The organism is Catenibacterium sp. co_0103 (genome assembly GCF_004168205.1).
GTDB classification, from domain to species: Bacteria; Bacillota_I; Bacilli_A; order Erysipelotrichales; family Coprobacillaceae; genus Catenibacterium; species Catenibacterium mitsuoka_A.
The window spans coordinates 1-48382 of record NZ_RCYB01000010.1 but is presented as its reverse complement, the minus strand read 5'-3'; the positions used below and the strand labels follow the sequence as shown (position 1 = coordinate 48382).

Sequence of the window (48382 nt, the reverse complement as noted above, 5' to 3'; positions counted from 1 at the left end):
GAAGAGCTGATGTTCAGCTCATCAATTAAATGTTTTCAAATAAATCTGACGTGTATCTGTTCAGTTTTCAATGTTCTGTCTCAGCCCGTCTCCCGGACTGCCTGTCTATAATACCCAATATTCCAACACTTGTAAAGCATTTTTTTAAATTATTTTCTATTTTTATTTCAAAATGTTTATTTTTATCGATATAATCAATGTTTTTCTATTTTAATTATTTTTTATCCTCTTTTATATATGTCTCTTGTAAGCTCTCTATACCTAATTTAAATATATAAAAGACTGATTCAATATGAATCAGCCTTCTATGAATTATAATTCTTCACCATTAGTTTCAATAACTTTTTTATACCAATAATATGAATCCTTTGGAATTCTCTTTAGAGTACCAGAGTTTTCATTTTCATCACGATCTACATAGACAAAACCGTATCTTTTCTGATAACCATTTGACCAGCTTAATAAATCAGTATATGACCATGTGCAATATGCAAGAATACGGCATCCATCATCACATGCTTTCTTTAATTCTTCAATATGGTTACGTAAATATTCAATACGATATGAATCATGGATCTTTCCATCTTCTAATTTATCAAATGCGCCAAGTCCGTTTTCTGAAATAACGATTGGTAAATCATAACGTGAAGTAATCTTACGACACGCAAAACGTAGTCCCATAGGATCAATAGTCCAGTCCCAGTCAGTTGTAGGAAGATTCTTATTCGCAGGTACCTTATACATACCAGGTACACCTTCCATTTCTGCAGTGCCCTTCTTACCTGTATTGTTTTCTCCACCAAGAGAATCAATACCATCTAGTGGGTTGTATTCAATACTACATGTCTTATAGTAGTTAACACCCATGAAGTCTACTTTAGATGCAGCTTCTTTTAGAATTTCAGCATCGCCTTCCTCAAAGTGTGGGGCAACACCTAATGATTCTAAATATTTCATTGCAGATCTTGGATAACGTCCATAAGCATAAACATCCATCCAGTAGTAAGACTTTAAGTCTTCATAATCAACACATGCCATCTGATCTTCTGGTTTATCAGATACTGCATAAGCTGGACCATAAGCGAATGATGAACCGACTAATGCATCAGGATAAAGTTCCTTTAATGCAAGTACTGATTTTGCATGAGCCATGAATGCATGATGATTCACCTGATAGTAAGTCTTCATATCCTTAAATTTTCCTGGTGGATGTTTAGCAAGCATCCAGCCATGTCCAGTGAAGACATTCTGTTCATTTAAGATAATCCAATGTTTAACACGATCACCATAACGTTTAAATAATGTAGTTGCATAATTCACAAAATCATCGACAATACGACGATCTTCCCAGCCATGATATTGATCTTCTAATGCCTGTGGTAAATCCCAATGATATACAGTCACCATTGGTACAATATTATACTTTAAGCATTCATTGATTAAATCATCATAGAACTGTAAACCTTTTTCATTCACCTGTCCATTACCATCTGGATAGATTCTTGACCAGGCAATTGAGAAACGATAAGTCTTTAACCCCATCTCACCCATTAGTCTGACATCTTCTTTATACATGTGATAATGGTCAACTGCCTTATCACCTGTAGTAGCTTTGAATGTCTTACCTGGGATTCTTACAAACTTATCCCATACCGAAGGCTTTTTGCCGTCTTCAGCCCAGGCACCTTCTACCTGATAAGCAGCTGAAGCACTTCCCCATAAGAAATCCTTTGGGAACCCTGTTGATTCTTTAAAATACATTTTAATCCTCCTATCATCCATTTCTATTTAAAAACTCTGTAAGAAGATCCTTATAAGGATGCTTTTCATCAAGAGCATAAAATGGCTTATCTTTTAATGGCATTAATTCTTTAACACATAATGCATTATTGTATAAATCAAATACATCATTAAAATCTACCTTATTGTTGTTTTTGTTTTGGATAAATAATGTCGGAATAGTATTCCTTCTTATATATCTCATGATATCTAAATCATCTAGAGGTACATCCAATGCTTTTCTTAATACAATAGAAAGTAAAGGACGTGTAATAGATTCTGGATATCCATCATTCTTCATTAAATATGCAAAATAATCACGCACATTCTTAAATGTACTTTCTACAATTAAGCTTGTTGCATTCTTTAATAAACCTGCACTGCCTGCACAAAGCAAGGCTGTCGCACCTGTTTCTTTACCATAGAAGAAGACCGGATGATCTTCGCCATACTTTTGAATAATGAAACGATTCCAATAGTTAATATCCATAACATCTTGGAAACCAACGCCTCTTGTCACACCATCAGATGATCCATTACCATAACAATCAATCATTAAAATATTAGTATGAGGGCAAATTGACTGAAAATAGATTGCTTCATTTTCTAGAGAAGATGCATCTTTAGTAAAACCATGAACCATGATTAATGTATTGTCTGCATGATCCACTTCAAGTAGATGACCAGTTAAAATCGCATCATTCATATTCTTAATACGTACTGTCTGAGGCTTTAAAGTCTCAAATAAGGTACGTTTAATATGTGCACGATATAAGCGTTCATCTACAAACTGACTTGTTTTCTGATATAACCCTGCACCTGCAAGGACAGCAGTTCCAAAGGCTGCTGTGACTATATTTCTCTTTTTCATTTATACCAATCTCCAAAATTATCTAATAATAATCTATTGATATTTAATACCTGTTCAAATGAGCTGAGCTTATACTTATCATTATTCATTCTACCTGCAAAGAAACGAATAGCGGCAACGAGTTCATTACGAACTGATGTACGCATCTCTGTTGGGAATGAACTAATTGGGAAGCAAGTGAATATAAATGTATTGTAATCATTGCTGAATAAATCGAGCAACACATCATAACCTTCATTTTTTAATAACGTATTACCTAATGCAAGATCTAGATCATGATTTGCATAAACAAGAATTGCATCAACAATAGTTCTAAACACCTGTTTGATTACTTCTCTAAAAGGTTCTTTCTTATTTAAATAAGAATAAAATAAATAAGAATAAACAAGATTACACTGATTTAAATTATTAGCTTCCTTATCATATAAAATAAAGTGCTTTTTCAAATTGTCTGATAAAGCCTTTAAAACAACCTCATTATAATTAAATAATGAACCAAGATTGCTCATAATACAAAATGCGAATAAAGTATGCTGACATAGTAGATGCATAAGATGGAACAAATAGCTTGCTGCATGCTTATAGAATACATCTAGATGGTCAATAATTTCCTGAATCAATTCTCTTACATAATATAAATGATATTGATATTCCGTATCACGATATTTAGAATTTGGTCCATCCCAGTCATATTCATAAAGTATGTTACGTAATAATAAGATCAATGAAGAAATATAAACATCATATTTTTGTGTCTTGATTAAATCATGCATAACTGGAAGATAAATTTCATAGAAAGAATCGATCGTCTTTTTATTAATCCCCTGATGATACTTCATGTACTCCAATATCTCAATATAATCAATCGGTGCCATGTTTGTATCAATGAGATGATGTTCCTTCACTATCTTTGGAATCAAAGAATAATGAAGGATATGTGTAAACTTCTCTTTATAAAAAATATGTACCAGTGCATCTTTAATAATAAACTGCTTTTCCTGATCATTTAAATTTTCTGAGAATTCTGCTTCAACCTTATCACCATATGATAATTCAACATAAATATCGATATTTCTGAAGTTTTCATCAAGCATATAATAATGAAACTTCATCGCAGTATCACTAATTCGATAGCTACATCTATAACGATATTTTCCTAGATAATGACTTTTATGTTCATCCAGGTACTGTTGGATAACGTCTTCTATTTTACCCATACAATTCCTCCTTAAAAATCATTTTCATGAGCCATCTTAAAACGTGCAATTGATCCGCTCTTAATAAAACGTTCCGCAAAGAAACGAATGTTATCTAAATGAAAGTCTCCTCCCATTGTAAGAGAAGTATCCATGATTTCTTTCGTAAGAGCATAAAGAGCTTCTTCAGTTAATCCATAATCATCTGGATTAATGATTTCTCTCACCGCTTCTACACATTCTTCAAGATGTGCTGTTTTATCTATATCTGTAATATGTTCCATTTTTATCACCACCTTTATTATACAGCCTTTAATCAATACTAGGCACTTTATATTGTAAAGGTTTTTTTAAATAAATGAAATAATATCATTCTTTTTAATATCTAATACATACTTTCTAATTTAGAAATATCACTATCGTATATTATATTACTACATTTTTCTCATGCATCTAATTCAAAATAAACATGAATATATCAATGCTTTTTAAATTTAATGTCACAATAACTGTCAAACCAATTCAGTTACTGACATATAGTGCCTGATATGAGCAATCTTAATCAAGCGAGATACATTACTACATTTTCTACATACATTTAAATCAAAATAAGCATGAATATTCCATAACTTTTTCAATTTGCACTCAAGGGAACTGTCAAAAGAAAAAAAGGCTTTCTCAAGCCTTCTATCTCAACATCTTAATATCTTCAGTAATTTCTAAGCCACTTTCCTTTAAGTAAGCATAAGCACGATTGTATGTTTTAGTATCTTTTAATGCACTTGGTTCATGCGCATCTGTTCCGATAATAATACGGTTATGATGTTTCTTACATAAATCAATAAATGGCTGACTTGGATAATGACGCATAGCCTTATATCCTAATAAGTTAAATTCTAAAGGCATATCTATTTCAGCCGCATGAATACAGATTTTCTCTAACTCATCAATATGTTCTTGAATCTTTTCATCATAGAAAACAACATCAGGATGCGCTACATATGAAAACAAGCCTGTATCCATAGCCTTAATCACCTGTGATACATATCTCTTTAATTCTTCTAAAGATACTGGATGACCATAATAAATACCTGTTTCATCACTGCCATCAAAATGATTCCCTAAAACAATATAATCAAGCTTATACTTTTCAAGCTGTTCCTTAAGCCATTCCATCTTATCTTCAAAGTATTCACACTCCAAACCAATCTTGATAGAAATCTTGTCTTTATACTTATCTCTTAGTACTGATAATGTATGGACATAATCTTCAAGTTGTGATTCATCCATACGCATTGTAGCATGATATCCTGATTCATAATGCCATGGTGTATGGTCTGAAAAGCCTAGTTCTGTATATCCAGCTGAAATGGCTGCTAGAATATATTCTTCTTCACTTCCAATTGCATGCATACATCTTGTTGTATGTGTATGATAATTCTTCATTTGATCCTCCTGAAAAAAATACCTGACAACAGCCAGGTATTATAAAAAGTCACATGTAAATCCACGTTCATCTAATTCTAACTTTTCCACTTGCCATCCGTCAATTAAAGATCCTAATTCTTCTTTAATACGAACAACACCCATTGTATCATCAGCACGAATTAAAGCCATAATAGTAGGCCCTGCACCTGATAGATAAGCACCTAATACTCTTTCATCCTTCTCTAATGTTTCCATAATAGGGAAGAAATTGTCAATTAGATGTCCACGATATGGCTGATGGAAACGATCCTTGAAGCCTAGTTTCAAACCTTCATCATATCCATTAATAAGTGATGCAACCATTAATGCAAGATGAGATACATTCTTAATCGCATCTGCACGATCTAATGTCTGTGGTAATACAGAACGTGCTTTTTCTGTAGATAATGTGAAAGGTGGAATAAGTGCGACATAACGATATTCCTGTTTAACTGGAATAGATAATGTAGTGACTTTATGTTCTTCCATAACAGATACAGTTAATCCACCAAAGATTGCTGGGGCAACGTTGTCTGGATGTCCTTCAATCTTAGTCGCAAGTTCAAGAATGTTCTGACGTTCTTCATAACGATTCTTGAATGCGAATGCACCAACAATACCAGCGACAATACATGTAGAAGAAGAACCTAATCCTCTTGTATAAGGAACATCTCCTTCATTGGTAATACGTAATCCTTTATAATCTAATCCTACATAACGTGCACCTTCTTCAAAGGCACGATAAGCTAAGTTATCTTTGTTCGCAAACTGTTCAGGACATCCTAAGATTTCTAATCCTTCATCTAATAATTCAAAAGTGAATGTATTATATAAAGTCACTGCTAGACCCGCAACGTCAAATCCAGGTCCTAAGTTTGCGCTTGTTGCAGGAACTCTTACCTTTACAAACATAATTAGTACTCCTTGATCTTTTCTGCAATAGTATCTAGAATTGCATTTCTATCAATAACACCCTTATGAAGGATTTCACGATCCTTAATACCTTTTAATGGGTAAGAAATTTCCATACCAGTTAAATCATGTAGTTTTTCAATAGCTGTATAAACATCTACTTCTTCACCAGTTAATGCCTGATATACAGATTCTGGGAACTTATAAGGTGATGCAGTAGAAAGTAAGATTGTCTTAGTTGTATCACCAGTGTTCTTAACATATTCTTCATAAACACCATAACCAACAGCTGTATGTGTATCTAATAGATACTTGTTTTCATTCCAGCAGTCATGAATAACTTTAAGTACATCTTCTTCTCCAAGACATCCTGCCTTGAATTCTTTCTGAACTCTTGCAAGTGTTTCATCATCTACTTTATAAACACCTGTTTCTTTAAGTTCTTCCATATACTTATTCACTTTTTCACTATCACCATTCACCATGAACCATACTAATCTTTCTAAGTTACTAGAAACTAAGATATCCATAGCAGGCGCATTAGTCTTATAGAATTCACGTCTTGCATCATAAGTACCAGTAGTGAAAAAATCAGTTAAGATATTATTCTTATTAGAAGCAACAATGAACTGGTTCACTGGTAATCCCATATTCTTTGCAATCCATCCAGCTAAGCAGTTACCAAAGTTACCTGAAGGTACTGTAAAGTTCACTGCTTCTCCTAGTTTGATTTCATTTCTCTTCACAAGTGTTAAATATGAATAGAAGTAATATACAATCTGTGGAATTAAACGTCCAATATTTATTGAATTAGCTGAAGATAAGAAGATATGATGTTCATCACAAAGTTCTTTTAATTCTTTAGAACCAAAAGCTTTCTTAACTGCAGACTGGGCATCATCAAAGTTACCTCTAATACCGATAATTTCAACATTCTTACCTGTTGTAGTCACCATCTGCTGCTGCTGAATAGCTGATACACCATCAATTGGATAGAAAACCTTAATACATGTACCTTCTACATCTTTAAATCCTTCTAATGCAGCTTTACCTGTATCACCACTTGTAGCCGCAAGAATCATAACTTCACGTTCTTCACCTTTCTTCTTTAAAGAAAGAGTCATCATTCTTGGAAGCATAGATAATGCCATATCCTTGAATGCAGCTGTAGGCCCCTGATAGAGTTCTGCAACATATACATTTCCTGCTTTCTTTACAGGAACCACTTCATCACAGAACAAACCTTCACCATAAGCCTGATTGCAGGCTGTATGTAATGCTTCTTTTGCATCACTCGGTGCGAATGTACCAATAATCTCAGTTGCAAGATCTACATAGTTTAATGGAAGTAAATCTTCTAGGTTTTTCTTCTCAAAATCAAAGTCAGGTACAAGTAATCCCCCATCACTTGCGATTCCCTGAAGAATAGATGTATAAAAATCAATAGGTGTCTGATTGCCTCTTGTGCTCTTAAACAATTTTTCCATTGTGCATCTCCTTATCTTGTGTTTTCAACATTGTATTAAATAATCGGAAATAAGTCAATCAAGTTCATCATTTTTTATATTTCCCTAAATTATTACATATTTTTAAATAATATAAGAAATACTGTTTTCTTTCTTTCTTTTTTATTTTTTTCTTATATAATCATACATAAAGGAGTAAAAGACTTATGAGTAAAGTATTTGTACCAGAGAACTATCATTCACAACTCAATCTTATTGAGACTGAAGTTGCGATTAAGATGATTAAAGATTATTTTGAAAGACGTTTATCAGAAGAATTAAGACTCACTAGAGTATCTGCACCACTATTTTTATTAAAAAACACAGGATTAAATGATGATTTAAATGGAACTGAAAGACCAGTAGCTTTCAACAGCTATGAGTTAAATAATGATGATGAAATTGAAATCATTCATTCACTTGCAAAATGGAAGCGTGATGCGCTTTATAGATATGGCTTTGAAGCACATACAGGACTATATACAGATATGAACGCAATTAGAAGAGATGAAACAATTGATAACCTTCATTCTATGTATGTAGACCAGTGGGACTGGGAATTAGTGATCAAACCTGAAGATCGTACTGTTGATTTCTTCAAACAGACTGTTAAGAAGATTTATAAAGCTTTATTAGATTTAGATTTCTTAATGATTCGTCATTATCCAAAGTTGGATAAAGGATTATTACCAGAAAAGATTTTCTTTATTACCACACAGGAATTAGAAGATGTTTATCCTGATTTAACACCAAAGGAAAGAGAAAGAGCTATTACTAAGGCTAAAAAGGCTGTATGTTTAATGAAGATTGGGGATACCCTTAAGTCAGGTATTAAACATGATGGACGTGCACCAGACTATGATGACTGGACACTTAATGGTGATATTCTTGTTTATCACCCTATTCTTGATGATGCATTTGAATTATCTTCTATGGGGGTACGTGTTGATGCGAAAGCTTTAGAAGAACAGTTAAAGAAAGCACATGCTGAAGAGCGTACTGAACTTCCTTACCATCAGAACGTTTTAAACAATGTTTATCCATTAAGTATTGGTGGCGGTATTGGTCAGTCACGTTTATGTATGTTCTTCTTAAAGAAAGCCCATATTGGTGAAGTACAAGCTTCTTTATGGGATGAGGATACAATGCGTATCTGCGAAGAAAATGATATACATTTATTATAAAGTTCACTCATGTGAACTTTTTTTGATATAATGAGAGGGAAATTGGAGGAATGTTTATGAAAGATGGTTTTATTAGAGTTGCAGCTGGTTCTTTTAAAGTCTCTATCGCAAATGTGAAAAAGAATGCGCAGGAGATTATCCGTTTATCAAAAGAAGCCAACGCAAATCATACACAGGTTCTTGTATTAAATGAGTTATGTTTAACTGGTTATACAATTGAAGATCTTTTCTTTCAGAAAAGAGTATTGAATGAATCAGAAACACAGCTTCAATATATTCTAGATGAAACAAAAGATCTTGATACAGTGATTGTTATTGGAATGCCACTTGTCATCCGTAATGATCTTTACAATTGTGCTCTTGTATTACATAGAGGAGATATTCTAGGTGCTGTACCTAAGACATATATTCCAAATTATCATGAATTCTATGAAGGTAGACATTTCAAGAGTGGTCGTGATTTAGATGAGTATATTACTTTATGTGATCAGGAAATTCATGTGACAACTGAACAGATTTTTGAAGATGTAAATCATCCTTGGTTAAAGATTGGGGTAGAAATATGTGAAGATGTATGGGTACCTCATACACCAAGTACTGATGCATGTTTAAATGGAGCAACACTTATTGTGAACCCTTCTGCATCTAATAACTTAACTGGTAAGAGTGATTATAGACGTAGTTTAATTAGTGCAACAAGTGCAAGACTTGTATGTGGCTATGTTTATAGTAATACAGGTCTAGGTGAATCAACAACAGATGTGGTATTCTCTAATCATCATCTTATTTATGAAAATGGTACATTACTTAAAGAATCTACTCAATATTCTACAGGTTTAATCTATGCAGATATGGATTTAGAAAAGATTCATACAGAACGTATTGAAATGACAACTTATGATAGTGAAGATTATTTTGATGCCGTACCATTTGCATTAGATAATGAAGAATTAGATTTAGATCGTTATTATGATCCTCATCCATTTGTCCCTAGTGATAAAGATAAACGTGCTGCACGTTGTGAAGAAGTATTTAATATTCAGACTCATGGCTTAATGCAGAGACTTGAAGCAGCTCATATTAAGAAAGTCGTTGTTGGTATGTCTGGAGGACTAGATTCTACTCTCGCATTACTTGTAATGCATAAGGCTTATAAGATGTTAGGACGTCCTGTATCAGATATTATTGCGGTGACTATGCCTTGTTTTGGAACAACTGATCGTACTTTAAATAATGCCTTAACACTTATGAAAGAACTAGAAGTCACTTCTATGACAGTCAATATCAAAGATGCCGTTAACCAGCATTTTAAAGATATTAATCATGATCCTGAAGTTCATGATGTCACTTATGAAAACTGCCAGGCACGTGAAAGAACACAGGTTCTTATGGATATTGCGAATCAGGCAGGTGGTATTGTCGTAGGTACAGGAGACTTATCAGAAGTTGCACTTGGATGGTCTACTTATAATGGTGACCATATGAGTATGTATGGCGTTAATGTTTCTGTTCCTAAGACACTTGTAAGATATCTTGTAGATTATGTATCTACTTTATATAAAGGTGAAGTATTAGAAGCTACATTACAGGATATTCTTCATACACCAGTCTCACCTGAATTACTTCCTGCCAAAGATGGTGAAATTACTCAGAAGACTGAAGATATTGTAGGACCTTATGAATTACATGACTTCTTCCTTTATCATCATGCAAGATTCCATTATGAACCACAGAAACTATTACGTATTGCGATTCATACATATGGTGATAAATATGATGAAGCAACAATTAAGAAATGGCTCACTCTATTCTATAGACGTTTCTTTACTCAGCAGTTTAAGCGTAGCTGTATCCCAGATGGACCTAAAGTTGGTTCAGTGGCTTTATCTCCTCGTGGAGATTTACGTATGCCTAGTGATGCAGATGTATCTATGTGGCTTGATGAGTTACGTTAACCTGAAGCTTTCCACTTATGTGGAAGGCTTTTTTTCTTACCTCCATTATATAGGTGTTATAGAGACTGAACTTAATGCATGATTTTAGATGCAATGATATAATAGTACCAAAGTACAAATGAAGGAGAATCATTATGCAGATTATTAAAGGGATGCACCTCAATAAAAAACTCAATGAATTGGCAGAACACTTACAGGGGCCTGCTTATATCATTACAGAAAATACAGAATATGTAGAAGATCTATTCTTGAATAAGTATTCCTGTTTATTTGATATAGAAGTTCTAACACTTAAACAATATATAGATAAGATTTTGATTTCACATAAACAGTTTGCCCGTCATATTTATTCACAGGCAGATCTTGTTTTTATAATGCGTCATATTCTTTCTTGTCATACATTTAATACAATACAGTTTAGTTCTAATTCTTATGAGATGATTCTTGAACTCATTAATACACTTAAGAAGATTCATAGAAATAATATAACTCTTGAACAGTTTTTCGAAGATACTTTATTAAGTAAAAAATGTGAAGATTTATATACAATTAATTCTCTTATTCCAGGGGGATACTGGACAATTGAAGAAATGGTAGAAGATTTAATAGATGATTCTTTAAAGACTCCTCTTTATATTATGAGTGATGATTATCCTCATATTGCATCCAAAGAGTTGTTTAAGAAGATAGACAATTATGTTCCAGTCACATTATTAGAGATAACAGATGCAGATGAAGTATTAAGTGAATATGAAGAGGCTATTATTCATCACTTATTTGATAATAGTGATGTACATAAAGTTGCAAAAGGACGTGTTATTACAGGTGGTCATCCTATGCAGGAATGTATGAAGATTGCCTGTGATATTAAATCACGTATTGTGAATGAACAGCTGCAGTATAAAGATTTTATGATCATCACAAATCAGGCAAGCTATTCAGATTATTTGACTATTTGTTTTGATGAACTCAATATTCCTGCCACATTATCACAAAATGAAACATGTCATTATAATAGTGATTATCGTAAAATGTCTCGATCATTATCAGAGTGTATTGGACATACTTTTAAAGAAATTATTCAATTCCTTCAAAAACAGGATATCAGTGCCTCTATGATTAAAACTCTTGATGCCTATAAATGTGATGATGAAATTAGTCCAGAAGAGTTTGATTTATTCCTTCAATGTATTATCCCAGGTAATAGAGTTACAAATAAGACAGGTGTTATTGTGACTTCACTTGAAAAGGGACTCACTGCAACACAAAAACATATTTACTTAACAGGAATCAATGAAACATTCTTACCTTTAGAAATCAGTGATAAAGGATTCTTAATGGAGGAAGACTATAAACAGTTTAATCCTCATCCTCTATTATTAGATGAACAGTTACAGGCACATTATAAGCGTATTATACAGGTTCTTTTAAATCCTTATTTATCTTATACATTCTCTTATAGTAAGAAGAATATGGCTGCCAATGAGTTAATTCCTTCTATTCTTATGTCACGTTTGAGTGATCTCTTTGAATTAGAATATATCAATCCTTCATTGAATCTCATCAAGAATAACCTATATTTAAATCAGTCACGTATAGATGAAGATCCTATTAATCGATTGATTGATCATTATAAGATGACAAGTAACCAGCCTGAGTTTATTAAAGATACAAATAAGCTCGGAAGAGGGGTCAGTGTATCTCGTTTAGAAACATATAATAAGTGTCCTTTCTCTTATTACATTAAATATGGATTAAAGATTACAGAAAAGAGAGAAGATACTTTACAAACAAGTGAACTTGGTTCTTTATGTCATTATTTGATGGAGAAGTGTTTAGATAATGAATCTCTTGTAGATCAAGAAGCAATGCACTATATAGAAGAGAATCTGAAAGAGAAATATGATGGTCATCCAATGAACCAATACTTTATTGATAATCTCATTAAAGATATGAAGATGACAATCAAGATTATTCAGAAGCAGTTAAAAATGGGTGGGTATGTACCTGTATCTAAAGAAAAAGAGATTTCTGGACAGATTGGTGATGTTCCTTTTTCAGGTATTATTGATAGAGTAGATGAATTTGGAAATTATGCACGTATTGTGGATTATAAATCAAGTAGTAAAGAAATTGATTTAAATCTTGCGATGCAGGGATTTAATATTCAAATGCTTGTTTATCTAGATATGTTATGTAAACAGGAGAATAAGGATCGTGCAGGTATGTTATACTTTAATATGAAGAAACGAATACTAACACGAGATACAAGTTATGCACTTAGCGATGAGGATGTATTAAAAGAATATCGTATGGAAGGCTATATGGTGGATGATGGATCTACTAATTCTGTAAAAGGACTCGGATCTACACCTGAATTAGTTGCACCTGTTAAGGTAAAGAAGTCTGGAGAATATGCGAATAGCGCAAAGGTTATTTCCCCTGATGAACTAGATTCAATTATGGAATATGTGGAAAATCATATTTCCGAACTATATAAAAAGATTCATGCTGGATTAATTCCTATCCATCCTACCTTAACAGATGGTGCCCAGCCAGACAGTGATTTTAAGGTTTATCCATGTACTTATTGCCCTTATAAGTCAGTATGTTTATTTGATGTATTTGAAAATGAAAATAGAATGATTGCGAAAGATATGTATAAAAAACTAAAAGGAGATGACGAGAATGCCTAAATACAATAAAGAACAACAGGCTGCAATTGATTTAAGAGGGAAGACTATTCTTGTCAGTGCTCCTGCTGGCTCAGGAAAGACAAGAATTCTTGTGGCCCGTTTAATTAGTTTGATTGTGAATGATCATTATTCAATGGATCAATTTCTAGTATTAACTTTTACTAAAGCAGCAGGAAATGAAATGAAACAAAGATTGAATGTGTCTTTACATGAAGAAGCTTTAGCTAATCATGATGAAGAAACATTGAGACATATTCAAGAACAGATTCAATTACTGCCTCATGCCTATATCACTACGTTTGATAGTTTCTGTAAGACACTATTAGAGAAGTATGGCTATTTAATTGGTGTGATGCCCGGATTTAAGGTGAACCCTTCACCTGATTTAATTAAAGACCAAGTACTAGATCAGTGTTTAGAGAAATGGATAGAAGATCCAGATTTCAAGGATTATGCTTACCGTCATAACACAAAAAATAACTTTGATGATTTAAAGAAGACTTTAATAGACTTCCAGAATATTACCAATTCTTTTGTGGATTTCCATCAATTCCTTGATCAAGTTCATGAAAGATATTATGATTTTAATCTTTCTAGAAACATGCCTATTCTAGAAGGCATGACTCAATTATATAGAGACTGCTGTCTTAAAAGTTTAAGTGCCTATAATATTTTATATCGCTTCTGTGAAAAGCATGATATTACTTATTTCTTTGAAACTGTTGAAAATGCGAAAAAACCTGCACCTGCCACTGCATTATATGATTATTATTCTGATCTCTACGATGCCTTAAATAGACCTCTTACCTTTGATACATTAAAAAGTTTACTGTCTCAAAAGTTAGAAATGGCAAGTATTAAATGGAGTGAATTAGGTGTAGATGATTCTGTTAAGAAACAATATACAAAGTTAAAAGGAAATGTCACTGATCCTCTTTCAAAATTAAAGAAGTTGTTATCTTTTACTTCAACAGAGGAGTTCAAAAAATATCTTGATTATTCTTTTAAAGATATTGAATTCTTACTTGGTAAAGATGGATTATTGAATCAGTTCAATAAAGATTATAGTGAAGCAAAGAAAGCTAGAAATGAATTAGACTTCCATGATCTAGAAGAATATGCAACAAGACTGTTGCAGCCTGATCTTCCAGTTGTAGAAAGATTGAATCATACATTAAAGGAAATCATGGTGGATGAGTATCAGGATACCAATGAAATGCAGGAAAACCTTGTCTTAAAGATTGCGAACTATGATGAACATATTCCAATGTTTATGGTCGGTGATATGAAACAGTCTATTTATCGTTTTAGACAAGCTGATCCTTCTATTTTCCAGTATAAGTTTGATACATTCACTAAACTAGAAGAGATGACAGAATATGATACAAACATTCGTATTGATTTAAAGTATAACTATCGTTCTGAAAAAGTTGTATTGGATAGTGTCAATTATATTTTTGATTGTATTATGGATAGTTCTGTAGGTGGATTAGAGTATATCCATGGTGATAATGCGATTTTAAGATATGATTTTGATGCGAAAGGTACAACACTTCCTGAACTAGAGAAGAATCATGATTTTGATACAGACATACTTATTTCTCTTTATAAGAATCAGGAAGAATATACAAAATCTGAAGTAGAAGCCCATATGATTGCCCAGAAAATCATCAGTATGAGAAAGTTAAAAGATTATAAATATCATGATTTTGCGGTACTCATGCGTTCTACAACTGAATTTATTACCTATAAGAAAGTATTTGAACGTTATCATATTCCTGCAAATATTACTTTATCGAGTGGTTTATTTGAGTCCAATGAAGTCATCAGTATGATGACGTTATTAAAGGCTTTGGTTAATCCATATGATGATATTGCGATGTTATCTGTATTACATAATAACTTCTTATTCTCTCATTTTACGGAAAATGAATTATTAGAAATCAGAGACGCAGAAGATCCTCTTTACATCAACCTCACACATCATACCAACAATAAAGTTCTTCATTTCTTAGAAGTGTTTGATGATTTAAGAAATACGGCCATGACATCTTCTCCTTATGAAACATTAAAGAAATGTTTAAAAGAAACAGGATACCAATCTTTTGTATCCCAGTTAATGAATGGTGAACAACGTAGCGCAAACTTAGATATTCTATTAGAAACATTCCGTACAAATGAAGAATATCCTTATTTAAAGGATTACCTAGAACTATTAGATTCTTCTTCTAACCAGGCACCTGGTTTTATTGCGAGTGATGAAAATGATGCTGTAGAGTTCATGACTATTCATAAGTCTAAAGGGTTACAATTCCCTGTTGTTTTTGTGAGTGCGATGCAGAAGAAATTTAATACTTCTGATGAAAAAGCGGAAATTATTATTTCTCAGCACGATGGAGTGGCAGGAAGTGTATGTAAGCTAGAAGAATCTCCTTTTGGTAATATTGTATGTAAGTATGAACATCCTTATTCAAAGATGTTGAAGATGTTCATTCGTCAAGAAACAGTGAATGAAGAAATGCGTATTCTTTATGTTGCCTTAACACGTGCAGAAAAGAAACTCATCCTAACCGGTACAATCAAGGATGAAGAAGAGATTATTTCTATTGCCCGTCAAGTACAGGCCAATGATACAGATCCTACTCTAAAGAAGGGACAGGGTGTTGTATATAACCTTGCCATGCGTTCTACGAATAATTATTTGAATTGGGTGATAATGGCTTTATTAAGACATAAAGACTTCCAAAATGATTTAAAGATACTAATTCCTGAAATTAGACCTTATCTTTCATTAGATCGTTCTTCTTTTAAAGAACTAGATAATAAAGATACTCAGTTAGCGCGTTTCCATTGCACAATACAAGATATCAGTGAAACAGTACAACGTATTCCACCTTATGCGAAAATAAAGATAGAGAACCAATATCGTGCCTATAAGAAGTATTATGATTTTGAATATCCATATCCTGTTGAACCACGTAGCATTGCGGTCACAAGTATGGAAGAAATGAAGAGTGATGAAACTCACTTTGATTTCAGTAATGAAGAAACACACTATCTAGCAACAGATAGAGGAACACTCGTACATAACTTGTTAAGCTACTTTAATTTCAAAGATGATGATCCTCAAGAATTGATTGAATCACTTTATACGAATCAGATGTTTGATGAAGAAGGATTGAGTGTACTAAAGAACTATCTTCCTCATATCAATGATTTTATCAATAGCGATACATATCAATTGATTAAAGATGCAGATCAAATTTACCAAGAAAAACAATTTAGATACAAAGATGAGAATGGTCTCATCATCAATGGTATATTTGACTTAGTCTTTATAAAAGACAATAAGGTTTATGTATTAGACTATAAGACAGATAGAGTATCAAAAGATAATAGTGATGAAACACTTAAAGATCTCCATCGCACACAGTTGTCTTATTACTCTAAAGTACTTAAAGAAGTATTCCATACAGATGTACAACCTATTATCTACTATCTTCACATCAATAAAGCTATTTACTTATAGAAAAAGACTGATATCACTTATGTGATATCAGCCTTTTATTTTTCTACAGTATTGTTTTCTTCATCTCTAAATAATTCTTTTTGACAATGGGGACACACTGTTAAACTACCTGCATCTTTTGTGGGAAGGTAGTTATGACAATAAGGGCATCTCCAATAAACGAGACCAAGAATAAAATAAATAACTAAACAAATAATAATCGCGATAGTAAGTATAATCGCAATTGAGGCGTAACCTATGAAATAACAGACTAATGCTGCAATCGCAAGGAGACTAGCTAGATAACTTTGTTTAGACATAAAAAACTGTACTCTTTTTAGTTTCATAAGATCACCCATTCCCTACTTGACTTATTATATCAATATTCAAAGTAGAATAGAACACCTTTTTCTGTATTTTCTACTCCAAAATGATATCCATGTCTCTCTAATATCGCTTTTACGATAGGAAGACCGAGTCCTGTTCCACCTTGATCCTTAGAAATATAGGCTTCCCAGATAGATTCCATCTCTTCCTGAGAAAGATGATGTCCTTCATTTTCTATCTCAAAGCGATGCTTCATAATACGATATGTGATTGTACCATGTTCTTCGGTATGTTTAATCGCATTAGATGTGAGGTTGTTAATGACTCTTTCTATCTGAATAGGATCACAATCTAAATCAACAACTTCATATTCCTTTACTACATGAAGTTGTTTCTTTTCTAATTCATATTCAAAATCATCTATAACTTCTTCTACTAATTCAGATAATGAAACATAATAGTTATTGAGTTCAATCTTACCTGATTCTAAACGTGAAAGTTCCAACATTGTGAGTACAATACCATTAATACGCTCTATCTGTTCATTGATGATAGAAATATATTTTTCTCTTGATTCCTGTGTTGTAGCATCTTCTAATAATTCAGAATAACCGGCAATAATACCAAGAGGTGTTTTGATCTCATGTGTGAAGTTCGCAATAAACTGTTTTCTTGTATGTTCAAGTCTTTGGACATGTTCTAATTGTTCAGTAAGCTGATTGATTGTATTCTCTAAGTTCGTACTCATAATGTTAATATTGTTTTCTAATTGTCCTATTTCATCATGACGTGTAATTAAAAACTTCTCACTGAAATCATTTTTCGCAATTTCACTTGTAACTTCTGATACATGTCTTAATGGTTTAGTAATCATATGTGAGATTACAATAGAAATCACAACATTTAACCAGAGCACAATAATATAAATATACCAGGAATGTTCAAAATAGTTCACAGCAGCTCTTTTAGTTAATTTTGGTATAAAGCTTGCAGATACAAAATAACCTTTTACACCACTTGTATTTGATACAGAAGAGATTTCCTGATTAAGTTCTGAAAGCACAATAGTCATTGTACCATCACCTACATTAATACTCTTAGAATGCACATAATCAGACCCTTTTGAATATTCAATACTATCAATCTTCTTGATTTGTTTCTCTAATGCCTTCTTTAGCTTCTTATAATCCGTAAACTCTCTTCCACCACTTGAACCATTTCTTTCATAAAAACATCTTTCTGACATATACCAAGATATTTTATACTTCTTCAATGATTTATGTGAGTTATTAAGTAACACCTTACCATTAATCGCAAGATAAGCAGGATGAATACCTGTTGTATCCATTGATGTATAGTATTCAACTTCTTGTTCACCATCATTAATATAATATTGTTTCTTTTTAGACTGTGCACCGCCTATAACTACTTCATAATTCTCATCCGGATGGGCAATCATATATTCATTGATTTTCTTTACTAAATTATTTTCAGATATATCTACCATGATTTCTTGACTCTTATTTTCATCAAGAATCCATAATTGAGATACATGTAAAGAAGCACTGCTCACAAATGACTTAATATTATTATCACTATCAACAATTGCAGACATACCTTCATTGGTTAGGTAGTAATTCTTTAAATATTTAGTCATATTCTTATTATCTAATGAATATTCTGTTTGATAAATACTCTGCAAACCTGAAGTGAGTGAAGCATCGTAAGTTGAACTAATAAGACGCTCTTTGTATTCTGTAATACCTTGTAAGGACATAAGTCCTAGAATAATAATAAATACAAACAGCATTAAGAAGAAAGTACGCTGTACAAGTCCAAAAGACCATTTAGTCTTCTTCATCCGTATATGTATAACCTGCCTTCATAATAGTCTGAATACGATGTGAATGTACACCTAACTTTTTTCTTAGTTTCTTAATATAAGTATCTACAGCACGTCCATCACCATAATAATCATAACCCCAGACCTTATTTAAAATCTGAGAACGAGTAAATAACTGATTCTTATTATTTAAAAACAACTCCATCAACAAATATTCTTTATTAGGAAGCGCTACCGCTTCACCATCTACATACATGAGATGCTTACTTTCATCTAACCAGATTGTTTCTTTATCTTCTTTTTCTGTCTTCTTGCTTCTATTTAAAATAGCCTGACATTTCGCATATAAAACAGAAGGCTTAATAGTGACAAGTAACTATTTTGTCGCAGAGAACGGTGTGACCCGAAGGTCACGCCGTTTTTCTGTGTTCATAGGTTGTTTGCGTGATGATAGGCTCGGAAATAACGGGAATATCTACATCGTCCACGAAGTTGAAGAAAATCTTCACTTTCTGCTTGCGCTTGCCGCTGGATTTGTCCGGGGCATAGACGATGATTTTCTTGATATACTCGTTCACGATGGTCTGTGTCAGCTCCTCCACATCCACATATTTCTGTGTCAGGGCGATAAAGGCATCCAGACCGTCGTTCATTTCTTCCCGCTGTTCCACCCATTCTTCGATAACTTCAATTTCGAGCTTTAACCGTTCCTGCTCCGCTTCATAGTCCGCAGACATCTTTCTGTATCTGTCCTGATTGAGATTTCCAAGAACATAGTCCTCGTACAGCCGGGCGATGATGACATCCAGATCGGCAAGGCGTTTCTTTGCCTGTTCCAGCTTCTTTTTGTCATCCCGGATGCTGCGCTCCTGGTCAGTCCTGCGGCATTGCAGCCATTCCTCCTGAAAACCGTCCACATCGCTTCGGATATACTCATTGACTGCCCGGATGCGTTCCAGAACGATTTCACGAAGCACATCTTCCCGGATATAGTGGGCAGTACAAGTACCACGGTTGCTCTTGTAGTTGTTGCAGACGTAGTGATCCTGCTTGCCCTCAAAGTTTTTGCTTGTGGCAAAGTGGAGCTTGCCGCCGCAATCGGCACAAAACAGAAGCCCGGAGAACAATCCCTGCCGTTCCGCTTTTGCAGGGCGGCGTTTGTTTTTCCTCAGTTCCTGCACCCTGTCAAACTGTGCCTGAGATACAATCGCTTCCTGTGTGTCCGGCAGATAAAACATATTCTCCGGCTCATTGGGAATCCGCTTTTTCAGCTTGTAGGACTTGGAATAAGTCTTGAAGTTGCAGGTACAGCCTGTGTACTCCTGCCGTTCCAAAATCCCTACAATGGACTGGTTGCCCCAGTGGTACGGTCTTTCCGGCATCGGCTTTTTCTTTCGCTTGGCATAGAGTGCCTTTGCAGTCAGAATCTGCTTTTCTTCCAGAATCCTTGCAATCTGCTCCGGGCCTTTGCCGTCAATGCAAAGGTCGAAGATGAGCTTGACTACCGGAGCCGCTTCTTCATCCAGAATCCAGTGATCCTTGTCCTCCGGGTCACAGCGGTATCCGTAGGGCGGTTTGCCCATGTGCTTCCCACTGGTTCCTCTCTGCCGCAAACTGACACGGACTTTCTTGCTGGTATCACGGGGATACCACTCGTTGAACAGATTACGGATTGCGGCGAAGCCCTCGCTGTCTCCCCGGTTGCTGTCTACGCCATCATTTATAGCGATAAAGCGGACATCATAACTCGGAAAGATAATATCCGTATATTGTCCAACAGTCAGATAGTCACGACCAAAGCGGCTGAGGTCTTTGACCAGCCAGCAGCCCACAAGCCCCTGCTTGACAAGCTCAAAGCCTTCCTGCACACCGGGACGATTGAAGTTCGTCCCCGTATAACCGTCATCCACCAGAATTTTCAGGTTTGTATACCCGTGGTCACGGGCATATCGGGTTAAATACTCTCTCTGATTTGCGATACTGTTACTCTCGCCTTCCTGGGCATCCTCGTTGCTCAGACGGCAATAGAGAATGGTAATTTTCTGCTGATCCAACATAATATCCTCCTTCGGTGGTTGGTCAGCCGACAGTACCGTTGTGCATATTGGAATTATATCATGCTTTTGTGTCGCAGTCATTAACAAATCACCCCCTTGTCAGAAAAAATGAGCCGTTTTACCTTGTCGGTAAGTGGCTCATTTCCGTCACACTCCGTTTCAATCACATACCATGTGTTTCCGATCTTGCACTCAATGGTTTTGCAGAAAGAGGACTGTGCCGCTTCCCAACGCTTGCGGCATTCTTCCAGAAAATCAATAGGCGGCTCAAAAATCGGATCGAAGCAGGAGCAAATATCAATATAGCCGATGGCATCGTTGATTTCTTCCATCGGGGCATCTTCCATAATCATCTTGTTAATTTCCTCTACGGTTTTCTTCATAGGCAAATAGTTCCTTTCTTAAATTTCCATGTCCTGTCCACGATTGCGGGCAGGGTGTTTGTGTTCATACAGTTCCTTTCCCCTGGCGAGGATGGCATTGATAAAAGCCCAGACCTTTTCAGATGCAATCTCAATCGCATCCAGGAAAGGCTGGGCTTTCTGTTTCAGCTCCTCATAGTCTTTGTTCAGTTTTTCAAAACGGTCTTTCCATATCTTTGCGTTTTTATCTGCCTGCTCGAATTTCTGCTTGTATTTCAGCTTCTCAGACTTTTCCGCAAAGCTGCTGACCGCATAATCCTTTAGCGTGCGGCACTCATCCGCCGTCATGGTAACATTTCCCGTAATGGGATTTTTCTTGCCCATCGACTCAATCTCATGTGCAGTCATAGCAACAGACTTAGCAGCCTGAGTTTCCTTTTTCAGAGCTTCCAGTTTCTTTTTCTGCTTCTCCGTGGCAGCTTTGGCATCCGCTAAGCTCTGCTCGGCCTGTGTCACCTGTCCGGTCACAGCTTCCAAACGCTGCTGTTCGGCCTGTACCTTGAACTGTGTCACCGTCAGATGTTCCTCGGTACTGCCACGCTCTCCACGCTCCACATCGGTATATCCGGCGGCTCGCATGAAATTAAAAAAGTCATCCTGCAGCACACTGTAGGACGACTTCAAAATCTTTTTCCCTTTTGCGTTCAACATCGGATTTCCGTTTTCATCAAGAACGGGTTTGGATTCCCACTTCTTACTGCGGCTGACCTGTGTGATCGTTTCCTTTACCGTTCCCCGGAGGGATTCATCCTTGCATCGCTTCGACCACAGGATTTGTTTCTCCACCACCGGGATATAAACCACATGAAGGTGATAGTGGTACACATCCTCACCCAGAGCTTCCGACATTGCCCGGTTGCGCTCGTCGGCATGCATTACAGCGGAGAGGATATACTGCTCACCGCCCACAATCTCCACGGCGGCTTTGTAGGCATCGGCATAGAACTGTTTGGCATATTCATAGCCGCCGTGGTTGTGGAAGTAGGCAGAGTTTACATCAAACAGCAGCTCCCCATATTTCACCGCATCGGCTTTCAGACCACGGGTGGAGATAACACCATCTGCAATCATCTGATCGAACATGGCGGCATAGCTGTCGGTAGGTTTCTTGAAGTGGACATTGCGGTGGGTCTGGGTGGTATCAATATCTTGATTGGAGTAGCTGTCTTTTTCTCGCTCGTTATGCTCCTGAACTTTCGTCACATCGTCGAGGGTGGGCAAGTCCTGGTTACGGGCAAAGGTACGGTCAATTCCATCGTTTCTTGCCATAGGTTTTTTCCTTTCTTTCGAGAGTAGCAGACGGGCGGGGCTGCGGGGATGCACTTCTGCGGAAGTGTAATAACCCACTATAACACTTTCATCCATTCTGGCTGCAAAGTGCCGTGGGCTCTCCCGAGGGGGTGTGCGGTCACTGCGGTGACCTCTGCTGACCAAGGCAAAATGTCTGCAACTTTTCCCATGGTCAGCCCGTCTGCATGAAGCTGTTCTGCGGAACGTTTCTTGCAGACGTTGGCAGCGTCTTTCACTGCCATCCATAGGCAGCACTGCGGTGTGCCTATGGGGACGGGAGATGCGAGGGGCTGTTGCCGGGGGCATCACTTCTCCCGTCTTTGCTGCCATACAATGTCGCATCCCAGCACATCGGCAAGCTCCAATACTTCCTTGTATCGGATGCTTTCCCGCTGTAATTTTGCGGACAGGTTGGAAACGCTGTCGCTCCATCCGTACTCGTCCGAGAGCAGGTCAACAACTTCCTGCATGGTCATCCCAGCACGGATGATCTGTGCCTTGATTTCATTGCGTACATTCATATTGAAAAATCCTCCATAATTCTGTTTGTGGTTCGGTACAATCTCTGCACCCCAAAACGGAGCAGATACACCGAACAGTGAAAAATCTGCAATCTCTGAAATCCGTTCAGAATTTTGCTTGTGATGTCCTGTCCATATATGACCATATCCCGCTTTACTGTTTCGTGTGATTTGGTCTGGAAAAATGAAAACATCTATTGTTCCGTGAACAGGGTACACGGTTCAGAGAAGCACGATTTCGTGAAATAGCTTCGTCCTGCGGTCAAAAACTTTGCTGTTTCCATTGCCATTGATTTTCAATACCCGAAAACAGGTTGTCTCTGAAAGCCGTTGTTTCCTATAATGGGAGAAAACAGGGGTAAATGCTGCGTACATACGTACAGAGCATGACTGGCAAAATCAATCCCGCCATTCCTCCGGTACGTACGTACATGACGAAACATCGTAAAACCCATTTATATGAGGCCTTGCCACAGCTTCCACACCCATAAATCCCCACACCCGCCGTCCGGCAGAGTTGGTGATGTTGTTGCAATGTTCCAGATTGAATCTCCCGGCATTGGCAATCATGGCGTCGCTGAAGCTGCGGGCTTTCAGCGGTGCAAGGGAATTTTCTTCGCACCACATCCGGTAGATTTCATAGAAATCCTTGGAGCTGATGGACGCATCCGCTTTGCACCGGATGTATCCCTCCGATTCCATGAAATCAAAGATATTATTATTGTCACGCTTGACCGCTTCCCGATTTTCACGGATGCGGTCACTCTCCGAAAACTTAAAGTTGTTGGCAACGAGCCGCTGCAATCCTTCGAACGCCCACAGGAAGATGCCCTCAGCTTCGGCTTTCATCTTCTCAGCAAGGTCGGGATCGTCGGCTCTGCCCACGGGCTTTTCCTTGGTAGTCAGTACAAGCTGTCTGCGGTAAAAGCCGTCGCTGCGGTCATACAGGGCTTGCAGATCACCATTGCTGAATGCCAGCAACCGGGCAAACATCCAGCCCTGATAACTCTGCTTGCCCTTGCGTTCCAAGTCCATTTTGCCCTGTGCAGTCACGATGGATTTTACATAGTTGGTCTGACGCAGAGCTTCCATCCGCATATCATCATCCACGCACAGCAGGATGTGTTCCAGATCGGCACGGGCAAAACGGTTTTCAGAAATCTTCCCGATGCTGCCGTCTTTCATATTCGTGCCGAAGATGGTGGACAGCACCGCACCGATTTGGGATTTGCCCTCACCGCCGTTGCCCTTAATCACCATCATGCGCTGACCTTTGTTGGATGGAATCAGGCAGTAGCCAATGAACTCCTGCAAGGTGGGGATGTCCTCTGCATAGAGTAGTCCATCCAGAAAGTTCAGCCAGATCACCGGTGCAGGAGCATCGGGATTATAGCCGACAGGCAGACGGCTTCGCACGATAGCCGGTCTGCCTTCGGTGAAAGTGCCGTTCAAGAGCAGCGTACCGTTGGCAACATGGATGCGATCCTGCTCCGGAGGGAAGTCAGACACCTGCGCTTCCAGTTTCAGCACTTCCAGAATGTTGGTGATCTTCCGTGGGATGTTGTTCACGGCACAAAATTTCAGCTTGTCGTAAATCTCCCCACGCAGAGGAAGGTCATCCGTCACTCGACCATCGGGCGTGAAAAAAGCTCCGTTTGCGAAGATGATTCTGCGCTCATGCAGAAATTCTTCACAAAACAGAGCTTCGTTGATGTTCTGCCCGTCAAACCAGACAGGCAAATTCATATTAGGCGTTTTCCGGTTCTTCGCCACGGTGCGCCACCTCCTTTTTCTTTCGTGCGGTATACTCTTGCAGAAAAGCAATTTTGTCGTCCTGCATCAGCTTGTCCACCAATGCCACCCGTTCTTCCAGATCACCCACCGTCAGCACATCTGCCATATATTCGATATAGCAGTGCATCTGGCAGGCTTCCACAAAACGGTCATCCAGAGCATCTTCCGGTGTCTTGGGTGCGTATCGTACTTTCCAATCTTCCAGCAGATGCAGATAATCCGTCAGCACCCGGAAACACAGCATTTCATCCTCCCGTAACTGACGGATATAGGGACGCTTCGGCTTGACCATAGCTGCGGCAGTGGGCGGTTTTGGGTCAAGTCCAAAGTCCGCAGCCAGCTTTTGCGCTGCTTCATAGCTGCTCAGATCGAACGACCTTGCCACGAAGTCGATCACATCCCCCTTGACTCCGCAGCCAAAGCAGAAGAAATAATCCTCATTCAGCTTCATGCTCGGATGCCTGTCATTGTGGAACGGGCAGCAAGCCATGCCGTTTCGGTTGACTTTCAGCCCGTAGTGTTCGGCGGCTTGCTTTACGCTGATTGCCACCTTGATGGTTTCATAGATTGTCATAGAAAACCTCCGTTCATAGTATTCAGAAAGCACGAAACACCCGCCGTGATTGGCAGGTGCTTCGCTCCGTCTACTATTGTTATGCCGGATTTTTCAAAAAACAGGCTAATCGGAGGACAACCCCGTTTCAAAAAACAGGACAACTTATGGATAGATGTAGATTTCTTTACATTAGCATGATAGAATTAAGACAATGAAAAAACAGGACAGGAGGGGCAAGCATGAACCAAGAACTGATGACATTGGATTTTTGGCAGGATACGGTCATATATGAGGGAAAAACACTTCCTGTCGGCGCTCTTGCCTGTGATGCGCTGAATGTCCCTGCGGATACCATCGCAAAGATGAACGAGCAATGCGAGAAAATCAATCTGCTGCTTGGAATATTAAACGCCGGACAGGATGCTTCTGCACTCTGTCCTATTGCAACGGAAGCTGCTCTGACGATGCTTGATATTCTCAGTCAAACACCGCCGTTCTCCTATATGAATATCTCAAAGCACAGAGAACGGATTGAAAAAGTCTTTACTGTGGACAATGCGCTGAAATATGTGGAGTTTGCCATAAAAGCCGCAACCAATTCTTTGCAATTTGAAGAAATCCAGAACTTTGCCGATGCGATGATGCTCCAACGCTATACCGCAGTTTTCGGGCATCTGGCATACTCCCTTGGGGAATACCAAACGACCATGCTTGATTTTGCAGAAAAATCAGACGGCAACGAAGCTGACCGCACCGCAGAGGGCTTTGCCAGAATGTTCGGCAATTATTTCCCGCCGGAGTTTTCCATCACGGAGGGCAATGCCTGGATGTCTACCCTGAACAATTCCGTTCAGTATGTATCCGTCATCCGTCCCGGCGAAAAAGTTGCGAAGCTGGTCAAGCGGATGCACTATGTATCCTTTGTGGGGATGTTCCGGTCTGATCTCTTTGAGGGCCTGTGTGTTGGCCATGCACCGAAAAAATGCAAAATCTGCGGCAAATGGTTTCTGACCACCAATGCAAGGCACACCAAATACTGCGGCGGCTACGCTCCGGGGGACAAGCTGCACCGCACCTGCCGGCAGATCGGTAACCTGAAAGGCAGAGAACAGCGGGAACTTGCGGACGATCATCCGCTGAAACAGATTTATGAGAAGCGACTGAATACCATAAACCGCTATGTGAAGCGTGGCGCTCTGGACGCTGATCTTGCAGAGGTTATGAAAAAACTGGCGAAAGATAAGATGCTTCGGGCGCTGGGCAATGTCGCTTACGCCAAGGGTGATTATGAAAAAGAAATGGGACAGGCTGCGTTGAAGAAAGAAGCAATAAAAAGAATTTGAATTTAGCTAAGAGGTGAGCAACGTTATGTTAGAAGTAGTATTTAGCGACAGTGCCGCAGGGACTATGGCGGTTGCGATTGGACATAAGGGTTTTTTAGGCGGAGCAACCAGTGTAATTATCTCTGATGGGACAGTTTCAAAAGAAGAAATAGAAAAGTTCCAGCATCAAGCAGAAGAACGGGAGCGTTCTGGTTGGGAGAATGCTATACCGTTGGAAGGAAATCGTAAGGACATAGTTAATCTTCCGCTGGCATTGTCTGTGGGCAACATCTCCGAAGCAGGAATTTGTTTGGAGCGTGAGTCGGCATTATCTTTGCTACTAAGCATACTGCCCGATATGGCATCTGAAATCGTAACTGAACTTCTCAATACATCCCGAAAGAACTATGCTACACTACTGGAAAAAGCACAAAACGGAGAGCCGATTCGTGTTTGGGTCGGACGAGACCCAGATGATGTGTGCGGATTGTATTGGCTTCTGGAACAACTACGACCAATCGGCTTTGAAAAATTGGATATTACCATTGTGGAGCTTCCAATGTGGGAAACAAGACCAGATGGATGCATTGTCCAGTATAACGGTTGGGGAGAAGTTGAACCTTATCACTTGGGACGGATGGCATCTCTTGGGAAGAAGTTGCCAACAAATTACCTTCGTAGTTTGGCTAACCGCTGGAGAGAACTCCAACAGGAAAATTCTCCTCTTCGTGCTGTTATAAACGGCAAACTGGTCAGCGTATCAGAAACTCTGTATGATACATTTATTCTTCGAGAATTGGATACACTGGACGACGAGTTTAGGGAAAGCGTGCTTGTTGGACAGGTTCTTGGAAAGAATCAATTAGGGATCGGTGATGGGTGGATTGCTTTGCGTGTGGAACAATTTATCAAAGAGGGACTTCTGCTCCCAATCACAACTCCTGCACCAAATGCACCTATTTATCACCGTATGTTAAAGAAAATAAAGTAATAAATAACCCATTAGTTGATCACGGGATATTTATGAGTATTACTAAACTGGAAGGAGGTGCGCTATGCTGAATGATTTTTCATGGAATATGACCGGATACATACCGAAACACGCTGTCAATCCATCCGATGATGGCATCCCACCCTATGTTGCAGAGCGCATCTTCCAGCTGGAACCGGAACCGCCTACAGTAGACAATCCGAACGAATATATCCTGTCTGCCCTACGGGAAAAAGACTTGAAATATTTCTCATTCTTTCTCCACCACTACGAGCTGCAACTTAACAAGCGCATCAAAACCTTTCTCGGTGTGGATGGCGGCAATCGATACGACACAGACCGTTTTCTGGATATAAAACTGTCCTGCCGGGAGCAAATGCTCCAAAAGCTGATGGACTATGCTCCTGCCAAAGGTGCGGAGTATGCAACATACATTTTTCCGTTCATTCGGGATGCTATGCTCCGTTTCCGCATGGGCGAAGAAAAATGGTCGGTATCCTCTCTGACCAATTACAAAATGGTGCGGTCAATGGCGTGGCTGTACCATAACACCAAGGATGCGGTCAGTGAATTTGCAAAGAAATACAACTGCGACCTTGCCCTTGCGGAAGGATACCTGAAAGTAGTCCGTGGCATCCGCAATCAGCAGCCATTCTATGTAACGGACGAGGATGGCGAGGAAACAGGTGAAGATGTTGCCCTTGATGATACATGGAACTATACCGACATCCTCTGGAACGGCATACAGGCTGAAAAGGTGCAGCGGGCATTTGAGAAACTGAATTACCGGGAGCAAACCTTGCTTGAAAAGCGGCTGGCGATCTGTATGACCTGTGGGCGTGTCGGCTCATGGAAGAACCGCCCCACCTTTGAAGAACTGGCGGTTATGTTTGAGGGCAGCACAGCCAGCGGTGCAGAGCGAGCCTACCGGAAAGCAGTGGACAAGCTGACGGAGTTTTTGGTTGCCGAGGGTGCTATCCATGCAGTCCGGCTGAAACAGAAATCCAAAACCAAGCGCAAAAAGAAAATCACCGCCGCAATCTACGAATACCAGGCAGACTGCGACGGCGAATGGGGCGAAATGTCAGTTGATTTTGAGAACGGCACAGCAGAAATCATTCGGCTTGCTGATTGGGATACAATTAAAACGAACTGGTTTGCCAATGAGGCGATCCGGTATATTTTATCATTGTCGCCTGATGCTCTTAAAAAATATATGCTCGTCCCCCTTGAGCCGCCACTTATATCCTGAATCCTTACAACAACTGTAAGTGGTATTTGCTGTGTTCCCATGCTATCATTTTATTACAAATGATAGGAGGTATTCACATGAAACCCATTTTGAATATTGAAAATTTAACAAAAATCTATGGCAATGTGACAAGTCAAACAAATGCACTGAATGGGATCACCCTCCAGGTGATGCCGGGAGAGTTTCTCGGCATTATGGGAAGCAGTGGTTCCGGTAAATCCACGCTTCTCAACTGTATTGCAACTGTGATTCAGCCCACCGGTGGAAGCATTCAGGTGGAGGGCGATACTCTGCAATCCCTCAGGGGAAAGGCTCTTGCAGAGTACCGTGGCAAAAAAGTTGGTTATCTATTCCAGAACTTTGAATTGCTGGACAACCTGACTGGCAGGGAAAACATCCTGCTCCCGACTTCCTTGCATGGGGTATCCGAAGCAGAAAGCAGCCAGCGGCTGAAGCAGTTGGCTGACTATCTGGAAATCACTGATGTTCTGGATAAGTTTCCGTCCAAGATGTCCGGCGGCCAGCGTCAGCGTGTTGCGGCAGCAAGGGCTCTGATCTTACATCCCCAAATGATCCTTGCCGATGAACCGACGGGTGCGCTGGATTCTAAGAACGCAAGAAGTCTTATGGAGAAGCTGTCCGGCCTGAATCGTGACGAACAAGCTACGATCCTGATGGTAACCCATGATTCCAATGCCGCCAGCTTCTGTAAGCGCATCCTGTTCATCCAGGATGGCGTGATCTTTCATGAGCTTCGGCGTGGAGACGAAAGCCAGCAGGAGTTCTACGGGCGCATCCTGAAGGTGATGGCGCAACTGGGAGGGGGCAGCGCAAATGTTCTCTAATCTCATTCTTCGGAACAGCCGCCGCAGCCGAAAGGAAAACGGTCTGTTTTTCAGCTCCCTGGTGATTTCTATTGTTGCCTTTTACATGATTCTTTCCATCTCCACTCAAGATGTGATGCTCTTTTTGCAGAAAATGGAGAGTGACGCAGTTGACAAACTCCTGCTTCTGATTCCTGCGTTTTATGGAATGACCCTCGGTATTCTGTTCTTTTTGATCTATTTTGCCTGCAAGTATCAGTTCGAGCGCAGACGGCATGAGCTTGGTGTTTATCTAATGTTGGGGATGCGTAGAAGTAAACTGTTTGGTATGCTTCTGGCGGAAGATTGCCTGACCAGTATTCTTGCCATGCTCATAGGCTTACCTGTGGCTGTGGTGCTTTCAGAAATTGTCAGTCTTGTCACCGCCAAGCTGGTAGGCATGGGGATCATCGGTCATCAGTTTTCTTTATCCTGGTCTGCGATTGAATGGACGCTGGCAGGATTTCTGGCAATTAAGCTGACGGCACTTCTGATTTTGAGTGGACGAATCAGCCGCCAGGAGATCGGTACTTTGCTATCCCAGCCAACGAACCGCCCCAAAAAGCAAATGCCATCTGTTATCTATGGACTGGCTGCTATATGCGGAAGTGTGATGTTGGCAGTGGCTTACTACATGGCGATTCAGGGAATTGCATGGACAAAGGTAAGTATGATGGGACTGACTTTGCTGTTGGGCATAGTTGGTACGATGCTGCTTTTCTATGGGATGCGTGCGCTGATTGCTTTGATTGTTAAGAAAGGAAAAGGAAATAAGCAGCTTCATGTATTTACCTTCCGGCAGATTCAGGAGAATGTCATTCATCAGTCAAACTCCATGGCCATCAGCTCCCTGCTGATTCTGGCGGCGCTGTGTTGTTTTGGTGCGGGCGTAGGAATTGCAGGAACGAATAGCCTGTCTTCTGGCCATGTAATCGACTATACTTTTGAAGATCATACTGCAGAAGATTCATCGCAGGTTCTTCCGAATATAAAGGCAGTCCTGAAAGAAAACAGTTTGGAAAATCAATTTTCAGAGCTTTTTGAAATGAGGGTTGGGCGTATTCGCACCACAGAAGATTATGATAATGCCTACAGCATGGACGCTGTTATGGACTCTCTTCGGAGCCTGCCCCAGTCGGAAGACCGGGATGTCCTTCTGAACAATCTTGGTTATGCCACATACCCATATTTGATTTGTTTATCGGACTATAATCGTTTGTTGGAATTGTCCGGCAATCCGGCTCTCCAATTAGGCGAAAAGGAGGCCACTGTCTATATTGATACAGAGTTTACTACGGCAAGCCGTACCGCAATGCTGAACCAAGTATTGGCCGGGCAGCCCAAGGTGGAACTGGATGGTAGTCCGATTCATCTTACAGGAGAGGTTCAGTCTGTGAATTTGGTCACGGACCGTTCTATAACCTTGTCCTTTGCATTGATTCTTCCGGATGAAGCATTCCTATATTATAGTCAGGGAATGTATGATACCTATGTCAATGCGGTGCTCAGTGAGCAAGCTCTGAATGGAAATAGCCTTATGACTGCCTATTCCGATCTGAACGAGAAGCTGGACAAAATAGGTATCGAATATGAAAGCTATCTTCAGAATATGGGCCGCCAGCTTTTCTACACCGTAGCATCCATCTATATTACCCTCTATCTGGCGATTGTGTTCCTGGTGGTTGCCAACACCATTGTGGGTGTTCAGTTCCTGATGAGCCAGCAGAAAACCGGGCGTAGATACCAGACCCTGATCCGCCTGGGAGCCACTTACGAAAGCCTTTGCCAGTCTGCCGGAAAGCAGATTGCGTGGTTTATGGAACTTCCTGTATTGGTTGCAGCTGTCAGCAGTCTGTTTGGAGTCAGAGCGTTGTTTACAGGGATACTCTCGTCCCGAACCCGTGGGACAGTGCCTGAAATGCTGCTTGTATCTGCTACTATGATTTTGCTGCTTTGCGTGATAGAATATATTTATATGAGAGTGGTCAAGCACTCCAGTGATCGGTATTTGCTGACACTGATGCAGCCGCAGAGAGAAGAATAATTTGGAAGGAGGTGCTGTCGTGAAAAGAATTGCTGTTGTGGAAGATGAAGTCTATATGCGGGAAGAACTCTGCAATATGCTCCAAAAGGACGGGTATCTTGCGGAGGCAATCACCGAGTTTGAAGATGCCGCTCGGCTCCTGGCAGCCCTCCGTCCTGACCTTGTGATCTTAGACCTGAATTTGCCGGAGATCAGTGGCTTTCAAATCTGCCAGGAACTAAAGAATAAAACCGCTATCCCCGTCCTGGTACTAACTTCCAGAGATCAGGTAAAGGATGAACTGCAAGCGTTCCACTTGGGTGCCGATGAATATTTGACGAAGCCGTGCAGAAAAGACCGGCTTCTTGCCAGGGTATCCAATATTCTCAAAAGGTATGAAGGCCGTACCAATCTCATAGAGGGACCAGATTTCCTGTTAGACCAGCAGACCTACACGCTTTATATTCATAATACCTCTGTCGTGCTTCCAAAAAATCAGGGAAAACTGTTGGTTGCTCTTTTGTCCGGCGGCGATGCTCTGGTCACGACGGAGCAACTTTGCATAGCACTATGGGGAACCACGGAATACATAGACGAAAATGCCTTGCAGGTTAATCTGACCAGGCTGAAAAAGACGATGTCCGGTCTTGAGATGAAGCAGCGAATCGTTGCGGTTCGTGGGATGGGCTATCGTCTGGAAACGGGGGTGGCTCCATGAAGCAGCTTTGGCGCATAACAGAGCGATACTACCCCTGGCTATTGTTGCTGTTGGGCGTGGATTGCTTTTGTGCTATCATTCTTTGGATTTCTGACATTCAGGCATTTCAACCCTTGATTGGGTTAGTAGTTCTGACAAGCCTCCTTTTGTTTTCAGCGATTCTGTTTGTACTAAACAAGCGGGAGACTACCCGCCGAGAACTGTTCCGGGATTTCCTCAGTGATCCTACCATCTGCAACGAGGAACGGCTGCTCAGTGCCATCAGCCGGGAAGGAGGAGAATCTATCCGGCTTCTGGCATCAGTTTTACAGGAACACAAAACTGAGAGTAACAGTATGGCAGATGCCCTACAGGACTATGAAGAATATGTGGAGGGCTGGGCACATGAAGCGAAAACGCCCCTATCGTTGCTGACCATGCTCTTGGATAACCGGAACGATGAAATCTCTCCTTCCCTGCAAGCAAAGCTGGATTATGTCCGCAGTCAGCTTCAGGAGGATGTCACGCAGATGCTGTACTATGCCCGGTTGAAGAGCAGTACAAAGGATTACCGATTTGAGGATGTCAATTTGAATGACTGCTTGGGTGAAGTTCTGGAGGACTATGCCCCACTTCTTGAAGAGAAGCAGTTTGTCATTCTCAACAAACTGCAATCTGAAACAGTCTATACAGACCGTAGAGGACTTCAGTTTATGTTGGGACAAATCGTTAGCAATGCCATCAAATATAGCAGCGATAGTCCCATGCTTACAATTTCCGTGATACATTCGGAGACCGCAGATATCCTTTCTGTTGAAGATAACGGCATTGGCGTAAAAAAATATAATCTGCCGTACATTTTTCAAAAGGGCTTTACCGGGGATTCTACTGACAGCAGAAAGAAGGCTACCGGTATGGGACTTTACCTGGTTAAGAAGATGGCCGACGATCTAAATCTTCATCTGGAAGCAGCTTCCCAGTGGGGAAAGGGCTTCAAGATTGTCATCTTCTTTCCTAAATTGAGATCCAACGGAGGGAAATAATATAAACAGAAAAACGCCCGCAGGATTTTCTCCTGCGGGCAGCGTGTTGTCAGCTATCCCAAGGCTTGTATTCTGTTACAGTTTTCAAATAGGTTTCGGGATCGCCGTTCAAGATAAGGTCTGCATACTCCAAAGGAGCGTTGTAGATCAAATAATCCAGCTCTGACCGCTGATACATATTGTCAGCAATCTCGTTCTCAACGGCGATAGTGTCAATCGCAATCATACTGCCGTCGCTGAATTTCACTTCCACACAGCAATTATCCATATTGTAGGCACAAGATATTAAGGTTTTCATGGTATGTCCTCCATAATTCGTAATATAAAGCGAAAATCCCGTCTGACTTCCTGTTAGAAATCAGACGGGATTTGTCCGTATGCACCCCGGAAACCGTCAGCTAACAGTTGATAAGTAAATTAGTTCCTTATCACTGTTAAGCCAAGGTTTAAAAGGTTTAGTAATATAATCATCTGCACCTACATGATAACCATCTAGCATATTATCAGTTTCAGATAACGCACTGATAAAAATAATAGGCATATCATATTTTTCACGGATCTTCTTACATGTTTCATACCCATCCATTCCTGGCATCATAATATCAAGTAAGACCATATCAATATCCTGATTCACTTTATCTAAAGCATCATAACCATCTACAGCTTCAATGACTTCATAATCTCTTGTTGCGAAATATTCTTTAATAATATCTCTAATCAGTACTTCATCTTCTACAACTAATAATTTATACATTTTACACCTCCAAATAATAAAGGACTCTATCGAAGATAGAGCCCCCATATGAGTTATTCACCAATTAATTCCATCATTGCTTTATGGAATACTTCTGTCTTATCAGCAGCATCCTTAGCATCTTTACCCTTAATTGAGAAATAGAATTTACATTTAGGTTCTGTACCAGAAGGTCTAGCAGCAATCCAAGAACCATCTTCTAGATAATACTTTAATACATTTGACTTAGGTAAGTCAATTGTAGTGCCATCAGAACGTTCACTTGTTGCATAATCTTCACTTAATACAACCTTTACGCCACCAATTTCAGTAGGCTTATCCTGTCTTAAAGTATCCATCATTTCTTTAATGCGTGCAGCACCTGCAGCGCCAGCCTTTGCTAAGGCAATCTGTGATTCCTTGAATGTACCATACTTAGCATATAATTCATTCAATACATCAATAAGATCCTTACCCTGCTTCTTATAGTAGTTACCACATTCAGCAGCAAGTAATACAGCCTGTACAGCATCTTTATCTCTTACGAAGTCTTCTACAACACAGCCATAGCTTTCTTCATAACCGAAGATGAACTGTTTTTCATGAGTCTTTTCATACTTTCTGATTTTATCACCAATGAACTTGAATCCAGTTAATGTCTTTTCAACATCAACACCATAGTTTCTCGCAACTAATTCACCAAGATCACTTGTGACAATAGTATTATACATAACTGCATTATCAGGTAATGTACCCTTCTCTTTTCTCTGAGATAAGATATATTCAAGATATACAGCAGCACTCTGGTTACCACTCATTAATACATATTCACCATTGTGCTTTGCGACAACACCAAGTCTATCACCATCTGGGTCTGTAATTGCGACTACATCAGCATCTACTTCTTTCGCAAGCTTAATAGCTAATTCATAAGAAGCGTCTACTTCTGGGTTTGGAGACTTAGTATTTGTATAATCTGGATCAGGTGCACACTGTGCAAGTACTGGCACAATATCATAACCTAATCTCTTTAAGCATGTTCTTACAGGGATGTTATCTGCACCATGCTGTGGTGAATAAACAATCTTGAAATCAGACTTATCTAGTCCAGGATTGATTTCAATACCCATTACAGCTTTATAATAAGCTTCATCTACTTCTTCTCCTACCCATGTAATGAATGGATAAGCTTCTTCATCACTGATCTGTTCGATTTCTAATTCGTCATCAATTTCATTTACATAATCAACAACGATATCACCCCATTCAGGGATTAACTGACAACCAGTATCATCATATACTTTATAACCGTTATATTCCTTAGGGTTATGAGAAGCAGTAATCATGATACCACCTGCACATTTTAAATAACGTACTGCGAAAGATAATTCTGGAGTAGGTCTTAAAGATTCCATGATATAAGACTTAATACCAAACTTTGCGAGAATCTTTGCAGATTCAATCGCAAAACGATATGACATATGTCTATTATCATAACTGATTGCCACTCCACGTTCTTTACCTTCTGGTAAATTAGCTACATATTTCGCAAATCCCATATTTGCTTTACGAACTGTATAAATGTTCATACGGTTTGTACCAGCACCTAAAATACCACGCATTCCTGCTGTACCGAATTCAAGATTCTTATAGAAAGCATCTTCCTTCTGTTCTTCTGTCATTCCGGCAAGTTCTGCCTTTAATGAAGCGTCCATGCCTTCATAATTTAACCATTGCTCATATTTCTTATTAATATCCATTTTTAAGCGTCACCTCTTGGTTCTATTATACCATTTTCAAAAACCTATAGAAACAAAAAGCGCTACAGTTACATTATTTTCTCATAACTTTCACTTATATTTTAGATACTTCTCTAAATAAAATAGCAATATTTACGAATATCAATAAGTTTTTGTCGATAACTCCTAAGTAAACACTTACAGATATATAAAAAGAGGTTAGTGATCTCTCACTACATCCCCTATTTTTGCATCACAATAAGTTGTAATATCCTTTGATGAAACAATCATCTGATAGCCTCTTTTACCTGCTGAGAGAGCGATAGGACGGTCTTTTTCTATGCTGGCATCAAAATATGTTGGGAACTTCTTTTTCATGCCAACAGGAGAACAACCTCCACGCATATAACCTGTAAGACCTAGTAAATCCTTCATATGAAGCATTTCTACCTTCTTATGTCCAGATAGTTTAGCGAGCTTCTTCAAGTCTATTTCCTCTAATACAGGAATACAGCATACTAAATAATCATGGTCTTCATGTAATACAAGTGTCTTATAGATATCACCTGCATCCATATCTACTTGTGATGCTACATGTTCACCACTTAAATGTTCTTCATCATATTCATATGTTTTGATCTCATAAGGAATCTTATCACGATCTAACATTCTTAACGCATTTGTTTTAATTTTACTCTTTTTCATATATATCACCTTGGATGATATTATAGCACTTTATCGTGGCCAATGTTCATTTTCTACAAAATAAGTAGCTTCCATATCCGCTGTAGATAATGCGAAAGCTTCAGGGAAGCGACCAAATACATTACCTACAGTTCTGGCATCATCCCCATAGCTAAAGCCCATATGATAGGCAATAGCTGCTGTTTCTATATCTGTAAGCTTTAAATAGCGATTCATAATATAAACACTCTTAGAACCATGTCCTACAGGGAATGCATCTTCTATTGTATAGAAAGGCACCTGTTCCCATTGTCCTTGCGCATTCTTCTTGTTACGCATTTCTGTCTTATAAATATCAACCTTGCATAAATCATGAAATAAAGCACATAATGCTATACTTTCTTCACTCATAGATAAATGATAACCTGGTTCACAACGCTTTTTTACATAGCTTCTAAAGCAGAAATAGACATGGAGACTATGGTCACATAAACCACCCTCATAATCTCCATGATAACGTGTACTTGCAGGTGCTCTATAGAAATCAGTACCTTCTAGCCATGAAAGAAGATCATAAATTCCTTCTCTTTGTATATACTTATGACAAATATCATTAAATAAAGTTTTTACTTCAATAGAAGATAAATCATCCTTTTCAGGATACATATCTTTTGCGAGTCTTAATAAAATACCATCTTTACCAATTGTTTTCATGTTTACATCTCCTCGTCTCTATTATACCAAACTTTTTTGTAAGAAAAGTGTGATTTTGTTTGATATCTCTACTATACTATTTTTAGAGGTGATTACATGAACAAACTACATTTGGCCCAGCTGCCTACTCCTATTGAAAAAATAGACTATCTTTCCAACAAATATAAACCAAGTATTTTTGTGAAAAGAGATGACTTAACAGATAGTGTGGCATCTGGTAATAAGATTAGAAAACTAGAATACAGTGTTGCAGAAGCTTTATCTTTAGGGTGTGATACACTGATCACTAATGGTGGATTCCAATCCAACCATTGTCGATCTACTGCCGCAGTAGCCGCAAAACTAGGATTGAAGTGTATTCTTATACTTAGAAAAGAACCTGGTGAAAATATTGAAACAGCCAACTTCCTTTTAGATCATATGCTTGGTGCTGATATAAGAGTAAAGGAACATGATGATTTTCAAGCACATAAAGATGAGATGATGCAGGAAGTCTACCAGGAAGTATTAGATAAAGGTGGTAAGCCTTATATTATTCCTATGGGTGCTAGTAATGGAATCGGTACTTTAGGCTATATTGATGCTTTTGATGAAATACTAGAATATGAGAAAAAGACCGGTATTGTGTTCGATACTATTATTGATGCAGTAGGTTCTGGAGGAACTTATACTGGTTTATATTTGGGTAATGAATTAAGACAAGCTCATAAAGATATTGTAGGTATTAATGTATGTGATGATGCTAATTTCTTTATTAATGAAATTAATAGTATTATTGATGATACATTACCTCATCTTGATGTAAAAGATGTAGAGAGAAGTCATATTCATATTATTGATGGATATGTAGGAAGAGGATATTCTTTAAGTCGCAAAGAAGAATTAGAAGCTATTTCTGACTTATCTAGACATAGTGGTATTATTCTAGATCCTGTATATACAGGCAAAGCGTATTATGGACTAATCTATGAATTAGAAAAAGGTACATTTGATCATGCAAAGAATATACTATTTATGCACACAGGTGGTATATATGGTTTATTCTCTAAATCAAAAGAAATAATCTCAGCCTAGGCTGAGATCTTTTTCTTATAAGCGATAATCACTGTTTCTAAATACATAATAGATGTAATACCAATAGACTCTATTAATATTCTAGGTGTATAGGTTGTTTTGATCTTTCTTGTTTCTTTTTGTGACATATTCACATCATGCTGAGATAAATAAGTATTAATTGTATATTTAGAAAGAGATGGACTTGTGAAACATGAAATAGTAAATGAAATCATAAAGATAATAAGTATCTTACTAAGATTATGTGTTTTAAATAGTTTATGGCATATAAGTATTAAAAAGAGCGAACTAATAATTAATATAATCAAAGGAATCATCTTTAACTTATCACATATATTTTCAAAGATAGAGACACATGCATTATATTGTGCATCATTGGATGTAAGCTGGAGATGATTCCAATCCAATGGTTTTCTTTGTGCTTTCTTTATAAAGCCTTCTGTATGGCTTTTTTTATTTAAATAATAAGTAACAGAAGAAACAGTTTGTTCAGCATGACTTAATGACTGCGCTTTTGATAAAGAGATAAAGATAGTATTATAAGGCTTTAAATGACTTAATAGTCCTACTTTATTCTTATAGATTCCTACAACAGATAATGATACATCTCCTTTTTCTGTGTTTAATTGAATATCGTCTCCTAAACTTAGATTATTATTTTTCGCAAGTGCATAAGAAATCACTGCATTGGATGTATTCTCATCATTCTTGTTTAAAAGTCTTCCTTCTTTAAGTTTATATTCTTTTGAATTAAAGTCCTGGATCAGCGTCATAGAGGAATAACCTGCAAGAAGAAATGTATCTTCTTGTAATTCTGTCAAACAAATACGAGGAAAAGAAAGACGTGTATTGACTGATTTAAGTGTATGTGAAGATGCATTGACTAGTTGTTCATAGTTATAAGTTTTAACATCTTTAATAGTAGTTAATTGTTTGGCATCTCTGATGCTTATTCCATTATCAGATGATAGTGTGACTTCATACTTTAATTGTTTCTTATACTTATTAATAACCTGTGATGATCCCTGCTTAATGAACAAGCACATCATAATAAGATTCATTGTGATACATACAATGATAAATAACGACAAATAATGTAGACCCTCTTTCCCTTTAGACATAATAACGCCTCCTTATAAATATAGTAAGAAATAATATTTGCGTTATTATGGAGTAAATATGGGAAAAATTGTGTAAAAAAAACAGTGGATAAAATCCACTGTCAAAAACAAAAGTATATTATTCAGCAACTTTCTGTTCTTTGATAACCTTAGCGATAGATTCGATTACGTCCTTTTCGTCTTCACCTTCAGCTTCGATTTCTACAGTAGCCTTAGTTGGAACACCTAAAGACATAACACCCATGATTGATTTAAGGTTAACGCTCTTACCGTTATAGATTAAGTTAATATTGCTAGAGAATTTGCTAGCCTGGTTTACTAAGATTGTAGCAGGTCTTGCATGTAAACCTACTGGGTCAGATACTACGAATGATAATTTTTCCATTTAAAAAATTCCTCCTTATGAATATGGTCTTATTATATCACAAATCCTAATTTTTTCTATACCTTTATGTTATTTTTTACTAACGCTTACAAAAGTATTGATATATACGCTATTTTTTTGATAATAATTTTTTATAATTGTATAAATCCAACACCTAAAACAGAACCACAATTCCATTCTTTTGTATGTCCAGGGTGTTTAAAAGCTAATGCAAGATTACCCATTTCATAGACCATTACGCCACCTTTTGGGATATCTACAACTTCTACATAATCTAATATTTCAGGTCCAAACACCTTTTCATCACTATATACTGCCGCCTGCATATTTGTGATTGTCAGAAGTTTTCCCTTAATGATAAAAGAGAATTTATAAACATTCTGAGAACCTTCTAAAGGAATCTTTTCGACAAGAATCTTATCAGGATCAACGCCTAATGTTTCAAAGATACGAGACTGCTGGAAAGACATAGCTTTCTTTAGTTCTTCATTTAATTGTTTCTCTTTAGAATAATCATTTTTACTATAGTCATGCTGTGTTGCATTAACATCTACATCTAACATCCATGGATTAAATCTAAATTCCATTTTCTTTCTCCTCTAATTCATTTTTGGTTTCCGTACGATATTCTACTAATCTTTCAAACCAGATCTTACATAATGCACCTACTGGTACAGAAACGAGCATTCCTAAGAATCCACCAATCATACTACCGAAAATAAGTGATACGATAACAAGTACAGGATGAATATCAATACTTGCACTTAATAATCTTGGGTTAATAATATTACCATCTACCCCCTGAATAATAAGTAATGCAATCAAAGCTCTTAAAGCCATATGTAAATCAGCTGTCACAAGACCAATAATTGCGATAGAAGCATATCCAAGGAACGGGCCTACATAAGGTATTAGATTACCTATACCAACTAATAATGCAATCACAATCCAGAATTTAACATGCAAGAAGCCAAATGCTACACTTACCATGACAAACATAAGAAAAGCATCAATCACCTGACCACGTACATAACCAGAGAATACACCTTCAATATCAATTAATAATTGATGAATAGCAGTGTCTACTTTCCTACTTGTAAAAGCTTTAATACTCTTACTCCAATAATTCCATAATTTTTCTCCATCAAGCATAAAATAAATCGCAAAAATAATAGAGAATAGTAAATTAGTGAAGAAGTCCGACACTTTAGTGATACCGCCTAGAAGATTACTTGTAACACCATCAACTGCTGTCTTTAAGAACTGCTGTACTTGTACTGTAGAAATACTCATAGATTTAAGCTGTACGATGATTGCCTCATAAATCTCATTCACATTCTTTGCGACAATACGTAAGAAATCACTCATATCCTTAAACCGTGTGACTGCAAGTTCTTTACCAATACTTTTAATCACAAAAGTAGATAATAACGCAAAAACAAATAATACAATTAAAGAAGTAATCACAACAGATAACTGATGAGTTAACTTCTTCTTTTCTTTAAAATAAGAAACATTTCTAAGAGATGATTCTACCTTTTCTACTACTGGCTTTAATAAATAGGCAATCACAAAACCAATGAGTAATGGTGTAAATACCTGGCTTAAAAATCCCAATCCCTTCTTAAGAAACAAAAGAATATCTGATATGTTACTTCCTGCTGCAATCACAAGATAGATTGCAATGACAGTAAGTACTACATAAATAGATATCTGTGTATATTTTCTATTAGGTTTAAAACGAAACATAGTACCTCCTTACATAAGAGGGCTAAAGAAACGTAAAATACATCTCCATCCTCTTAATACAACACTTGTATTTATATACTTTTCTGATACATCCTGACTTATTTCAAATAGTTCATCGAAGTCTTCTCTTAATTCTTTGACTGCATGATTATGTGTAAACCAGCATCCATTTTCAAAGTGTAGATAAAGACTTCTAAAGTCAAAGTTAATTGTACCAACAACACCGACCTGATCATCAACCAAACATTGTTTTGAATGAATAAATCCAGGAGTATATTCATAAATATGAATACCTGCCTGCACAAGATGTGAATAATAGCTTCTAGTCAATGCAAAGACAACTGCTTTATCAGGAATACCAGGTGTAATGATTCTTACATCGACACCTCTTTTTGATGCAAGAATAAGTTCTCTTTGCATTTCGTCACTTAATATCAGATATGGTGTAGTGATATAGATATGATCAACAGCATGTTTAATCATATTTAAATAGACATTCTCACCTGTTTCTTCATCATCTAAAGGTGTATCTGAGTAAGGGATGATATATCCTTCTCCTGATACTTTATGACCTTTTAAATAAAGTGTGAGGTCTTCATTATCTTCTTTACTTGATGTCTGCCACATCTCAAAGAATATCTTTGTGAGAGAGTCTACTGCATCACCCTCTAATCTTACTCCAGAGTCCTTCCATAGTCCATAAGGATGTGTGTAATTGAAGTATTCATCGGCAAGATTATAACCACCAGTATAGCCTATTAGACCATCTATGACAGTAATCTTACGATGATCGCGATTATTCATAAATGGATTTAAAACAGGAAAGATAGGGTTAAATACACGGCATTGTATACCTTCATCATGAAGACGTGCTCTAAACTTATTATTAATAAATCCTACGCTTCCCATATCATCATAAAAAACTCTTACATCCACACCCTGTTTTACTTTCTCTACAAGGATATCCTCTATCTGTCTCCATGCTTTTGAATCTTCTATCGCATGATATTCCATGAATATGAATTCTTTAGCGTTATTTAAATCATGTAGTTGTGCTTCCAATGCATCATTTGTAGAACTATAGAATTTTATCTTTGTATGATTAAAAGTAGGAAAACCCAAAGATTGTAGATAATAAGCTTCTGTGGCATGAAGAGGATCATTCTGTTGAAGTTCTTCATAACCTTGTGTTTCAATCTTATAACTGTTGAGATCATCATTTACTTTATTGAACTTCTTCTGTACTGTCTTCAACAATGAAGGTCTACCAAACAAGATATATATAGCTAAACCAAAGACAGGAAAGATGAGAATCAAAACAATCCAAGATAGCTTAAAAGCACTATTATCCGGTCTACCATAAATACGTAGTACACATATAAAGGCAATTATACTCATGATTGTATCAAAAGCTGCATAGTATTCAGAAAGATGTATCGCAAGATTCACAATCATAAATACCTGAATAATAATCAGAAGTGCAGCAATTATTACTCTTACAATACTATTTTTTACATCATTTTTATGCTCATATGTATTCATAAAATCCCCCTATTTAAAAAAGGCTTTCAATTAAGAAAGCCTATTAGAAATTCTTCTTTGCGACAACTAAGAAACGATATGTTGTCAACTGGAAATATGTATTCTGTTTAATCTGATCTAATGCATTCATATAGAAGCTCTTATATTGTGCGACATTTTCAGCCACTTCTGGAGCCACCTTACGGAAGTAAGTCTGTATTTGGCGAAGATTATGGAAACGAATATAACCTTTATCTTCTTTAGTTTCTACAACTTCAAATCCTGCCTCAGCAAGAGTCATTGCACAGCTGTTCATATCCCATACACCTCTCATCTTAAAAGGCATATACATAGATAAGAATTCATGAAGGTTTTCACTACCATTCTGATTCACAATGAAAGTACCATTTGGTTTAAGTACACGTAATACTTCATTCTTATCATAGTTAGAGAATTGATCCATTAATACATCGATACGTTCATCCTTAAATGGAAGCAGGTTAGATTCTGTCAATTTAGTTGCCTTAACAGGTAATCCTTCTAGAGTTGCTTCTACTTCACTTGTTTCAGTATAAGGTTCAATATCAAATGTTGCTGCTGGATAATCTTTATAATCCTTTACAAACTGCCCTTTATCCACTGTCATAAAGGCTAAATGATCTTCTGGATGAACATAGCTCTTAGTAATAGCGACTTCATCATAAAGTGGTGCAGAGACTTCATAACCATAGTCTTCTTCATCTCCACGTTTTAATTCTTCAATTTCTTTCATTAGATGTGTAGCTGATTGAATCTGCTGACGACATCTGAACTTACCATACTTAATAATAATAAATTGTACGATTGCATCCGCAATCACACCACATGCCACAAAGATAATGAGTTCTAAGAACCACAGTGCTGACATGAATGGTGCATCTGTACCACCAATCATATAACAGATAATACATAATACAACCATGCTTGCTGTTCCTGTATAGTTGAAAGGACGATTGAATTGTTCAAACCACACTAAGTTATTCACTCTTAATGCACGTTTACGGCTGATTTCAAAGTAAATCAGCTGGAATGTTAACATCAATCCAACAAACGTTAATAAAGTTGCGAGTAAAATTGCCATAGAATTCCCCCTTATTTGATCTTCTGACCTGTAAGAGTATAGTATTGATCTCCAATTGTGAAATAGCCTTCATCATGAAGAACGATTTCTTTTTCAATAGAGTAAATTTCCTTCATATCATTATCTACATCATAGATATAAGAACGTCCATTCTTTTCTAATGCAAGATATGGATGCCCATCAAAGACAATTGCTGCCTTTTCAGGAATCTTTGTATAAACATCTGAAAGTGCTTCTTTTCCATTACAGTCATAGACCTTAAATTGGCCATTCTTATTATATGCTGCATAATATGAATTGCCGATGAATTCTAAACGTGGATATGATGATTTTAATACATTTTCACCTTCCGCATTAATTAATTCATACTTACCGTTTTTAAGCTGTACAATAGCACACTTGTTTTCATCATACTGATTGGCTTCCTGATAATAAGGACTGACCTTCTTACCATTGAAGTCATAATAAGCATAGCCTTTACCTTTTACAAAACCTGGATAACGAGACACCGTTAATTCATGTGCATATGGATAAACCTGTACATTCTTTAATTCACTTGTCTTCTTACCGTTATAAACTGTATGAGGTCCATAGGCAATCTTCTTATTTCTAGAAATGAAATGTGTATTGTCTTTAAAGTTAGAGTTTGTAGGAACAATCTCTCCCTTTCTATAAAGACTGACAGTATCATCTGCAGTTAATACGATATTGTTTTTGTTTGTGATCTCTGCACCAGTTAGTACATAATCATTTGAATAAATCTTAGTACCAATTACAGCTAATGTATTCTGGTTATCTGCATCATATAAAATAGCCTGATTCTTACGTGATGCAAGAATAGAATAGTTACCTACTTCCTTAATAGAAGATTTCTTACCATTCTTTAAATAAACATTAATAGAATCTTCAAAACCTACAATAGATGCATCATCTATACTAGAAGCATAGTAAACCTTCTTCTTACCAGCATATAGAGTCTTCCCATTATTTACAACTTTATAAGTCTTACCCTTTACGATAACAGGTAGATCAGTCTTTAATAAACCGCTCTTAGTAGATGATTTATAAAGAACCTTACCTTTTGTATTGAGTACTTCAATACCACCTAAAGAAATATCGGCCGCTCTTGTTTTAGTTTCTGTTTCTGGATTTCTTATAACAGTTACTTCACTTATATGCTTCTTCTTACCTATAGTTGCAGTAATAGTTACTTTACCTGTTCTTATACCATATACAGTACCATTTTCTACAGTCGCAATATTCAAATCACTTGAATCCCATTTAACCTCTTCAGGATTTACATTAGTCACAGAAAGCTGACCCTGTCCACCTTTAATAACAGTCATTTCCTTCTGATCAATCACTTTAATAAGCTTATGAACTGTAACATCACATGTATAATCCTTCTTATCAATCGTTGCAGTAATAGTCACTTTTCCTGCTTTATTCGCATGAATTGTACCATTTTCTACAGTCGCAATTGTCTTATCAGAAGTTGTCCATTTAACCTTCTGATTTTCATAATTATTAATAGAAAGACCATAATCAGATTCTTCATCCATCTCAATCTTAGTTTCACTTAAAGAAAGAGGTTTAGCCTTAACAGTAATTTTAGCCTTAGCCTTTTGATTACCAGCCTGAACAGTAATAGTAGCCTTACCAGGTTTCACACCTGCAATCTCTCCAGTATCCGGTGCTACAATCACAACCTGATCATTACTTGTAGTCCATACTGCCTGATCTTCATCCTTCTTATTTAATACTTGTAAGAAGATATGCTGATCCTTTTCAATAGTAGTCTTAGAAGGATTAATCTTAATCTGTCTCTTCTTTACTGTAATAGCAGCCTTATATTTCTTCTTGCCGACCTTTGCAGTAATAACAGCTTTACCCTTCTTTAAACCTGTTACTTCACCAAATTCATTGACTGAAGCAATCTTTTTCTTATTAGAACTCCATTGTACAACTTCTTCTGGATTCTTCTTATCTAATACATTTAATACAACCTTCTGTTCAGTTAAAAGAGTCACCTTAGTCTGATCAAGTCTCTGTGTTCTCTTCTTTACAGTCACCTTAGATTTAACTGTCTGACCATTACTTGTTGCCTTGATAGTCGCTTTACCTGGATTAATAGCCCAGATATGTCCATCAGCAACAGTCACTACATTCGCATTACTTGTTTCCCACTTAATATCAGGATATGCATTTTCAATGCCATACTGACCTTCTTCACCTGTATAAAGTGTTGCTTCATTTTGAGAAATCTTTAAAGTCTTACGTTTTACTTTAATCTTACACTTTAAAGTATCATCCCCTACTTTTGCGATTATTGTAGTCTTACCAGGCTTTAATCCCTGAATGACACCATTGTCTACTGTTGCAATCTTAGGATCCTTAGACTTCCATTCAATTGTACGTGCACCAAAATCATTCACTGTAAGTGTAGCAGGTTCTGATGTATATACATCTAAAGATTCCTGAGAAAGATATGGATGTAATGCTTCTACCTTAATCACACAAGTCACTGACGCATTATCTTTAGTTGCAGTAAGTGTTGCAGTCCCTGCATGTTTTGCATAAACATAGCCTTCCTGATTAATATCAATGACATCATTATCATTTGTAGACCATACAACAGCATCATTCGCAAATACCTGTGTTAAAGTGTTTTCTGTCATATTAAGAGAAGATGCACTTAAATAAAGTCCAGTCTGTGGCTGAGATTCACCTACAAGCATATTACCCTGTGTTTTTAAGCTTGTATAACGTCCTGGTTTAATAATTGTTTTACCTGTATTAGAAATATAACCAGTCTGATCACTCTCATTAGTCACTAAATATCCACCTTCAAAAGGTGTATATGTCTTATACATATCTTTGGTATAACGCTGCCCCTTAGTATTATAAAGAGCATATAAACTATTCTTTCCTTCTTTCATGAAAGAAGTCTTCTTAATCTCATGATTATCGGATGATGATCCACAGCCACTTAATATTAATGCAGTAGCCAGGATTCCTATTACCTTCTTCATAGTCTGCCTCCTTGTTTTTTTTCTACAACATCATTATAACATAATTCTTTACGTAAAAAAAATGAGAGATAATCTCTCATTTTAGAATCTTTCTGAAACGATAATTTACATTCCATAGGAACATAAGAAATACAACTACTAACATACCAAAAGAGACTAGTGTTTTACATTTTACACTACAATAGAAAAACAAGATACAAAGTACAGTAATCAAGAAACTCATAAGTAACATCATGAGACTTTTTGATTGTCTTCTTAATTCAAAGAAAATAAGAAGCTGTAACGCAATGGAAATTATGAAATATAAGTCATTATAATTCATAAGCGTATCTCCTCTCTTTTTTCTTATTATATACCAAATAGGGTAGACAGGAAATAATATCAATACTGAGATTAATTATTATTTCTGTGCCTCCCGTTGCACCGTACGTACGGG

At 37.6% G+C, this 48382-nt stretch carries 41 protein-coding genes; 12 read left to right on the top strand and 29 right to left on the bottom strand.

Annotated features, from left to right (window positions below; all coding sequences use genetic code 11):
• Positions 1-312: 312 nt before the first annotated feature.
• From EAI80_RS03120 to thrC, 7 genes are all read right to left on the bottom strand, one after another.
• Positions 313-1761: a glycoside hydrolase family 1 protein gene (locus tag EAI80_RS03120; RefSeq protein WP_129980887.1), complete on the bottom strand. Its 1449-nt coding sequence runs from the start codon at positions 1759-1761 to the stop codon at positions 313-315.
• A 13-nt stretch (positions 1762-1774) separates the two neighbouring features.
• Entirely contained in the window at positions 1775-2650 is an 876-nt protein-coding gene (locus EAI80_RS03115; protein ID WP_129980886.1) for a hypothetical protein, read from the bottom strand.
• Positions 2647-3867, bottom strand: coding sequence for a hypothetical protein (locus EAI80_RS03110; protein ID WP_129980885.1), 1221 nt, complete (start codon positions 3865-3867; stop codon positions 2647-2649). The genes EAI80_RS03115 and EAI80_RS03110 overlap by 4 nt, the downstream gene beginning before the upstream one ends.
• Positions 3868-3878: 11 nt before the next feature.
• The gene (locus tag EAI80_RS03105) at positions 3879-4130 is read right to left on the bottom strand and encodes a hypothetical protein (RefSeq protein ID WP_006505197.1); all 252 of its coding nucleotides are present in this window, start codon (positions 4128-4130) and stop codon (positions 3879-3881) included.
• 403 nt (positions 4131-4533) lie between these two features.
• On the bottom strand, positions 4534-5292 hold the full coding sequence (locus EAI80_RS03100) for a histidinol-phosphatase (protein WP_129980884.1): 759 nt from the start codon (positions 5290-5292) through the stop codon (positions 4534-4536).
• 39 nt (positions 5293-5331) lie between these two features.
• The gene (gene thrB, locus EAI80_RS03095) at positions 5332-6225 is read right to left on the bottom strand and encodes a homoserine kinase (RefSeq protein WP_129980883.1); all 894 of its coding nucleotides are present in this window, start codon (positions 6223-6225) and stop codon (positions 5332-5334) included.
• A 2-nt stretch (positions 6226-6227) separates the two neighbouring features.
• On the bottom strand, positions 6228-7712 hold the full coding sequence (thrC, locus tag EAI80_RS03090) for a threonine synthase (RefSeq protein WP_129980882.1): 1485 nt from the start codon (positions 7710-7712) through the stop codon (positions 6228-6230).
• Between the two features lie 185 nt (positions 7713-7897).
• Between thrC and asnA the strand changes: the two genes are divergently transcribed.
• From asnA to EAI80_RS03070, 4 genes are all read left to right on the top strand, one after another.
• Positions 7898-8914 (top strand): aspartate--ammonia ligase, encoded by a 1017-nt coding sequence (asnA, locus tag EAI80_RS03085; RefSeq protein WP_022425155.1) that lies wholly within the window; start codon positions 7898-7900, stop codon positions 8912-8914.
• A 56-nt stretch (positions 8915-8970) separates the two neighbouring features.
• On the top strand, positions 8971-10869 hold the full coding sequence (locus tag EAI80_RS03080; RefSeq protein WP_129980881.1) for an NAD(+) synthase: 1899 nt from the start codon (positions 8971-8973) through the stop codon (positions 10867-10869).
• Positions 10870-11003: 134 nt separating this feature from the next.
• Positions 11004-13565 carry a PD-(D/E)XK nuclease family protein gene (locus tag EAI80_RS03075; RefSeq protein WP_129980880.1) on the top strand — a complete coding sequence of 854 codons (2562 nt, stop codon included), beginning with the start codon at positions 11004-11006 and terminating at the stop codon, positions 13563-13565.
• Positions 13558-17094 (top strand): UvrD-helicase domain-containing protein, encoded by a 3537-nt coding sequence (locus tag EAI80_RS03070; RefSeq protein ID WP_161220271.1) that lies wholly within the window; start codon positions 13558-13560, stop codon positions 17092-17094. The genes EAI80_RS03075 and EAI80_RS03070 overlap by 8 nt, the downstream gene beginning before the upstream one ends.
• Before the next feature lie 35 nt (positions 17095-17129).
• Here EAI80_RS03070 and EAI80_RS03065 read toward each other — a convergent pair whose 3' ends face one another.
• From EAI80_RS03065 to EAI80_RS03020, 9 genes are all read right to left on the bottom strand, one after another.
• The gene (locus EAI80_RS03065; RefSeq protein WP_040389743.1) at positions 17130-17420 is read right to left on the bottom strand and encodes a hypothetical protein; all 291 of its coding nucleotides are present in this window, start codon (positions 17418-17420) and stop codon (positions 17130-17132) included.
• A gap of 32 nt (positions 17421-17452) precedes the next feature.
• Positions 17453-19261, bottom strand: coding sequence for a HAMP domain-containing sensor histidine kinase (locus EAI80_RS03060; RefSeq protein ID WP_129980878.1), 1809 nt, complete (start codon positions 19259-19261; stop codon positions 17453-17455).
• Entirely contained in the window at positions 19248-19499 is a 252-nt protein-coding gene (locus tag EAI80_RS03055; RefSeq protein WP_238634376.1) for a winged helix-turn-helix domain-containing protein, read from the bottom strand. Before EAI80_RS03055 ends, EAI80_RS03060 begins: the two co-directional genes overlap by 14 nt.
• A 154-nt stretch (positions 19500-19653) precedes the next feature.
• Positions 19654-21300, bottom strand: a complete 1647-nt coding sequence (locus EAI80_RS03050; protein WP_202976589.1) for a recombinase family protein — start codon at positions 21298-21300, stop codon at positions 19654-19656.
• Positions 21301-21380: 80 nt separating this feature from the next.
• Positions 21381-21683, bottom strand: a complete 303-nt coding sequence (locus EAI80_RS03045; RefSeq protein ID WP_117504225.1) for a hypothetical protein — start codon at positions 21681-21683, stop codon at positions 21381-21383.
• An 18-nt stretch (positions 21684-21701) separates the two neighbouring features.
• Positions 21702-22991 (bottom strand): plasmid recombination protein, encoded by a 1290-nt coding sequence (locus EAI80_RS03040; RefSeq protein ID WP_110442448.1) that lies wholly within the window; start codon positions 22989-22991, stop codon positions 21702-21704.
• Between the two features lie 326 nt (positions 22992-23317).
• Positions 23318-23533, bottom strand: a complete 216-nt coding sequence (locus EAI80_RS03035; protein ID WP_109258817.1) for a phosphoribosylglycinamide formyltransferase — start codon at positions 23531-23533, stop codon at positions 23318-23320.
• Between the two features lie 399 nt (positions 23534-23932).
• Entirely contained in the window at positions 23933-25306 is a 1374-nt protein-coding gene (locus EAI80_RS03025) for a phage/plasmid primase, P4 family (protein WP_238634374.1), read from the bottom strand.
• Positions 25281-25901, bottom strand: coding sequence for a CHC2 zinc finger domain-containing protein (locus EAI80_RS03020; RefSeq protein WP_110442446.1), 621 nt, complete (start codon positions 25899-25901; stop codon positions 25281-25283). The genes EAI80_RS03025 and EAI80_RS03020 overlap by 26 nt, the downstream gene beginning before the upstream one ends.
• Before the next feature lie 221 nt (positions 25902-26122).
• On the opposite strand from EAI80_RS03020, the gene EAI80_RS03015 reads away from it, so the two are divergent.
• The 7 genes from EAI80_RS03015 to EAI80_RS02985 all read left to right on the top strand — a co-directional run bounded on the left by EAI80_RS03015 (position 26123) and on the right by EAI80_RS02985 (position 34074).
• Entirely contained in the window at positions 26123-27226 is a 1104-nt protein-coding gene (locus tag EAI80_RS03015; RefSeq protein WP_110442445.1) for a DUF6076 domain-containing protein, read from the top strand.
• 25 nt (positions 27227-27251) lie between these two features.
• Positions 27252-28196: a DUF3658 domain-containing protein gene (locus EAI80_RS03010; RefSeq protein ID WP_110442444.1), complete on the top strand. Its 945-nt coding sequence runs from the start codon at positions 27252-27254 to the stop codon at positions 28194-28196.
• Between the two features lie 64 nt (positions 28197-28260).
• Complete coding sequence (locus EAI80_RS03005) at positions 28261-29448, top strand: hypothetical protein (protein ID WP_117504237.1); 1188 nt, start codon at positions 28261-28263, stop codon at positions 29446-29448.
• A 77-nt stretch (positions 29449-29525) separates the two neighbouring features.
• Positions 29526-30293, top strand: coding sequence for an ABC transporter ATP-binding protein (locus tag EAI80_RS03000; RefSeq protein WP_129980877.1), 768 nt, complete (start codon positions 29526-29528; stop codon positions 30291-30293).
• Positions 30283-32355, top strand: coding sequence for an ABC transporter permease (locus tag EAI80_RS02995; RefSeq protein WP_129980876.1), 2073 nt, complete (start codon positions 30283-30285; stop codon positions 32353-32355). The genes EAI80_RS03000 and EAI80_RS02995 overlap by 11 nt, the downstream gene beginning before the upstream one ends.
• Before the next feature lie 19 nt (positions 32356-32374).
• On the top strand, positions 32375-33052 hold the full coding sequence (locus EAI80_RS02990; protein WP_033121503.1) for a response regulator transcription factor: 678 nt from the start codon (positions 32375-32377) through the stop codon (positions 33050-33052).
• Positions 33049-34074: a sensor histidine kinase gene (locus EAI80_RS02985; RefSeq protein WP_129980875.1), complete on the top strand. Its 1026-nt coding sequence runs from the start codon at positions 33049-33051 to the stop codon at positions 34072-34074. The genes EAI80_RS02990 and EAI80_RS02985 overlap by 4 nt, the downstream gene beginning before the upstream one ends.
• A 49-nt stretch (positions 34075-34123) precedes the next feature.
• Here EAI80_RS02985 and EAI80_RS02980 read toward each other — a convergent pair whose 3' ends face one another.
• From EAI80_RS02980 to EAI80_RS02960, 5 genes are all read right to left on the bottom strand, one after another.
• Complete coding sequence (locus EAI80_RS02980; RefSeq protein WP_110442440.1) at positions 34124-34372, bottom strand: DUF6061 family protein; 249 nt, start codon at positions 34370-34372, stop codon at positions 34124-34126.
• A 96-nt stretch (positions 34373-34468) separates the two neighbouring features.
• On the bottom strand, positions 34469-34828 hold the full coding sequence (locus EAI80_RS02975; RefSeq protein WP_238634371.1) for a response regulator: 360 nt from the start codon (positions 34826-34828) through the stop codon (positions 34469-34471).
• Between the two features lie 53 nt (positions 34829-34881).
• Complete coding sequence (locus EAI80_RS02970) at positions 34882-36567, bottom strand: phospho-sugar mutase (RefSeq protein WP_022425161.1); 1686 nt, start codon at positions 36565-36567, stop codon at positions 34882-34884.
• A 198-nt stretch (positions 36568-36765) separates the two neighbouring features.
• Entirely contained in the window at positions 36766-37251 is a 486-nt protein-coding gene (ybaK, locus tag EAI80_RS02965; RefSeq protein WP_129980874.1) for a Cys-tRNA(Pro) deacylase, read from the bottom strand.
• Positions 37252-37281: 30 nt separating this feature from the next.
• Positions 37282-37944: a hydrolase gene (locus tag EAI80_RS02960; protein ID WP_192923989.1), complete on the bottom strand. Its 663-nt coding sequence runs from the start codon at positions 37942-37944 to the stop codon at positions 37282-37284.
• A gap of 96 nt (positions 37945-38040) precedes the next feature.
• Here EAI80_RS02960 and EAI80_RS02955 point away from each other — a divergent pair, with 96 nt between their 5' ends.
• Positions 38041-39018, top strand: coding sequence for a D-cysteine desulfhydrase family protein (locus EAI80_RS02955; RefSeq protein ID WP_129980873.1), 978 nt, complete (start codon positions 38041-38043; stop codon positions 39016-39018).
• On the opposite strand, the gene EAI80_RS02950 is transcribed toward EAI80_RS02955, so the two are convergent.
• The 8 genes from EAI80_RS02950 to EAI80_RS02915 form a co-directional block, all read right to left on the bottom strand.
• Positions 39015-40139, bottom strand: coding sequence for an ABC transporter permease (locus EAI80_RS02950; RefSeq protein WP_129980872.1), 1125 nt, complete (start codon positions 40137-40139; stop codon positions 39015-39017). The genes EAI80_RS02955 and EAI80_RS02950 overlap by 4 nt on opposite strands.
• Positions 40140-40257: 118 nt before the next feature.
• Positions 40258-40524, bottom strand: coding sequence for a phosphocarrier protein HPr (locus EAI80_RS02945; RefSeq protein WP_022425165.1), 267 nt, complete (start codon positions 40522-40524; stop codon positions 40258-40260).
• Between the two features lie 131 nt (positions 40525-40655).
• Positions 40656-41111, bottom strand: a complete 456-nt coding sequence (locus EAI80_RS02940) for a hypothetical protein (protein WP_129980871.1) — start codon at positions 41109-41111, stop codon at positions 40656-40658.
• Positions 41101-42273 (bottom strand): AI-2E family transporter, encoded by a 1173-nt coding sequence (locus EAI80_RS02935; protein WP_129980870.1) that lies wholly within the window; start codon positions 42271-42273, stop codon positions 41101-41103. Before EAI80_RS02935 ends, EAI80_RS02940 begins: the two co-directional genes overlap by 11 nt.
• Before the next feature lie 9 nt (positions 42274-42282).
• Entirely contained in the window at positions 42283-43815 is a 1533-nt protein-coding gene (gene cls, locus EAI80_RS02930) for a cardiolipin synthase (RefSeq protein ID WP_129980869.1), read from the bottom strand.
• Between the two features lie 43 nt (positions 43816-43858).
• Entirely contained in the window at positions 43859-44914 is a 1056-nt protein-coding gene (locus EAI80_RS02925; protein ID WP_129980868.1) for a hypothetical protein, read from the bottom strand.
• Between the two features lie 11 nt (positions 44915-44925).
• A complete protein-coding gene (locus EAI80_RS02920; RefSeq protein WP_129980867.1) occupies positions 44926-47946 on the bottom strand; it encodes an Ig-like domain-containing protein in 3021 nt (1006 codons plus the stop codon).
• Between the two features lie 76 nt (positions 47947-48022).
• Positions 48023-48268 (bottom strand): hypothetical protein, encoded by a 246-nt coding sequence (locus EAI80_RS02915; protein ID WP_129980866.1) that lies wholly within the window; start codon positions 48266-48268, stop codon positions 48023-48025.
• Between the last annotated feature and the right edge of the window lie 114 nt (positions 48269-48382).

Excerpts from the sequence above, each read along its gene's own strand:
- EAI80_RS03120 (WP_129980887.1), bottom strand. The coding sequence starts at position 1,761 with ATGTATTTTAAAGAATCAACAGGGTTCCCAAAGGATTTCTTATGGGGA.
- EAI80_RS03115 (WP_129980886.1), bottom strand. The coding sequence starts at position 2,650 with ATGAAAAAGAGAAATATAGTCACAGCAGCCTTTGGAACTGCTGTCCTT.
- EAI80_RS03110 (WP_129980885.1), bottom strand. The coding sequence starts at position 3,867 with ATGGGTAAAATAGAAGACGTTATCCAACAGTACCTGGATGAACATAAA.
- EAI80_RS03105 (WP_006505197.1), bottom strand. The coding sequence starts at position 4,130 with ATGGAACATATTACAGATATAGATAAAACAGCACATCTTGAAGAATGT.
- EAI80_RS03100 (WP_129980884.1), bottom strand. The coding sequence starts at position 5,292 with ATGAAGAATTATCATACACATACAACAAGATGTATGCATGCAATTGGA.
- thrB (WP_129980883.1), bottom strand. The coding sequence starts at position 6,225 with ATGTTTGTAAAGGTAAGAGTTCCTGCAACAAGCGCAAACTTAGGACCT.
- thrC (WP_129980882.1), bottom strand. The coding sequence starts at position 7,712 with ATGGAAAAATTGTTTAAGAGCACAAGAGGCAATCAGACACCTATTGAT.
- asnA (WP_022425155.1), top strand. The coding sequence starts at position 7,898 with ATGAGTAAAGTATTTGTACCAGAGAACTATCATTCACAACTCAATCTT.
- EAI80_RS03080 (WP_129980881.1), top strand. The coding sequence starts at position 8,971 with ATGAAAGATGGTTTTATTAGAGTTGCAGCTGGTTCTTTTAAAGTCTCT.
- EAI80_RS03075 (WP_129980880.1), top strand. The coding sequence starts at position 11,004 with ATGCAGATTATTAAAGGGATGCACCTCAATAAAAAACTCAATGAATTG.
- EAI80_RS03070 (WP_161220271.1), top strand. The coding sequence starts at position 13,558 with ATGCCTAAATACAATAAAGAACAACAGGCTGCAATTGATTTAAGAGGG.
- EAI80_RS03065 (WP_040389743.1), bottom strand. The coding sequence starts at position 17,420 with ATGAAACTAAAAAGAGTACAGTTTTTTATGTCTAAACAAAGTTATCTA.
- EAI80_RS03060 (WP_129980878.1), bottom strand. The coding sequence starts at position 19,261 with ATGAAGAAGACTAAATGGTCTTTTGGACTTGTACAGCGTACTTTCTTC.
- EAI80_RS03055 (WP_238634376.1), bottom strand. The coding sequence starts at position 19,499 with ATGTATGTAGATGGTGAAGCGGTAGCGCTTCCTAATAAAGAATATTTG.
- EAI80_RS03050 (WP_202976589.1), bottom strand. The coding sequence starts at position 21,300 with ATGTTGGATCAGCAGAAAATTACCATTCTCTATTGCCGTCTGAGCAAC.
- EAI80_RS03045 (WP_117504225.1), bottom strand. The coding sequence starts at position 21,683 with ATGAAGAAAACCGTAGAGGAAATTAACAAGATGATTATGGAAGATGCC.
- EAI80_RS03040 (WP_110442448.1), bottom strand. The coding sequence starts at position 22,991 with ATGGCAAGAAACGATGGAATTGACCGTACCTTTGCCCGTAACCAGGAC.
- EAI80_RS03035 (WP_109258817.1), bottom strand. The coding sequence starts at position 23,533 with ATGAATGTACGCAATGAAATCAAGGCACAGATCATCCGTGCTGGGATG.
- EAI80_RS03020 (WP_110442446.1), bottom strand. The coding sequence starts at position 25,901 with ATGACAATCTATGAAACCATCAAGGTGGCAATCAGCGTAAAGCAAGCC.
- EAI80_RS03015 (WP_110442445.1), top strand. The coding sequence starts at position 26,123 with ATGAACCAAGAACTGATGACATTGGATTTTTGGCAGGATACGGTCATA.
- EAI80_RS03010 (WP_110442444.1), top strand. The coding sequence starts at position 27,252 with ATGTTAGAAGTAGTATTTAGCGACAGTGCCGCAGGGACTATGGCGGTT.
- EAI80_RS03005 (WP_117504237.1), top strand. The coding sequence starts at position 28,261 with ATGCTGAATGATTTTTCATGGAATATGACCGGATACATACCGAAACAC.
- EAI80_RS03000 (WP_129980877.1), top strand. The coding sequence starts at position 29,526 with ATGAAACCCATTTTGAATATTGAAAATTTAACAAAAATCTATGGCAAT.
- EAI80_RS02995 (WP_129980876.1), top strand. The coding sequence starts at position 30,283 with ATGTTCTCTAATCTCATTCTTCGGAACAGCCGCCGCAGCCGAAAGGAA.
- EAI80_RS02985 (WP_129980875.1), top strand. The coding sequence starts at position 33,049 with ATGAAGCAGCTTTGGCGCATAACAGAGCGATACTACCCCTGGCTATTG.
- EAI80_RS02980 (WP_110442440.1), bottom strand. The coding sequence starts at position 34,372 with ATGAAAACCTTAATATCTTGTGCCTACAATATGGATAATTGCTGTGTG.
- EAI80_RS02975 (WP_238634371.1), bottom strand. The coding sequence starts at position 34,828 with ATGTATAAATTATTAGTTGTAGAAGATGAAGTACTGATTAGAGATATT.
- EAI80_RS02970 (WP_022425161.1), bottom strand. The coding sequence starts at position 36,567 with ATGGATATTAATAAGAAATATGAGCAATGGTTAAATTATGAAGGCATG.
- ybaK (WP_129980874.1), bottom strand. The coding sequence starts at position 37,251 with ATGAAAAAGAGTAAAATTAAAACAAATGCGTTAAGAATGTTAGATCGT.
- EAI80_RS02960 (WP_192923989.1), bottom strand. The coding sequence starts at position 37,944 with ATGAAAACAATTGGTAAAGATGGTATTTTATTAAGACTCGCAAAAGAT.
- EAI80_RS02955 (WP_129980873.1), top strand. The coding sequence starts at position 38,041 with ATGAACAAACTACATTTGGCCCAGCTGCCTACTCCTATTGAAAAAATA.
- EAI80_RS02950 (WP_129980872.1), bottom strand. The coding sequence starts at position 40,139 with ATGTCTAAAGGGAAAGAGGGTCTACATTATTTGTCGTTATTTATCATT.
- EAI80_RS02945 (WP_022425165.1), bottom strand. The coding sequence starts at position 40,524 with ATGGAAAAATTATCATTCGTAGTATCTGACCCAGTAGGTTTACATGCA.
- EAI80_RS02940 (WP_129980871.1), bottom strand. The coding sequence starts at position 41,111 with ATGGAATTTAGATTTAATCCATGGATGTTAGATGTAGATGTTAATGCA.
- EAI80_RS02935 (WP_129980870.1), bottom strand. The coding sequence starts at position 42,273 with ATGTTTCGTTTTAAACCTAATAGAAAATATACACAGATATCTATTTAT.
- cls (WP_129980869.1), bottom strand. The coding sequence starts at position 43,815 with ATGAATACATATGAGCATAAAAATGATGTAAAAAATAGTATTGTAAGA.
- EAI80_RS02925 (WP_129980868.1), bottom strand. The coding sequence starts at position 44,914 with ATGGCAATTTTACTCGCAACTTTATTAACGTTTGTTGGATTGATGTTA.
- EAI80_RS02920 (WP_129980867.1), bottom strand. The coding sequence starts at position 47,946 with ATGAAGAAGGTAATAGGAATCCTGGCTACTGCATTAATATTAAGTGGC.
- EAI80_RS02915 (WP_129980866.1), bottom strand. The coding sequence starts at position 48,268 with ATGAATTATAATGACTTATATTTCATAATTTCCATTGCGTTACAGCTT.